The sequence below is a fragment of the Brevibacillus sp. 7WMA2 genome (assembly GCF_010748895.1).
GTDB classification, from domain to species: domain Bacteria; phylum Bacillota; class Bacilli; order Brevibacillales; family Brevibacillaceae; genus Brevibacillus_B; species Brevibacillus_B halotolerans.
The window spans coordinates 3,300,686-3,358,356 of sequence record NZ_CP048799.1; the positions used below are offsets into that span (position 1 = coordinate 3,300,686).

The 57,671-nt window shown below is 41.6% G+C and carries 52 protein-coding genes and 1 riboswitch (2 of these 53 running past the window's edge); of the genes, 7 read left to right on the plus strand and 45 right to left on the minus strand.

Features of this window, described 5'->3' with window-relative positions; translation table 11 throughout:
- Positions 1-22 carry the start of an ABC transporter substrate-binding protein gene (locus GOP56_RS13765; protein WP_121472995.1) on the minus strand. 992 nt of this gene lie to the left of the window's left edge, so 22 of the gene's 1,014 nt are visible here — the first part of the coding sequence; it begins with the start codon at positions 20-22; its stop codon lies beyond the left edge, outside the window.
- Positions 23-409: 387 nt separating this feature from the next.
- Complete coding sequence (adhE, locus tag GOP56_RS13770) at positions 410-3,019, minus strand: bifunctional acetaldehyde-CoA/alcohol dehydrogenase (RefSeq protein WP_163245861.1); 2,610 nt, start codon at positions 3,017-3,019, stop codon at positions 410-412.
- Positions 3,020-3,418: 399 nt separating this feature from the next.
- Between adhE and GOP56_RS13775 the strand changes: the two genes are divergently transcribed.
- Positions 3,419-3,706, plus strand: a complete 288-nt coding sequence (locus tag GOP56_RS13775; RefSeq protein WP_003334454.1) for a HesB/YadR/YfhF family protein — start codon at positions 3,419-3,421, stop codon at positions 3,704-3,706.
- Between the two features lie 95 nt (positions 3,707-3,801).
- On the opposite strand, the gene GOP56_RS13780 is transcribed toward GOP56_RS13775, so the two are convergent.
- From GOP56_RS13780 to GOP56_RS13790, 3 genes are all read right to left on the minus strand, one after another.
- The gene (locus tag GOP56_RS13780; RefSeq protein ID WP_174250725.1) at positions 3,802-4,578 is read right to left on the minus strand and encodes a 3-hydroxybutyrate dehydrogenase; all 777 of its coding nucleotides are present in this window, start codon (positions 4,576-4,578) and stop codon (positions 3,802-3,804) included.
- Between the two features lie 76 nt (positions 4,579-4,654).
- Entirely contained in the window at positions 4,655-6,037 is a 1,383-nt protein-coding gene (locus tag GOP56_RS13785; protein ID WP_163245862.1) for a GntP family permease, read from the minus strand.
- A 325-nt stretch (positions 6,038-6,362) separates the two neighbouring features.
- The gene (locus tag GOP56_RS13790) at positions 6,363-7,682 is read right to left on the minus strand and encodes a sigma-54 interaction domain-containing protein (RefSeq protein WP_163245863.1); all 1,320 of its coding nucleotides are present in this window, start codon (positions 7,680-7,682) and stop codon (positions 6,363-6,365) included.
- A 447-nt stretch (positions 7,683-8,129) separates the two neighbouring features.
- A riboswitch (cyclic di-AMP (ydaO/yuaA leader) is annotated at positions 8,130-8,295 on the plus strand.
- 6 nt (positions 8,296-8,301) lie between these two features.
- Here GOP56_RS13790 and GOP56_RS13795 point away from each other — a divergent pair.
- From GOP56_RS13795 to GOP56_RS13805, 3 genes are all read left to right on the plus strand, one after another.
- Positions 8,302-9,084, plus strand: a complete 783-nt coding sequence (locus GOP56_RS13795; protein ID WP_163245864.1) for a CAP domain-containing protein — start codon at positions 8,302-8,304, stop codon at positions 9,082-9,084.
- A gap of 188 nt (positions 9,085-9,272) precedes the next feature.
- Positions 9,273-10,106 carry a MerR family transcriptional regulator gene (locus GOP56_RS13800; protein WP_003341081.1) on the plus strand — a complete coding sequence of 278 codons (834 nt, stop codon included), beginning with the start codon at positions 9,273-9,275 and terminating at the stop codon, positions 10,104-10,106.
- Between the two features lie 113 nt (positions 10,107-10,219).
- Positions 10,220-11,581 carry an MATE family efflux transporter gene (locus GOP56_RS13805; RefSeq protein ID WP_101669208.1) on the plus strand — a complete coding sequence of 454 codons (1,362 nt, stop codon included), beginning with the start codon at positions 10,220-10,222 and terminating at the stop codon, positions 11,579-11,581.
- 92 nt (positions 11,582-11,673) lie between these two features.
- Here GOP56_RS13805 and GOP56_RS13810 read toward each other — a convergent pair whose 3' ends face one another.
- The 6 genes from GOP56_RS13810 to GOP56_RS13830 all read right to left on the minus strand — a co-directional run bounded on the left by GOP56_RS13810 (position 11,674) and on the right by GOP56_RS13830 (position 15,136).
- A complete protein-coding gene (locus GOP56_RS13810; RefSeq protein WP_163245865.1) occupies positions 11,674-12,555 on the minus strand; it encodes an ROK family protein in 882 nt (293 codons plus the stop codon).
- A 49-nt stretch (positions 12,556-12,604) separates the two neighbouring features.
- Positions 12,605-13,003, minus strand: coding sequence for a DMT family transporter (locus GOP56_RS13815; protein ID WP_022585512.1), 399 nt, complete (start codon positions 13,001-13,003; stop codon positions 12,605-12,607).
- Positions 13,000-13,590: a TetR/AcrR family transcriptional regulator gene (locus GOP56_RS13820; RefSeq protein WP_003334444.1), complete on the minus strand. Its 591-nt coding sequence runs from the start codon at positions 13,588-13,590 to the stop codon at positions 13,000-13,002. The genes GOP56_RS13815 and GOP56_RS13820 overlap by 4 nt, the downstream gene beginning before the upstream one ends.
- Before the next feature lie 147 nt (positions 13,591-13,737).
- Positions 13,738-13,908 (minus strand): hypothetical protein, encoded by a 171-nt coding sequence (locus tag GOP56_RS23435; RefSeq protein WP_174250675.1) that lies wholly within the window; start codon positions 13,906-13,908, stop codon positions 13,738-13,740.
- 79 nt (positions 13,909-13,987) lie between these two features.
- Complete coding sequence (locus GOP56_RS13825) at positions 13,988-14,398, minus strand: disulfide oxidoreductase (RefSeq protein WP_022585509.1); 411 nt, start codon at positions 14,396-14,398, stop codon at positions 13,988-13,990.
- A 3-nt stretch (positions 14,399-14,401) separates the two neighbouring features.
- Complete coding sequence (locus tag GOP56_RS13830; RefSeq protein ID WP_174250676.1) at positions 14,402-15,136, minus strand: DsbA family protein; 735 nt, start codon at positions 15,134-15,136, stop codon at positions 14,402-14,404.
- Positions 15,137-15,773: 637 nt separating this feature from the next.
- Between GOP56_RS13830 and GOP56_RS13835 the strand changes: the two genes are divergently transcribed.
- Positions 15,774-16,502 carry a stalk domain-containing protein gene (locus tag GOP56_RS13835; RefSeq protein WP_022585507.1) on the plus strand — a complete coding sequence of 243 codons (729 nt, stop codon included), beginning with the start codon at positions 15,774-15,776 and terminating at the stop codon, positions 16,500-16,502.
- 209 nt (positions 16,503-16,711) lie between these two features.
- Here the strand turns inward: GOP56_RS13835 and GOP56_RS13840 are convergent, their stop codons facing one another.
- The 24 genes from GOP56_RS13840 to GOP56_RS13955 form a co-directional block, all read right to left on the minus strand.
- On the minus strand, positions 16,712-17,155 hold the full coding sequence (locus GOP56_RS13840; protein WP_163245867.1) for a flavodoxin: 444 nt from the start codon (positions 17,153-17,155) through the stop codon (positions 16,712-16,714).
- Positions 17,156-17,322: 167 nt separating this feature from the next.
- A complete protein-coding gene (locus tag GOP56_RS13845) occupies positions 17,323-17,814 on the minus strand; it encodes a DUF4188 domain-containing protein (RefSeq protein WP_096887096.1) in 492 nt (163 codons plus the stop codon).
- A 156-nt stretch (positions 17,815-17,970) separates the two neighbouring features.
- Positions 17,971-19,524 (minus strand): MDR family MFS transporter, encoded by a 1,554-nt coding sequence (locus tag GOP56_RS13850; protein WP_163245868.1) that lies wholly within the window; start codon positions 19,522-19,524, stop codon positions 17,971-17,973.
- A gap of 10 nt (positions 19,525-19,534) precedes the next feature.
- Positions 19,535-20,200: an HlyD family secretion protein gene (locus GOP56_RS13855; RefSeq protein WP_163245869.1), complete on the minus strand. Its 666-nt coding sequence runs from the start codon at positions 20,198-20,200 to the stop codon at positions 19,535-19,537.
- A gap of 247 nt (positions 20,201-20,447) precedes the next feature.
- On the minus strand, positions 20,448-21,041 hold the full coding sequence (locus tag GOP56_RS13860; RefSeq protein WP_163245870.1) for a TetR/AcrR family transcriptional regulator: 594 nt from the start codon (positions 21,039-21,041) through the stop codon (positions 20,448-20,450).
- Positions 21,042-21,205: 164 nt separating this feature from the next.
- Positions 21,206-21,688, minus strand: coding sequence for a DinB family protein (locus GOP56_RS13865; RefSeq protein WP_163245871.1), 483 nt, complete (start codon positions 21,686-21,688; stop codon positions 21,206-21,208).
- A 130-nt stretch (positions 21,689-21,818) separates the two neighbouring features.
- Positions 21,819-22,922 carry a hypothetical protein gene (locus GOP56_RS13870; protein WP_163245872.1) on the minus strand — a complete coding sequence of 368 codons (1,104 nt, stop codon included), beginning with the start codon at positions 22,920-22,922 and terminating at the stop codon, positions 21,819-21,821.
- Positions 22,923-23,200: 278 nt separating this feature from the next.
- Positions 23,201-25,303, minus strand: coding sequence for a WG repeat-containing protein (locus GOP56_RS13875; protein ID WP_163245873.1), 2,103 nt, complete (start codon positions 25,301-25,303; stop codon positions 23,201-23,203).
- A 159-nt stretch (positions 25,304-25,462) separates the two neighbouring features.
- Positions 25,463-26,416 (minus strand): alpha/beta hydrolase, encoded by a 954-nt coding sequence (locus tag GOP56_RS13880; protein WP_163245874.1) that lies wholly within the window; start codon positions 26,414-26,416, stop codon positions 25,463-25,465.
- A 346-nt stretch (positions 26,417-26,762) separates the two neighbouring features.
- Positions 26,763-27,689, minus strand: coding sequence for an iron-hydroxamate ABC transporter substrate-binding protein (locus GOP56_RS13885; RefSeq protein WP_101669219.1), 927 nt, complete (start codon positions 27,687-27,689; stop codon positions 26,763-26,765).
- Positions 27,690-27,711: 22 nt separating this feature from the next.
- A complete protein-coding gene (locus GOP56_RS13890; protein ID WP_096887104.1) occupies positions 27,712-28,728 on the minus strand; it encodes a FecCD family ABC transporter permease in 1,017 nt (338 codons plus the stop codon).
- Positions 28,729-29,703, minus strand: coding sequence for a FecCD family ABC transporter permease (locus GOP56_RS13895; protein WP_163246857.1), 975 nt, complete (start codon positions 29,701-29,703; stop codon positions 28,729-28,731).
- Between the two features lie 379 nt (positions 29,704-30,082).
- Positions 30,083-31,480 (minus strand): sensor histidine kinase, encoded by a 1,398-nt coding sequence (locus GOP56_RS13900; RefSeq protein ID WP_163245875.1) that lies wholly within the window; start codon positions 31,478-31,480, stop codon positions 30,083-30,085.
- Positions 31,473-32,120 carry a response regulator transcription factor gene (locus GOP56_RS13905; protein ID WP_163245876.1) on the minus strand — a complete coding sequence of 216 codons (648 nt, stop codon included), beginning with the start codon at positions 32,118-32,120 and terminating at the stop codon, positions 31,473-31,475. Before GOP56_RS13905 ends, GOP56_RS13900 begins: the two co-directional genes overlap by 8 nt.
- Positions 32,121-32,160: 40 nt before the next feature.
- Positions 32,161-33,252: an undecaprenyldiphospho-muramoylpentapeptide beta-N-acetylglucosaminyltransferase gene (locus GOP56_RS13910; RefSeq protein WP_163245877.1), complete on the minus strand. Its 1,092-nt coding sequence runs from the start codon at positions 33,250-33,252 to the stop codon at positions 32,161-32,163.
- Positions 33,249-34,232, minus strand: coding sequence for a polysaccharide biosynthesis protein (locus tag GOP56_RS13915; RefSeq protein WP_163245878.1), 984 nt, complete (start codon positions 34,230-34,232; stop codon positions 33,249-33,251). The genes GOP56_RS13910 and GOP56_RS13915 overlap by 4 nt, the downstream gene beginning before the upstream one ends.
- A gap of 170 nt (positions 34,233-34,402) precedes the next feature.
- A complete protein-coding gene (locus GOP56_RS13920) occupies positions 34,403-34,846 on the minus strand; it encodes a hypothetical protein (RefSeq protein ID WP_163245879.1) in 444 nt (147 codons plus the stop codon).
- A gap of 26 nt (positions 34,847-34,872) precedes the next feature.
- Positions 34,873-35,853 carry an ABC transporter ATP-binding protein gene (locus tag GOP56_RS13925; RefSeq protein ID WP_163245880.1) on the minus strand — a complete coding sequence of 327 codons (981 nt, stop codon included), beginning with the start codon at positions 35,851-35,853 and terminating at the stop codon, positions 34,873-34,875.
- Positions 35,828-36,838 carry an ABC transporter ATP-binding protein gene (locus tag GOP56_RS13930; protein ID WP_163245881.1) on the minus strand — a complete coding sequence of 337 codons (1,011 nt, stop codon included), beginning with the start codon at positions 36,836-36,838 and terminating at the stop codon, positions 35,828-35,830. Before GOP56_RS13930 ends, GOP56_RS13925 begins: the two co-directional genes overlap by 26 nt.
- 43 nt (positions 36,839-36,881) lie before the next feature.
- Positions 36,882-37,727: an ABC transporter permease gene (locus tag GOP56_RS13935; protein WP_163245882.1), complete on the minus strand. Its 846-nt coding sequence runs from the start codon at positions 37,725-37,727 to the stop codon at positions 36,882-36,884.
- A gap of 4 nt (positions 37,728-37,731) precedes the next feature.
- Entirely contained in the window at positions 37,732-38,682 is a 951-nt protein-coding gene (locus tag GOP56_RS13940; protein WP_163245883.1) for an ABC transporter permease, read from the minus strand.
- A gap of 96 nt (positions 38,683-38,778) precedes the next feature.
- Positions 38,779-40,377, minus strand: a complete 1,599-nt coding sequence (locus GOP56_RS13945) for an ABC transporter substrate-binding protein (RefSeq protein ID WP_022585491.1) — start codon at positions 40,375-40,377, stop codon at positions 38,779-38,781.
- A gap of 213 nt (positions 40,378-40,590) precedes the next feature.
- Positions 40,591-42,333 carry a sensor histidine kinase gene (locus tag GOP56_RS13950; RefSeq protein WP_163245884.1) on the minus strand — a complete coding sequence of 581 codons (1,743 nt, stop codon included), beginning with the start codon at positions 42,331-42,333 and terminating at the stop codon, positions 40,591-40,593.
- The gene (locus GOP56_RS13955; protein WP_003334412.1) at positions 42,326-43,045 is read right to left on the minus strand and encodes a response regulator transcription factor; all 720 of its coding nucleotides are present in this window, start codon (positions 43,043-43,045) and stop codon (positions 42,326-42,328) included. The genes GOP56_RS13950 and GOP56_RS13955 overlap by 8 nt, the downstream gene beginning before the upstream one ends.
- A 553-nt stretch (positions 43,046-43,598) precedes the next feature.
- On the opposite strand from GOP56_RS13955, the gene GOP56_RS13960 reads away from it, so the two are divergent.
- Positions 43,599-44,597 (plus strand): PLL family lectin, encoded by a 999-nt coding sequence (locus GOP56_RS13960; RefSeq protein WP_163245885.1) that lies wholly within the window; start codon positions 43,599-43,601, stop codon positions 44,595-44,597.
- A gap of 178 nt (positions 44,598-44,775) precedes the next feature.
- On the opposite strand, the gene GOP56_RS13965 is transcribed toward GOP56_RS13960, so the two are convergent.
- From GOP56_RS13965 to GOP56_RS13980, 4 genes are all read right to left on the minus strand, one after another.
- Entirely contained in the window at positions 44,776-44,976 is a 201-nt protein-coding gene (locus GOP56_RS13965) for a YwbE family protein (protein ID WP_003334410.1), read from the minus strand.
- 44 nt (positions 44,977-45,020) lie between these two features.
- Positions 45,021-46,334 (minus strand): WD40 repeat domain-containing protein, encoded by a 1,314-nt coding sequence (locus tag GOP56_RS13970; protein WP_163245886.1) that lies wholly within the window; start codon positions 46,332-46,334, stop codon positions 45,021-45,023.
- Positions 46,335-46,493: 159 nt separating this feature from the next.
- Complete coding sequence (locus GOP56_RS13975; protein WP_163245887.1) at positions 46,494-47,000, minus strand: hypothetical protein; 507 nt, start codon at positions 46,998-47,000, stop codon at positions 46,494-46,496.
- A 60-nt stretch (positions 47,001-47,060) separates the two neighbouring features.
- Positions 47,061-47,672 carry a hypothetical protein gene (locus GOP56_RS13980; protein WP_163245888.1) on the minus strand — a complete coding sequence of 204 codons (612 nt, stop codon included), beginning with the start codon at positions 47,670-47,672 and terminating at the stop codon, positions 47,061-47,063.
- Positions 47,673-48,051: 379 nt separating this feature from the next.
- Between GOP56_RS13980 and GOP56_RS13985 the strand changes: the two genes are divergently transcribed.
- Positions 48,052-48,915, plus strand: a complete 864-nt coding sequence (locus GOP56_RS13985) for a PhzF family phenazine biosynthesis protein (protein ID WP_367802387.1) — start codon at positions 48,052-48,054, stop codon at positions 48,913-48,915.
- A 204-nt stretch (positions 48,916-49,119) separates the two neighbouring features.
- Here the strand turns inward: GOP56_RS13985 and GOP56_RS13990 are convergent, their stop codons facing one another.
- The 6 genes from GOP56_RS13990 to GOP56_RS14015 all read right to left on the minus strand — a co-directional run.
- Positions 49,120-49,770 carry a FusB/FusC family EF-G-binding protein gene (locus GOP56_RS13990; protein WP_163245889.1) on the minus strand — a complete coding sequence of 217 codons (651 nt, stop codon included), beginning with the start codon at positions 49,768-49,770 and terminating at the stop codon, positions 49,120-49,122.
- A 179-nt stretch (positions 49,771-49,949) separates the two neighbouring features.
- Positions 49,950-50,222, minus strand: a complete 273-nt coding sequence (locus GOP56_RS13995; protein WP_022585481.1) for a CD3324 family protein — start codon at positions 50,220-50,222, stop codon at positions 49,950-49,952.
- A gap of 305 nt (positions 50,223-50,527) precedes the next feature.
- Positions 50,528-51,568, minus strand: a complete 1,041-nt coding sequence (locus GOP56_RS14000) for a hypothetical protein (protein ID WP_163245890.1) — start codon at positions 51,566-51,568, stop codon at positions 50,528-50,530.
- Positions 51,569-51,971: 403 nt separating this feature from the next.
- Positions 51,972-53,375: a TIGR02679 domain-containing protein gene (locus GOP56_RS14005; protein WP_163245891.1), complete on the minus strand. Its 1,404-nt coding sequence runs from the start codon at positions 53,373-53,375 to the stop codon at positions 51,972-51,974.
- On the minus strand, positions 53,365-57,468 hold the full coding sequence (locus GOP56_RS14010; RefSeq protein WP_163245892.1) for a TIGR02680 family protein: 4,104 nt from the start codon (positions 57,466-57,468) through the stop codon (positions 53,365-53,367). Before GOP56_RS14010 ends, GOP56_RS14005 begins: the two co-directional genes overlap by 11 nt.
- Before the next feature lie 16 nt (positions 57,469-57,484).
- A protein-coding gene (locus GOP56_RS14015) for a TIGR02678 family protein (protein WP_163245893.1) crosses the window boundary here: on the minus strand, positions 57,485-57,671 show its end. It continues 965 nt past the right edge of the window; only the last 187 of its 1,152 coding nucleotides appear in the window; its start codon lies off the right edge, out of view; the stop codon is at positions 57,485-57,487.

Consider the following 57,671-nt stretch of genomic DNA (forward strand, 5'->3'; position numbering starts at 1 on the left):
TAAAACCTGTTACTTTTCTCATCTAAACTCTCCTCCTCAGCTCTAAAACCCTGTACTATACTGGTCTAACCTGCACTGTTTACTAAAAACCTATCTACTCTTCTCTATCTACTCTTCTCTATCTGCTCTCTCAACTGTACTGCTATGTTCTTTTGTAATACATTATCTGATTTTTTGAAGACTGTAAATATAATTTCTGAAATATGCTGAAATTAACAAACGCTTCAGTAAAATTTTTTACATAGTAAGAAGATAGCAATTAAAGTAATAAGATTGCTGTCGCGCAGGAAAAAGAAAAAAACGGCGAGCCTGATTCGGCTCGCCCAATTTAGTAGTGTGAAGGGAAGGTTATCATATGAAATCGGAAAGGAGAAACTATATGGTATAGCTAACACAAATTTGTGTAGCTCTACACGCCTTTGAATGCGTTTCGGTAAATCTCTGCAAGCTCAGTAACTAATGGCATTTTAGGGTTAGCCGTAGTGCATTGGTCTTCGAATGCGAGAACTGCTAAGCGATCCACTTCTTTTTCGAAGTCTTCTTTCGTTACTCCATTCGCTTCAATGCTCATTGGGATATCTAAAGATTTTCCTAATGTAATGACGGCTTGAATTAGACTTTCTACACCCTCTTCTGTTGTTTTAGCAGGCAGTCCTAACAAACGAGCGATTTCTGCGTAGCGCTCATGTGCTATGAACTTTTCATATCGAGGGAAAGATGCGAATTTATTAGGAACAGTCGCATTAAAGCGAATAACATGTGGCATTAAAATCGCATTGGAACGACCGTGTGCAATATGGAATTCAGCCCCCAATTTGTGTGCTAAGCTGTGGTTGATACCAAGGAATGCGTTCGCAAAAGCCATACCTGCTATGCAAGATGCATTGTGGACCTTTTGACGGGCGACCTCGTCTCCACCGTCTTTATAGGCACGTGGCAAGTATTCAAAGATAAGTTGAATGGCTTTTAATGCCAGACCATCTGTGAAATCATTTGCCATTACAGATACATACGCTTCCATCGCGTGAGTAAGGACGTCCATACCAGTATCAGCAGTGATTACCTTTGGTACAGTCATTACAAATTGCGGATCAAGGATCGCCACGTCAGGAGTCAATTCATAATCAGCAATTGGATATTTCATGTTTTTCTCACGGTCAGTAATTACCGCAAATGGTGTTACCTCAGAACCAGTACCAGAGGTGGTAGGAACCGCGACGAATTTAGCTAAGCGGCCCAGTTTAGGGAATTTATAAACGCGTTTACGAATATCCAAGAATTTTTGGTATAGGTTTTGGAATTCTTCATTTGGATATTCATAGAACAACCACATCGCTTTCGCTGCGTCCATCGCAGAACCGCCACCTAATGCAATGATCACATCAGGTCGGAAATCCACCATGAGTTCGGTTCCTTTCCGTACAGTTGTTACAGATGGATCTGGCTCTACGTCGCTAAACACTTTGCAATGGACATATTGAGAACGACTGCGCAGATTTCTCAATACCTTATCTACATAGCCTAGTTTTACCATAGCTGGGTCTGTCACAATTACAGCACGAGAGATATCAGGCATATCATGCAGATATTGAATAGAATTTTTCTCAAAGTAAATTTTCTCTGGAATCTTAAACCATTGCATGTTCACTCGTCGTTTCGCCACCTTTTTGACGTTGATCATATGCACAGCACTAACGTTGGTAGATACAGAGTTTCGACCATAAGAACCACAACCAAGCGTTAGGGATGGGATGAATTCATTGTAAATATCCCCGATTGCACCTTGAGAAGATGGAGCATTCACTACGATACGGCAAGCTTTCATTCTCATTCCAAATGCTTCCATAAGATCATCGTCTTCTGTATGGATAACCGCTGTATGTCCCAAGCCGCCGAATTCAAGCATTTCTTCGGCACGGCGGAAGCCTTCATCCGCGTTTTTCACTTTATAGCATGCAAGAACAGGACTTAATTTTTCACGAGATAATGGATGATCAGGGCCTACACCTGTCAATTCTGCTACTAAAATTTTCGTTTCCGGATCTACATGTATACCAGCCAATTCTGCAATAACCGCCGCTGGTTTTCCTACGATATCCGCATTAACGGCGCATGTATTTTCATTTATGACCAATTTCTCCACTTTTGCCTTTTCATCAGCTGTCAAAAAGTGACAATTATTGGAGATCATCAGTTGTTTAACTCGTTCATAGACTGGTGCATCAACAATCACGGCTTGCTCAGAAGCACAAATCATACCATTGTCAAATGTTTTGGATAAAATCAAATCATTTACCGCACGCTCGATTACCGCAGTCCGCTCAATATAGCAAGGTACGTTACCAGGACCTACACCAAGTGCCGGCTTCCCTGTACTATAAGCTGATTTCACCATACCGGCTCCACCTGTTGCTAATACAAGAGCTGTGCCTGAATGATTCATCAGTTGTTTGGTTGCTTCTAGGGAAGGCTGATCGATCCACTGAATGCAATTCTTTGGAGCACCAGCTTTAATGGCTGCTTCATATAATGTACGCGCCGCTTCTGCACTAGACTTCTGTGCAGATGGATGGAAAGCGAAGATAATTGGGTTTCGTGTTTTAATAGAAATGATTGCTTTGAACATGGTGGTAGAGGTCGGGTTTGTTACTGGTGTAACCCCTGCTACTACCCCAATCGGTTCAGCTATTTCGATGATGCCATTCTGCTCATCTTCACGGATAAGACCAACTGTTTTATCCTTTTTAATACTGTTATAAATATATTCTGTAGAGAAAATGTTTTTGATCATCTTATCTTCAAAAACACCACGTCCTGTTTCCTCATGAGCCAATTTTGCTAAATATACGTGTTTATCTAACCCGGCTAATGCCATTGCTTTTACAATGCTGTCTATTTGCTCCTGATCGTAATTAGCAAAGTCCTTTAACGCTTGGTTACCATTCTCGACCAAGGTATCAATCATTGTTTTTACTGCCTCTTCTTTTGCTTGCTCCTGCACTTTTACTTCATTGCTCATGGTTTCTTCCTCCTTATTAAATAAGAAAGCATTGTATCCACAGATTTAGTGAATTTTTTCACGTACGCGTTAAAAAAATAAAGCGAAAGTGAAATTTTTCACATTCTAGTTTACAAGGAACTTTTGTTATTGATGTTAAGTAGTGCATAAAAGCAATTCCTTATAAACCACCTTGGGGCTATCTTTTTCTATTCAGCTCCTTGGTACACTCTAATCTTACTCGATAACTACGTATATGTATGTGATGTTTCTCACACGTTTGCTTGGATTTTTTTAACTAACTTTTTTAGACTTTACACTTATCTCCTATCATGTTTCAATAAAAATCTGGTATGCTACATAAAAGGATACTTCTGTATCGACCAATCTCCAGATGACATGATGAAGGAGTGGCTCTTAATGTCCATTACCATTACACCACAGGCACTTGCTTGGTTCAAAAAAGACTGGGGCTTTAAATCAGGCGATTTCATTCGCTTTTTCGTCCGATACGGCGGAGGCACTAGCCTACATAAAAGCTATTCCATGGGGATTTCTAAAACCGAACCGAATGAGATTGCACTCTCCAGTACGGTTGAAGGCATGACCTTCTTTTTTGAACAAGATGATATGTGGTTTATTGAAGATAAAAGCATGACAGTTGATTTTAATGAAGCTTTAGAAGAAATTACGTTTTCTTTCCAATAAGAAAATAGATAGAAAGGCAGGTAATAGCCAAAGGACTTCTCTACTCCTTTTCTGTTACCTGCTTTTTCTCATTACAGTTGCTCATAATGGTTCTTTTATTGAGCGGTATATCCGCCATCAATAGCGGCGGCAATGCCTGTCACTCCCTTTAATCTATCGCTTACCAGCATAGAGGCATAGTCTGCAATCTCCTCTACGGACAATAATCTCTTCTGAGGAACTAAAGGGTAAATGACTTCCTCCAATACTTTTTCTAAAGGTACGTTACGAGTAATAGCCAAATCCTTCAGTTGATTTTGTACTAAAGGAGTGTCAACATAGCCGGGACACAAGGCATTTACTGTAATCCCATGTACTGCTCCCTCTAATGCGGCTACTTTCGTCAATCCAATTACTCCATGCTTGGCACTGTTGTAGGCCGCTTTTCCAGCAAATCCGATAAGCCCATTTATGGATGACATATTTAAAATCCGACCGTATCCCTGCTGTTTCATAATAGGGAAAGCATGCTTAATGCCTAGAAAAGGCCCCACTAGCATGACCTTTAGCAGTAGCTCAAAACGCTCTGTCGGAAATTCCTCAATTGAAGACACATGCTGTAGACCAGCATTATTGATTAAAATCTCCAATCTGCCATACTCTTCGACAACTCGTTGGACGCTGGCTGCAACCTGCTCCTCATTTGAAACATCACAGGGTAAGCCGATCACCTTATACCCCTGCTGACGTAGTCTCTCTGCCGACTCAGCAACAGCTCCTGCATTCAGATCAGCGATGGCAATAATCGCTCCTTCCTTAGCAAAATGCCTAGCCATCTCATAACCAATACCGCTCGCAGCCCCAGTGATGAATGCTACTCTTTGATCTAGCAACCCCATACGACATTTCTCCTCTTCCTTATCATCATGGCAACAGCCTTTATTTCTTCCCTTTTCCGCCCTCATCTCATTAGAAAATGGAAACCACGAAAGCCAATAGGAAAACCGTTACTGTCTTCAATACAGTAATAACAAAAATATCCTTGTAGGACTGACGATGCGTAAGCCCCGTGATAGCCAATAATGTAATGACAGCACCATTATGAGGCAGCGTATCCATCCCCCCTGAGGCCATGGAAGCAATCCGATGTAGGAGTTCTGGGGAAATATTAGCGGCATTTGCTAGCTCTACATACTGTTTGCCCATTACCTCCAAGGCAATCGACAAACCACCAGAGGCGGAACCAGTCATTCCAGACAGTACATTTACCGCTAAGGCCTCAGAGACCAATGGATGATCACTTGCACCCAAAATCCAACCCTGAATGCTTTTAAAGCCGGGCAATGTCTTTACCACGTTCCCAAAGCCCACCTCAGAAGCCGTATTAAAGATGGCAAGCAAAGCCCCCATGGCTGCTGTTGTAAGACCTGCCGCTAGCTTGCTGTGCACCGTTTTTACATTGATAGCTAAAGCTGAAATAACTCCTACTAACAACGCAATGATCAAAGCCCATGAAGAAGCTACCGTCTTCACATTTTCAATCTTAAATTTTTCGTTAAGCATAGCCGGATCATACCAGCTATCGACCGCAATGAATCCTCTGCTTAACAGAAAATTAGTGAGAAGCACCAGCAACAAAGGCAAGATAGCCAAGGCAATAGGAGGATATTTTTCAGTTTCTTTTGCTTCTGGCTCATTCTTATGATTGTCACCATATCCCTCTCCCGCTATAGCCGCCTGTTTGCGACGTTTTTCCAACCACAGCATCCCGCCCAGAAAAATCAGGAAGGCTCCCACAATTCCTACTAGCGGGGCCGCATAGGCATCTGTCCCAAAGTAATTGCTTGGGATAATGTTTTGAATCTGTGGTGTACCGGGTAACGCGTCCATGGTAAATGTAAACGCTCCTAAAGCAATCGTCCCCGGAATCAAGCGCTTCGGGATATTCGCTTCCCGGAAAAGAGCTGCTGCAAAGGGATAGACCGCAAAAGCTACAACGAACAAGGAAACGCCACCATAGGTAAGGATTGCACAGGCTAATACAATGGATAACACTGCACGCTTTGCTCCTAATCCTTTGACAATTGTCTGTGCGATAGAACCAGCCGCTCCGTTCAATTCCATCACCTTACCGAAAATCGCTCCCAATAAAAAGACGGGGAAAAATGCCTTAATATAATTAGCTGCATTGCTCATGAATGTCTCTGTATAGCTTGGCAATAGCGCTAAGCCAGATAAAGCGACAGCCAACAGAGTAAAAATGGGGGCAAATACGATAACGGGATAGCCTCGATATGCAAAAAACATTAGTAGACTCAAAGATGCAAGGATCGCTACGATCTCTAACAGCATAAATACTTCCCCTCTCTCATGTGACAAAATGGTGTCTGTCGTTTACAAGAGAAGCATAATTCATGCCATTCATTCAGTAATACGTGTTCTTTACTATCATTCCAGCAACTCTCACAGATACGAACAGCCTTTTTCGCGTCCCATGCTTTTACTAACTGAACGCTTTCACATACCGCTCTCGAATTAAAGTCCAAATTTTCGGAAATAAATTCGCACGCTCTTTGCTTCCTACAAATATATAAGCTCGTCTCTATAAGAATCATAAGCCTTATCTTTGTACATGTAAAAAAGTCCAAGATTCTGGACACCTTCCAAAATATTGGACTTACTGCTTCACTTGTTGCATTTGCCTGTCAATTAGCCTCTCCCACTTATGATAAAAGCTGGATTTACTAATTCCGAGCAGTTTTGCTGCCTCCCGTTTATTTCCCCCAGTTAGTTGAACGGCCCGTAGCAACGCCTCTCGTTCAGCTTTTGCTAACCAATCTTTAAGAATAGGAAGGCTACTCTGTACCATTGGGTTTCCTGATGTGGATGTTGGCAGCAGAATATGCTCGGCCCGAATCCAACTCCCCTCCATCATATGCATGGCACGCTCCAATACATTGCGCAGCTCTCTTACGTTGCCAGGCCAGCGGTGATAACGCAACAGCTCCCATACCTCTTCATCCATCCCTTTCAGAACAATCCCCGTTGACTCCATCAGTTGCTCTTGTATACTCTCTACCAAATGCGGCAAGTCTTCTAGCCTATCACGAAGCGGCGGTATGGTAAGGGTAACAACGTGCAAGCGGTAAAATAAATCCTCGCGAAACTTTCCCGCTTTCATTAAAGCAAACATATCTTTATTCGTAGAAGCAATCACTCGTACATCTAACGAGATTGGTCGACTTGCTCCGACTCGCTCTACTTCTTTTTCTTGCAAAACGCGTAAGAGCTTGGCTTGTAGAGCGAGTGGCATATCCCCAACCTCGTCTAGCAGGATTGTACCTCGATCAGCTAGCTCAAATTTTCCTTTTTTCCCTTTGCGCAAAGCTCCTGTAAATGGTCCCATCGCTCGCTGACTTGCCGCATGAATAGCATGCGCAAATAGTTCTTTGCCCGTCCCGCTCTCTCCCGTAATAAGTACAGTTGTATTGCTTTTAGCAACCTTCATCGCCAATTCCTTACATTTATTCATTAAGTCGCTGGTGCTAACAATCTGTTCAAAACGATAAACTGCTCCCAGCTTTCTTTGCAATTCGCCTTTATAGTAATCTAATTCTTGTTTTAATTGATCGACAGTAGCAGACAAAGCGTGAAGCTGCCGCACATCCTGAAACATAACAGTTCCTAGCACAGCAATCATGTTCCCATCCCGATAAATAGGGACACGGTTCGCTATCATATCACGGCCGTTAATCCGTTGAACCTCAGCCAATTCAGCTAATCCGGTCTTAGCTACTATATGCATGCGCGTATTCTCAATGACTGAAGTAACATGTCTGCCGATTGGATTAGCTATCCCGATGAAATTCCGATATGTATGATTCATCATTAGAATGATGCCTTCTGGATTAGTGACCACTATACATTCATATGCTTGTTCAAATACAGCCTCTACTAGTTTTAGGTATTCCGCCGATGCTGCGGTCTGAAAAACCATTAGTCAACCCTCCTTCTAGATCGTAACAAATGATATTCTTCCTTTTATCTACCATTAGTTATAGGTTTGTTTCCTCCTAGTACCCCTCTTCACTCTTCTTACATACTTTCAATTTTCAGATTTTTACTCTAAAATGAACCTCCTATTTGACTTTTCCATCATCCAGCTTGTCTTATAGTAGGCTTTGATAGGAGGATGTTTTTTACAATTAATCCTAATTTATTCCTGCTTCATCTGCTTCGCTCTCCTCCTCCACATAACAAATGTGCTGTTTTTTTTCCAAACTACCTATTCCCATGGTCTTCATTTTCTATCATTTTGATCCAGCTTCATCCCTTTAGCCGCTTGATCTCTTCCTTATTCCTCCTTTTCTCATCAAATTCTAATAGGAATTTTTATCTACTTTTACCAGTTATCTACCGCTTTTTCCGTGCTTGCAACTTTGTTATTCTGAGTTTGCCGAAACTTCCCAAATCATGAGAAGTGCGGGGGATGACCGATGGTGTAAGGCTTATGCTAGCCACCTGGGGTGAATCACACATAAATGCTGCGTAGGGTTGTATCCTCAATCCGAACCCGACAACTAACCTCGTAGGTAAAAAAAAAGGAGCGATGAAAAATGAAGAAAAATTGGATGTCTAAAACGGTATTTGCATTGGCAGTAGGAATGGCAGTGAGCGGTGTCGCTACGTCTGCATTTGCTGCTTCCCCAGTATGCGCGGTAAAAAATCTACCTGCCAAACAAGATATTACTTCATTGACTGAATTACTTAATCAAAAGCAAGGAAAATCCAAGGATTGTCTTCCTACAGATCTATTAAATAGCCTATTGAATCAAACGAAAGATAAGGACAACTCCATTTTTCAAAAGTTCAAAAACATCGAAGATTCGGATACTAAATCACCTTCTGCACCAAAGATTGAAAACAGATTTGCTGACGATTCCGATGAAGCTTCTGTAGACAAACAGAAAAAACCTTCTATGAAACAAGAGGGAAAAGATAAAGCTTCAAAAGAAAACGTATCTGCTGACGCAAGTGCAATGGTGAACGAAGTAGTAGATATCGTAAACAAAGAACGTGCTAAAGCTGGTCTGAAACCACTTAGCATGGATACAGAGCTAGCTAAAATGGCAACAGACAAAGCAAAAGACATGGCAGACAACAATTATTTCGACCATGATAGCCCAACCTTCGGATCTCCATTTAACATGATGGATCAGTATAAGATTTCCTACCAAACAGCGGGCGAAAACATCGCTGAAGGCCAACGTTCTGCTGAAGAAGTAATGAAAGACTGGATGGGCAGCGACGGACACCGTGAAAACATCATGAATTCTTCCTTCACAAAAATCGGAGTAGGATACTACAACGGTTACTGGGTACAAGAATTCATCGGATAAGCAATGCTCTCAAAATAGAGGAGCAACAAAGCCTCTATCCATGTTATCTCATAAAGACAGGCGAAATTCATCATTTCGTCTGTCTTTTTTATATGCTTCTTTGACTTAATTGATTTTGCATAACAGGACAAGATAATGTATTACTAGAACACAAGAGGAAACGTGTACCCGAACCGGAGGAATCTGTTATGAAAAATCGCTTTACAATTGGCAAAATGGCTCGTATGCATCGTATCGCGGAATCAACGCTTCGCTATTATGATGAAAAGGGCATTTTTCAGCCCAAAACTATTGACCAGAAAACCCAGTACCGTTACTACACCATTGACCAATTTTCTACTTTGACTTCTATTAAGTTTTTTCGCCATTTAGGGATTCCCCTACAAGAGATTAAAAGATTTATGGATGAACGTACACCCGATTTGGCTTTGGACATCCTAGAAAAGCAAAGAACATCTCTTCAACAAAAACAACAGGAAATTGTCTACATGTTAAATCGCTTGGAAAGTAAGATCACAACCATTAAACAAGGCGTAGATAAACCGGATGATTCCGTGGTATTTAAAGAGTTACCAAAGCGATATATTCACTCCATAGTCGTGGAAGCAGAACTCTCTGATGAAGAATTTGAATATCACCTTAATACCTTGCAAAGCGATCTTCAGCTTTTAGAGGTATCCTTATTTGCTGGTGATATCGGTACCTCTGTGTCCAAATCCGCCATCCTCAAAGGAGACTATCAAGATTACAACAGTTTATTTATTATGATTGATGATCTCCCCGTCGATAAAGAGCGCTATGCCAGTATTCCTGCCGGTCTGTATGCATGTACAATGCATTATGGGCCTTACGAACAGCTTGATCAGTCATATGAACGCCTCCTTTCAGCGATCAAACAGTGTCATTATGAGATTACAGACAAATCCTATGAGCTAGGCATTGTAGATTTGTCTATCACCAGCGAATCGGATGAATTTATTACTGAAATTCAAATCCCAATTCAGCCTCTATCCTCCTTATAAATCACTGATTTCAACAAAATTTATTGACTCGCAAACAAAAAAATTTCTACGCCCCCTTGAGTTTCAAGTAGCTTGAAGGTTTACAATAAGAGCTATCACAAGGAGGTCGTATTATGACAGACGCAGCAATTAAACTAAGGGAGACCCCCGTACCAAAGCTATTCATCTCTTATCTCATCCCTTCTGTACTCGGCATGTTACTGATGTCGATTAATATTTTTGTGGATGGAGTATTTGTTAGCCGCGGGGTGGGACCAGAAGGATTAGCCGGGGTAAACATCTCCGTACCCGCCTTTTCTATCTTCCTTTCTATCTCTCTTTGGATTGGAATGGGTGGAGCTACTCTCTACTCGGCTGCCTTGGGAAGAAATGAAGTAACACACGCTCGCCAGATTTTTACCCAATCTTTTGCACTGGCACTTCTATTGGTTAGCCTCATCATGGCTGTTTGCTTAACACATATCGAACAAATAGCCTATATTTTTGGAGCTGACAAGACAATCCTGCCTTATGCACTTGATTATTTACATGTGCTGTTAACCTTCGGGATCGTTTATGTATTAGAAAACATCCTGAGCATTTTTATCCGTAATGATGGAAACCCCAAGCTAGCGATGATGGGCCTAATCGTCACATCGGTTCTGAACATACTATTTAACTATATCTTTATTTTCATGATGGGAATGGGTGTAAAGGGAGCGGCCTACGCTACGATCTTATCGGCTGCTATCGGATTTTTAGTGCTACTTACCCACTTTTGGAAGAAAGGTAGCACATTGCGTTTTGTGGCATTCCGGTTTCAGTTAAAGGAAATCAGGCAAATCGTAAATATCGGCTTTCCTAGCTTTATTGCGGAGAGTACGATCGCGATCACTACTTTAGCGTACAATCTGGCTTTCATGAAATATCTAGGGGCACAGGGGGTTGCAGCCTATGCCATCGTTAACTATATTCATGCGATGCTATTGTTATTGTTCATGGGGGTAGGAGCGGCACTGCAACCGATTGCCAGCTTCCATTATGGGGCTCAATTAAGTGAACGATTGCGAGCTAGCTTACGTTTAACAGTAAAAACTGGCTGGGGCTTCGGAATCGCCGCCTTACTTTTTGGCGTTTTGTTTTCGAATGTATTTATCATGTTATTTGATATCCAATCAGAAGAATTGATTCAAATCACCGTGAACGGAATGAATCTATTTTTTATCAACTATCTTTTCTTAGGATATAATCTTGTATATGGGGAGTATTTCCAAGCCATACAGAAGATACGCAAATCACTGTGGATTATTTTAACCCGTGGTGTCTTGCTGGTTATTCCTTTGGTGTTTATCCTGCCAAAATGGTTCGGGGTAAATGGCATTTGGCTAGCAATCCCTATTGCCGAAGCATTGACCGCATTAGGCATTCGTATGTTAAATCGCAAAACACCACCTGTTCCACAATTTACAAAGCGCGAAACAGAAGTTACTGTCTAACAAGCACGAAAAAAGGTAGCCCGAAATGAGCTACCTTTTTTTATATACATGCAAAATCAATTGATCTTCAATCAAAACCTTGTTGGTTGCTGTTATCCTTGTACCAAGCTTCTTTTCGCTAAGGCTAGAGCACCGCACACTCCTGCATTATCCCCTAGTGCCGGTGGAACAAGATAGGTTGACAAGTCGTCACAGAAATACTGATTTTCACTCACATAGCCTTGTAATAGCTCGCTCAGTTGCTGCCTTACTAGGGGATATAGCTGCTCCTGCTTCATAACCCCGCCGCCTATGATGAGCCTTTTAGGTGCTAAGATAAGGACATAATTCATCAACGCTTGAGCTAAATAATAAGCCTCCAGCTCCCAGACCTCTGTGCTTGCTTGCAATTTTGCTCCCTTTTGATTCCACCGTTTTTCAATAGCTGGTCCAGATGCCATGCCCTCTAAACAGTTGCCATGATACGGACACACACCTGTAAACGAATCGAGATGGTGTGGTTTTACCAAGATATGTCCCATCTCTGGGTGAGACATACCGTGTAATAGCTTTCCTTCAACAATAGCCCCAACACCAATTCCCGTACCTACTGTCATATAGATGCAACTATCCAAGCCTTTTGCGGCACCCCAAGTAGCCTCACCCAATGCAGCAGCATTTACATCTGTATCAAACGCAATCGGAACTGAAAAATGCTCTTTCATATGACCAAGCACGTGATAATTTCTCCAAGCAAGCTTTGGCGTATTCCTTACATATCCATAGGTAGCACTAGCTGTGTTTAGATCAATCGGTCCAAACGAGCCTATTCCAATCGCATCTAGGTTCTTTTGGTGTAAAAAAGTTATTACCTGCTCCAAGGTTTCTTGCGGAGTCCTGGTTGGAAAGCTGCTTCTCTCCAAAATCTCTCCAAATTCATTTCCGATTGCACAGACAAACTTTGTTCCCCCTGCTTCCACTGCCCCTAGTCTCATTTCTTGGTGCACTCCTTTGTAGCCTGAATGGTTTTACGTCATTTTTTGCTTACTGGTATAAGCCACTCTTACTATCAGATGCTACCACTTCGGTTTCTTCGCTGTGCTTTCCTTCCGCTGGTGAGCCATGGGAATCTCCTTGCAAATTTAAAAGAACACATCCTGCAATGATCAATAGGATGGCAATCACCTTCTGTAAGGATAGACTATCCTTAAACCAAATGATCCCAATGGTCGCGATTAATGCGGTACCGATTCCTGACCAAATTGCATACACAACGCCAACCTCTAATTTTTTTAAAGCTAAACTTAACGAGGAAAAGCAAATCAGATAAAACACAAACATAAGAATGGTTGGCCATATCTTCGTTAATCCATTCGACAGCTTCATCATAGTCGTGCCTGCAACCTCTAATAAAATAGCTACTCCCAAAAAGACCCAACTCATTTCGCTCTCTCCTCTCTATTTGCTGACTCACTCTCTCTATCTCTTACACCCTCCACCATGATATCCATGATGGCTTCCAGCGCCTCGTGCACTGTCATTTGCTGCTGTGTGAGCGGAGATTGATAGGTCATCTGCTGTAAGGAACCTATAAACATCTGGATAAAAACCTTCACATTCACAGGCCGAAAGACACCTTCTGCAATGCCTTCTTCCATAAATCTGCTTATATTGTCCCATCCCTCATGCATAAGCGTATTAAAAATCTGCCACTGCTCAGGATAAAACCTCTTTAATTCTTCTAAGAATCGTAAATCAAACGTGATAAGCTCACTAGGAATCACGAAGAACAACTGTTTTAATTTTTCAATTGGCCCCAGCTGCTCATGTTGTAAGATTTCTGTTTCTTTATTGAAATAATGCTGCATATCCTGCTGAATAATGTAGGCTAGCAGCTCCTCTTTGGATGTAAAAATACCATATAAGGTTTTCGTGCTAACGCCTGCAAGCTGAGCAACGTTTGCCATTGTGAATTTGACACCATATCGCTTCACCTCTTCAATCGCACACACTGCAATGCGATTTTGCATTGAGATCACCCCCTCTGGAACCAAGGAAAATATTTTATTTTTTATATTTTCCACTGTTACTATTTTAAAATAAAAAACATTTGTTAGCAATCCTCTACCACTCATTCCCTTTGACGAAGCTATGTCACTATTCCCCTATTATTCAATTTACTTAGCCCCATAGGTAAAAAATAAAGCTTTAACCAGATAGACAGCTTCTGCCTCTACACTGCCTTGCTGATGAATCGGTACACGTTGCCCTATAAAAAAAACAGAGTGCTGGGAGTTCTCTCTTCCAACACTCTGCTTGTCTGTTGCTATCTGCAATAGCTTATGCACTTCATTTGGCCACTATGCCGCTCTTGTTAGTAAATTACCAATAAATTTTTGCCCAGCTCTATACTCACTTCTTTTGTCCTTACTCGGTATCTGCCCCTCTTTTCACTACAAACAGACAAATCGTAATCATCACAAAGGCAACTAATGCTAAGAAAGGTATTGTGATGAAGCCGAGCCAATTAATGTACTCACCTGTACATGGCACACCTTGCGTACAGAAGGACATTCCTTTCATAAAAGGAACCTTCTGTACGCTATAGTGGTAAGCCGAAGTGATCATGCCAATAATCGAAAGCGGCAAAATGTATCTATAGATACTGGTATCATTGCGATACACAGCCATCCCCAACAGGATTGTCAAAGGATACATCAAGATTCGCTGATACCAGCAAAGCGTGCAAGGGACAAAATGCATTACTTCACTAAAATAAAGGCTGCCAACTGTGGCAATAATTGCAGTAATCCAGGAAAACACTAACGGCTTGTTCATACGCTATTTCCCCTCTGTAACAGGGTTAGCGGCTTCTTCTACAGCCTTTTTGAAGTCATCCATGGTAGTTCCCTCAAATCGCTTACCATTAATGTATAAGGTTGGGGTTCCTCTTACATCCAGCCTTTTTACAATAGCCAAATCCTTGTCAACAGCCGCTTGGTATTTCTTAGCCGTAAAAGCCTGCATAACCTTTTCCGTTTGCTTTTGATCAGCGATTTGACCGATAAGACCTTTTAGCTTATCCTCTGTAAAATAATCTTGTTTTTCCAGACTAAGGTCCTCTGGCTGGTTTTTATATAATAAATCATGGAATTTCCAGAAAAAGTCATTCCCTAATTCTCCATAAACCGTTTCAGCAAATAAAGCTGTTCGGTGAGAATCTACAGCAAGAAATGGATCCTGGAAGAAATAAAACTGAGCTATTCCAGTCTCCACAAAATCTTTATCAATTTGTTTTACAAGCTCTTCATTAAATGTTTTGCAGGCTGGGCATTTATAATCACCAAACTCTACAATTTTAACTTTGGCAGTCTCTTTACCAAAGTAAGGCTGCCCTTCATAATCTGTAGCTTCCATCAATGCCAGTTGCGTTGATTTTGGCATAAAAAAGAGATACGCTACTACTAAAACAGCTATGATTCCGATACTCCAAAAAATCCATTTTGAAGATTGATCAGAGGATTGTCCTTTTTTACCTGATCCAGCTTTTGTCTTTTTGTTGTGTTGCTTTTTCAACTTGACACCACCCATACTATTATTTATTTACTTACAAAAGTACAGTTATTTTCCATAGTAGTTGATCTTGGACTTTATCGCAATGCTGTGATCTTCTCTAAAGTGGATATTTTTTGAACGAATTGCAACATTACTTCTAGTTTTCATTTTTTTCTAATCAGCAGTCCTTGTCGAGTATCTTCAGTATATTTTTTATTTGTTTGCAATTGCAAGTCTATTCTTCGCTATTCAACAAGGATATTCTGCTTTATTAGACATTTATGATATATGGATTACATCACTGTTTAGATAATTTCCTCTGGTTTACATTAACTGAAAGATTAGTAATTATTACCGTTATTTACTTTGGATACTTTTATCTTAACTAAAAAACTTTCCCAGTATAAAAGCTTTTAACTAAAATAATGGAAAAAAACGACACGAACCTAGCAGGAAAAAAGATGAAAAATGGGACGACAGTATGACTTTTTTCTCTTGTAAAAAAGCGTGATAAGCACTATTCTGATACTTAGCCGTATATTTTTAGGAGTTCTATATTTAGAGAGAATTCCATGCTAACTTGCCGTTTCATTATCGGATAAAAGGTTTACAAATGAGTATCAAAAGAAGATTGATCCACTATCTGGAGGGGAAAGACATGTTTAAAAAGAAAACGCTACTTTTGCTGTCCTCAGCTTTGTTAATCGGGGCTTTGCCTGCTACAACTGATGCAGCTGTCGTGAAAAAAAATATTCAAGCTACTTACAACAATGTGAAAGTAAAGTATAACGGCTATGTAGTTCCAACTGATACCGAGCCATTCATCGTAAACGGTACTACATACATCCCGCTTCGCATGATGGCAGGGGTATTTAACAAGGATGTTTCTTGGGATCAAGCTTCCTTTACAGTATCTGTAGGAGATCGTGTAGATCCTAAGATTGCACAGCTACAAGCAGAGCTTGCTGCCAAAGATTCTAAAATCTCTACGTTAGAAAAAGACGTTACCTACTATAGAGATCAATTAGATAAGAAGGATAAAGATAAAAAGAAAAAGAGCAAAAAAGATGATGTAGATGAGCTAGAGGACACTCTAAACGATGATTATGGTAAATGGAAAAAAATCGAATGGGATATCACTCTAAAAGGTGACGAGGATGATATCGACGTAACCATTAAGGTTGACCTTGATGATTATAAGAGTAAATATGAAGACCTAAGTGATTCAGAAATCAAAAAATTCATCAAAGATATCTGCGATGACATCTGGGATGAGTTTAAAGATGCTGACATTGATGGAACAATCTATGACACTGATGGTAAAGATGACTTGTGGGAATTCAAAGGTAAAGGTAAAACGAATAAAGTTACCTACGACAAGCAATAAGCTAAATAACCAAGAATTCTTATTCAATCGGTCCCGGAGGCTTTCTCCGGGGCTTTTTGCATGATGGTCGGCCTATAAATAAAAGGAAACAGAAAACTGAACAGAACAAGAAACCAGATATGAACAGAAATTACCTGTTTCATCTTCTGGCTTCTTTATCATTTATCCCTATCTTTATTCGTAAAAGGTACTCGTATCCGAGCTATTCATTATCCTAGCTTCTGGGCAAAGGTAGCGCCAAACTCCTTGCATTCCTCAATTTCCTTATCTCCAGGTGAAAGCTCGATCTTCAAGCCCTCTACTACGATTTCTGCTCCTAAGGATTGCAGCTTCTTAATCAGTGTCTCTACAGCCTCTCCAAACATTGGATAGCTCGTATCGCCAGAGCCAAATACAGCCGCTTTCTTGCCGCTAAGATCAAGTCCGTCCATTTCATCGTAAAAGTCGAGGAATTCATCCGGCAGATCTCCGTCGCCCCAAGTGTATGCCCCTAACAGGATTGCATCATATTCAACCAAGTCAGCAGCTTTCGCATTCCATACCTCTTTTACTTCAATTTCTAGCCCTTGTTCGCGAATGCTTTCCGCAATCAGTTCTGCCATTTCCTCGGTGTTTCCTGTCATGCTCGCATATATCATTCCAATTTTGCTCACGGAGATCTCTCCCTTATATCTATATTTCTAATCCTTAAATGAAAATTTTTATCACTTACATAATATTGATACTGATTCTCATTGTCAATATTTTTTTAAAAAATAACAAGCTGATTTTACACCAGCTTGTTGCCCACATATCCTAGAAGAAGCCTTGCCCCCCTTCTTCATTCTGCTTTCTCTTCTGAAGGGTTTGCTGTTAATCTTTTTCGAGAGCTTTGATATTTACCAGTGGCAGGGACCTGACCAATCGCTTTGGCCAGTCCGAACAACGGCATATTCGCATAAATTGCCTCATACTTGGAGGGTTCCATGCTATATGTTTCGTGAAAAATACCTACACTTCCATCTGAACCTATTTTGCGCTGAAAATCCTTCCAAGCCTTTAGATGATAGCCACCATGGGCATAGCTTTCTAGCTGATCATAGGAATTCCAGTACTGTATGAGACCGATTGTTCTACCATTCCAACAATTTTCTGCTCCCATAAACCCTAATTCTGGGTGCTGGTATAGCTCTTTAAGCATCTTCACCATTGCGAGAAAGACAGGAATCCATTTATGAACGGCCCACCATTTATTGATGCGCATTCCAATGTAAAACACCACGAAGGATTTGCCCCCTGATGCTGCGAATCGACCATTTTGTACTTTATTCATCGTCTTCTCTCCCCTTCTTTGTGCATTCTTATTTCGTATCTTCCGTGATTGTTACGAACCCTGTCATTCCAGGCCGCAAACGTAATTCAGCATGATCCAGTAGCACCTTGACCATAAATGTATGGGAACCGCTATCTGTGATGGGTGAAATCTGCTCTAAGGCATTTTCTTTTCCCGTACCAAAAAAATCAATACAAGAGCTACCGCGAATGCGAGCACTGCCATCGCCAAGCTATCCTGCAAAGCCTGAATAGTAGCATATTTTTGAACCAATTGCCCCATCAATCCCAAAGACATACTCTGTGCCTCCATGCCCGAAAATCCTTTATGGCTAAACATTTGTATAAATTGCTGTAGTGTCTCGCTGGTTGACACGCTTTTATATGTAACCGTTTCTGATAAATGAGCCGTATATGTAGCACCACGCTGATAAAAATAGCTAATTAAGCCCGCGATGCCAATTGAGATAGCCATTTGTCGAGAAACGTTAGTAATGACAGAGCCTGCCGATATCCTGCTTTGATCCGTAATAGCTAACAGAGGAATCTGCATAGAGGTCATTAAGCATAAACCCATTCCTACACCCCTAAGTACCAGTAACCATGTCATATAGCTCATATCCGTATGTAGATCGATCTGAGCAATGCCGATCCCAGATAGGATACATAGTGCAATGCCACTAATAATAAAAGGCTTTACTCCCCATTTAGGCGCCAGCATTCCACTTAATGGCGTCACAATACCAGATGCAATCGCTTGAGGCAGTAGGAGAAGGCCAGTTTCCATTGCTGTTTTTCCTAGCATGTTTTCCGAATAAATAGGCAAGAGATAAATGACACTAAAATTGGCTGCCATGATCAAGCTGTTAACCAAAACACCTAATGTAAAATCTCGATTACCAAACAAACGGATATCCACTAAAGGCTCCGATGTCGATAGCTCTCTCTGAATAAAGAGAACACCACTAACTAATGCTGACAAAAATAAGGAAACGATATAAAAGGAACTCCACCCCTCCTGCTCTCCCTTAGTAAAGGCTAACAAGGTCGCAACAAGAAATACACTCGCGTACACAAACCCCAGTAAATCAAAGCGGTGCCCTCCTTCTGCACTTGTCTCTGGTAAAAAGCGCCAGACTAAATAAAGAGCCAGTAATCCAAATGGAATATTCACAGTAAAAATCAATCGCCAATCCAAATATTCTACAAAATAGCCACTCAAGCTAGGTCCGATTGCTGGCGCGACAAATACCGAGATGCCAAATACCCCCATTGCCGGACCCATTTTTTCCACAGGTACAACATATTGAATCATCGACTGTCCAATTGTCATCATCAAGCCACCGCCCATGGCTTGAACAATTCTTGCTGCGATCATGCTTTCATTGCTCCATGCCAATCCACAAAATAACGAACCTAACGTAAACAGGAGCAGGCTAACAAGATAGCTCACCTTCATGCCATAACGAGCGCCTACATATCCTGAAAGGGGAATGATAGCTGCCATCGTAAGTGTATAAATCGTAACTACCCATTGAATCTCGTCCGTAGAGACTCCAAAAACATTCATCATTTCTGGGATCGCCACATTAACAATACTGGTATCCAATACCGCCATAAATGTGCCTAGCACAATAGCAAATACAGCGGGCCAAAAGCTCTGGGAAGAAGAATGCGCTTGGTCTAGATAACGTTGTTTCGTTCTACTCATGATTTCTCTCCTATCTCACAAGAATCGTGACCGTAGCATTACTTCCAGGCGTAAAATGAAAAGCTTGTTCAACAAAGCTGATTTTAACCGGAATACGTTGTGTGACCTTGGTAAAACTACCCCCTGCATTCGTTCGAGGAAGCAAAGAAAATGTGGACTGCGTCGCCTCTCCGACATATTCAACCTTGCCTTGATACACATGACCGGGAAACATATCTAAGCGAATCTCCACCGGCTGCCCAGCTTTAACATAGCCTGCTTTGGTTTCTTCTATATTGGCCTGAATATATAAGGTGGCTTTGTTCATTACAAGAGCTAACGGATTACCAGCGCCTACAATCTCCCCCTGATTAGCAAGCTTTTGAATAATGACACCATCGATTGGAGATCGTACAATCATGTTTTCTAAAGAAGAAATATGATTGGCATTTACTTGTTCGAGCCTGGAAACTACCTGATTCATGCGAACCTGCGTACCCTCTTCCAAACTGAATTGTTCTATCTTTCCTGGTACCTTAGCCGCTATTTTATAGATTTCCCCTGTAACCTGAGCATCTTCAGTTGTGACGTAATAGTAATTTTTGTAGCTGTAGTACAAAATAATTGAGATCGCCACCACTAGAATAATAGTAAGGATGATTTTAAAATTGCGCGTCTTTGTTGATCTTGCTTTCATATAAGCTAAACACTCCTATTAACATACCGACTGGCGGTTTGTATTCGATAAAAAATAAAGAGCTCCTATGCTCGTTCTCATGATTGTTTCTTTGGATTGGACTACAATACTTTCTCTTTATTGGCTCAAGGCAGAAGGATCGTGTTCCATACTTGGATCATTTGCAAAAGCTCCTTTCCCAGTAGGACAAGCAGACGGAGATCAGTAGTTGACCTCCTGCTATTCCTAGTATTTTTCACTTGCTTCTTTATTTGTTTTGCAATAAATCATTCATAATAAGGTATAAATCATCAGCCGAAAATAGATTAACGCCCATTTCTTTTGCAATTATGCTCCCATACATATTTGTCATAAAAAAATGAGCCATTTTCCGTGGATCGATATTTGGGGAAATAGCATCTGCTTCCTGCCCGCATTGAAGCCACTTCATTTGCATATCAACAGAAAATTGATGAAATCGGTTCAATAAAGTAGCAATTCCTTTATTTTCTTTTTGACTAAGGAGATATATAAAAATTTGACTGGAGACTTCTTTTTCTCCCTGTAGCAACTCAGTAAAACCATCAATGATGGCTTTTAGTGGATCATGCAATTCTCCACGTTTGGCAATTTCCACTTGGTGCTGAAATTGCTCGTTTACCTTTTCCATTTTCGTTTGCAAAATATAAGCAAATAGCCCATCCTTACTTTGCACATAATGATAAATGGCTCCTTTTGACAATTTGGTTCTGTTCATAATCTCTTGTAGGGTAGTTTGCCGGCATCCCCGTTCACGAATGAGATCCTCCGTAGTTGCTACTAGTAGCTGAAAAGTGGACACGGCGTGATTCTGTTGTGTCATGAGCACGTTCTCCTTTACCATTATTTCCTTATTATCATTTTACAAACCGCTGGTCGGTTTGTAAAGAGGAATATAAAAAAAACAGACAACGGATTGGCAGTCTGTTTTTCCTTTTTACGGGTTTTCATTAGACAAGCGCCAGCAGAAACACCAAATCTAGCTAGCTACACCGATAAGTGATCCTTGATTTCTTTGATTTGCTCTAGGTGTCTTTGCTCATGAAGTCCAACAAATTCAATCCATTGATTTATGTCTAGAAGCCCAAATGCTGGATGAGTAAATCCTTTTTTGGCAAGCTGAGAACTCTCTGTATCTTCGCAAGCGCCCAACAAAGAGGTACGAGTAGATTCCAACTTCAGGAGTAAGTCCTGTAGATGTTTAGGTTCATCTGTTGGTTCATAAGGAGTAGGAGCTTGCACTTTGTTGTTACGATCCAGTATTAAGGAAATGGGCTTTCGATCTATTTGTACATCCTCATTACGTAGCGCCTTTCCCACATGGTAAGCTACCGCTTTTTCGGTCAGATACAAATGCTCCAGTACCTGTCCTATCGTCCAGACACCCTCCATTGCTCTTTGATTGAGTTCTGTATCTGACAAACCATCTACCGTCTCAATTAATTCTGTCCTGACTGCATGTATATTCATAGGTGTACCTCCTTTTTCTAGAATTTTCCCAATATCTATCTGTTCTTCACATTGATTAGAATTTCCTGTATCACTTTCCCTTATAGAATTTACACTCAAAGAAAATAAACTTTGAATGCAGAATGTTCCTTTAGTTTCCTGAAATATATTGTCCCATTGGTAAATACTCTCCCATCTGCATAGAAACCTGTTGACCAAAGGGGATATTTACTGCTGTGCAAGGAAAACATGCAGATACCACCATATTGCGATAAATGACACCTTTTACTGGCTGATTGCCTAAATCAATCCAAGTGTACCCATGCTCAGGAATGGCAAAAGCGGGACGCGGAGCTCCGAATCCTACTACCAATGTAGCATATCCTTGTTCGTCCAATACGGTTTGATAATCAGCCACCGTACAGATGGTAGCAGTCCCAACCTTGGAGACAAAGGACATGCTCCAATATCGCATATTTTCTAGTCCTGTAATGGGCTGATTATGGTACGTATCAGGGAATGTGGGGGCCTTCCATCTCAAACACAAATACTGAGTAGGCGAGGAATAAAGCGGGGCATACATATAACCTCCCTGCGGGTTACCTAGTAAAACGAGATTTTGCTTGTAAGATGGACGAGTCCAGGTGAGCCCATTAGTATTTGGCGGCAAAGCTCCTGTTCGATTTGCTATTGGATTAGACGGCATGCAGCATGCTTGATTGCTTTGTTGTAAAATAGCTTTCATATCAAATGGCTTCGAATTTTTTATTCTGAGACGTTTGCCATCTCGTATGCGCCGATAGGTGATTTTCGGTAGAGCTCCCCCTGCCTCGTCTGCTCCTTCACTTGCTACATATATACGATAGACTAGAATCCCCCACGAATTAAGCTGGCCATTTGGCAGTGCGCCAACAAAAAATATATTATTGCCTACCCCAGGAACAAAAGGGCATACATATTGAGGTGGTGGTGTGAACTGAAGCTTGAGTGTATAGCTGCGATTTGTAGCTTGCCAATTCGCATATGGCTCAAACGTATTTACACATCCATCATTGGGGATTAGCATTTGATCAAACGCGGTTGCAATCACTTGCAGATTGCAGCCGTAAACTGTATAAGACATATAACGTGAACAAGGATATTCTCCCTCGATAATGATCTCTACGTCAGGATCAACTACAAACGGATAGAAATAGTACCTCGCATGACAATCAGGGTACAATGCATTTTCTTCAAAAGCCCTCCACTCTGTCATGAATATTTCCCTCCTCTAATAAAAATGATCTACCCTAATTCCTTACGCCTCTCCTGTTATGTAACTTCGTGTAAATGATCTGATACATGCATCCGTCCCTTTTGATGTATTCATATACCTGACATCCTATTCCTGAAAAATAAACACTTATCTAAAACATATGTATAAAAGTACGAGCCTTAGTAGTCAAGAATCAGAAGATCATACAAATATTTTTCGCACATACAAAAAGGCCACAACTCAAAAAACATGAATTGCGGCTTTTCGTATCTAGCTTGTTAATGGAATGCCTTCCAAAACGCTCCCTGTGTATTAATAATAGGCATAATCTCTTTAAATGGAATCCGAAAAGTAGGAAAGCCTGCAGCATAAGGTGCGATTTCATAGGGAGGAAAATAAATATACAAAGCGTCCTCATGCACATAAAAGGGCTGGTCCGGCGCGATTCCTTTGAAGGCATTAGGAAAAACATAGGAGTATTGTGGGTCTGTCTTGATCATTTGGCCGATAATGTAACTTAAAATCTTTACATAGTCACTACTAGGTTTGAATAAATCCTGTAGCTTATAGAATTGCCCCGTCACCAAATCAATTGGAGTATAGATCTGTGTAGGCATTCCATGTGCAGCTCCAAACGGATAGTTATAACCCTGTAGCTTTAATTGCACAAGCTGATTATTGAAGAAATCAACAGAGAAGTCACCGAAATAATTATAATCTAACTGGACATTCGGATCGATCGGCTTGACTTGAGATAAATCTTTTAAACGCTTGTTTACTTGTTCCTGAATCGTGCTGGTAGTCATTCCTTCTATTTGTGGATAGTAGACGAGATAATCCTTGTTAGGATGGTACATCTCCTCTTTGACCCGGTATTGCTTGGTAAGTGGAATAACCGTATTTTGTGCGTAAATCAATGTGCCATTTGGTTGATAATAGCTTACTCGCTGGTTCACATCAGCCCTAATTACGTTTCCTATCTTACTAAGCGTTCCGTTCCCTTTAAGAATGGGGAGATTCTTCATGATCTTTCCAAAACGATCGATAAAGAAGGTAGACTGTTCATTAGTCGCTGAGGCTATCCCATCCTGATATTTCTCTACTTTATTAAACACGAATTCTGTAAAAAAACGCCCATCCTTATCAGCAATTGCATATGTAGAACCCATGTATGGTGCTTTGCTGTCCTTTAGAATGCCTGCTGCTACCCGGTCTTCCCCTAACATCTCAATATCACTGTACCCCGGCTTAATTTTGAATGCTCCTGTTTTATCAATCAGCCCCAATGTAAGCACGAAATCATCCACCGATGTATTAACTACAGCACGACCTCCTTTGAATGCCTGTGCTGAAGTAAATTGCGGCTTGATGATTATTTTTCCTTGTTCATCCATATAGCCAAACGGCTCTTTTTCTTTATGCTGAACAGCCATTAATCCATCGCTCAACGGACCTACAGAATGGTAAGGATACGTATGTAATACCTCCCCATTACGGCCTAAAAGCGCATATTGATTCTCTTTGATTTTGACAACTGCCTTCCCGTCAATGAAATCATTGGCTTCTTCATATTTGTTAGGTATCACAACCTTCCCTTCCAAATTAAGATAGCCGTATCGATACCCCTGTTCATTTGTATCAGCAAATACTGCCCTTCCATCTTGGTACGTTCCAATAAAGGAGTGGGGTTTATCGCTCAACACTGTTCCCTTGTCATCTATCACCCAAAAGCCCTTGTCATCGATTACAGTTGCCCGACCTTCCGTAAACGAGCTAATTGAATTGTAAACAGGCTTTACAACGTACTGAGCTTGTTCATTGATTAATCCGGTACCATTTGCGACCGTTACAACAGCAAGCCCGTTCTTTTCAAAGGGAAGAGCGTATACAAATTGGGGGATGATTAAAAACTGTCCGCGCTCATTAATATAGCCCCATTTCACTCCTTCCCTCGTACTCATGGATGCCGGATAAAGAGCAACTAACTTTTGTGTTATTTGTATACGAATCGTTTTAATTAACTCATTCCATTTTGGTGCATAGATAGCTGATGATTTGACTCGGATACCTGCTCCTATAGATTCAATAGCCTTAGCGGGTAAATTTTCCTGCAATTGAGCTTCAGCCAGATAGTACCAATAGAGCGGATGAGCCGTATCTTCAAAAACTGCCTGCCAACCAGCACAGTCTCGCTTGAGCATCACCAGTGAAATTCCCCCAGACCATCTATACGCAACAGCAACGCTTGGATTGCCTTTTTTGCCCGTGTCAATTGTACGAACATAAGATGAATGTTGAGGCTTTATCATTGGCAAAACCTCCGCATCATCCGGCAAATATTGCCGTGCCGCCTCTAAAACATCCGATTCCTCCCACATCATGAGGCACCCTCCTCTAGTTGTGTTTTTCATATTCTATGTAATAGAAAAGGCAATGTACCAAACAAAAAAGCATCTGTCACAGCAATAACGCTATAAACAGATGCTCTACATTTATTTTTATTTTTTGCCAACGGAATGTCACGTCACATAAACATTTGCCTAAAGTGCCTGCTCAATAAAATTCTTTATACGCTTTTGATACTCTTCTTTTGCTACGGTAAATGATTTCGTGTGTCCTGCTCCAGGCACTATCCAGATCTGTTTTTCTCCTTGTGCTGCGCCAAAGATTCGATAAGCCATCTCTGTTGGCACCAGCTTATCCTGATCGCCGTGGATGATAAATAACGGTCGAGTATTCTTCTTCACTTGTTCAATAGGAGAAACTTCTGCAAACGAATAACCTGCCCGTAGCTTAGTCGTCCAACTCGTTGTTTGCATAAGCGGGAAAGTCGGCAACTGATATAAATGCTTCAACTGATAAGCCAATTCCTCGGTCATGGATGTGAATCCACTATCCTCAATAATTCCTTTTACCTCAGGTGGCAGCTCCTCGCCGCTAGTCATTAAGACTGTGGCTCCACCCATTGAGACTCCATGTAAGAAGATATGCTCTACTTTTGCCTGTTTCGTTAGCATTTTAATCCACCCTAGATAGTCCTTACGATCATGCCAGCCGTATCCGACATAGTCGCCTTCACTATTCCCATGGCCACGCGCATCCGGCATTAGCACTTGAAAGCCTAAGTCATGATAGAATTTTGCGTAGCTTTTCATGTCTTCCCCTTTACGGCGATAGCCATGAGCTAAAATAACTGCCTTGTCGCTAGGTTGATCACTTGGTATGTAAGTGGCTTTTAGCTTTAATCCGTCAAAGGACGTTTGCTCTAAACTTCCCTTTTCCTGATTTTTGTACCATTCCTCTACACTGATTTTATCCCGTTCCACTTCTGCATCTACAGGGGTAGCAGCAGCCTCCTGCTCACCAGAATACAGCGTGACCTGACCATCACGACTGATGCTGATCTGATAAAAATAGCTACTGGCGGCAATGATCGCAATAAAAAAGAAAGCTACGATTGAGCCACAAGTTATAATGAGTCGTCGTTTGTTCATGCGTGTTTCTCCTCTTAAAGTATGCTTATTCTGTTCTCACAAGTTGTTCGGTGTTACATTTCCTTGAAATAGAAATCAATACCAACTAATTCTATAAAAAATAACAAATCCCTCTGAATGTTATTGCGGACTGTCCGATTTTTGTCAAAGGTATTACCTGTGACCAACCCTTCTTATAGAAAAATGAGGCACATTTCATTTTATTTTTTGATTCCCCTATTAATGCCATCCATCATTCGCTGTATAGATACCTCGTTACCATTTACTTCCACAAAAATTTTTCCATTCCTCTTTTTCAATAAGCAAAAAGCCATGCGCAAGAATCGCATGACTTTTTGGTTGTTGTCTATTTACTAAAGATTTTTTCAGCATGATCCAATGCCATTTTTGCCCCAAGTGCTGAGTAATCTAGCCACGGTTGTTCTGGAATCATGTAGACGTGATTTGCTTTCACGGCCTTTAAATCTTTCCAGATCGGATTGCTCTGTAATTGCTCAAACATCTTGTCGGCCCCACCTCTATTGTTCACAATAACAAAGATGGCATCTGCATCAAAATCAGGAAGGACCTCTTGTGAAATCACTTCAAAAGCTTTCTTTTTATTTAGCTTCTCTACACCCTTCGCAGGTTTCAAGCCTAAGTCCTCGTATAAAATCGGTCCCATTGGTCTTCTTGTGCTAAATACGCGTAGCTCTTTCCCCGTGACACGTATTCCCATCACGGTTCCATCACCGATTTTGCTCTGTACAAGCTTTTTCACACGCTCTGCCTGTGCTTCGTAATCCTTAATAAAGGCTTCCGCCTGCTGCTCTTTGTTTACAAGCTTTCCTACTTTTTTCAACGTATCTCGCCATGTACCATCATCTAGGTTAAATGAATGTGTTTTTGCAATTTTTTCATACTTAGATAAATCTTTTCCGGCATATTGTTGATCTACATAAATTACATCTGGTTTTAATGCTAATAGAGCTTCCATATCAGGGTCTGCTACTACCCCTAATGGTTTCGTATCCTTCAGACGATCAGCTACGTGAGGCAGGAAGGATTTTAAATCGCCACCAATTACAGAACCAACTGGCGTAATGCCTAATGCAAGCAGGTTATTTGTCAAATGGATGGACATGGAGGCAATACGGGGCTCTTTCTTATCTGCCGATTGCTCGACTGTTTGCCCTTTTGTCGACTCTGTATTTGACTGTGGCGTGCTTTGTCCACAAGCAGACAATACAAAAATAGTGAGGATGCACATTAGAATCAGTAGTTTCTCTTTCATTTTTTCTCCTTTTGAAAATGATTTATTTTGTTTTACCTAATACATATAAAAAATAGGGGGCACCTACAGCAGCCACTACTACTCCAGCTGGAATCGCATTTGGTTGAAAAATAGCACGACCAACCGTATCTGCAATCACTAGAATGACCAAGCCAATAAGACCCGCTATTGGTAGCAAATGCTGATACAACGGTCCAACCAGTCGACGCGCTAAATGAGGAGCAACTAACCCAATAAAACCGATTCCTCCCACCATCGAAACACTGGCGCATGATAAGGCTACCGCGGTTATCAGTAATAAGAAGCGTTTACGGTTCACGGCAGTTCCAATCCCCATAGCCACTTCATCCCCAAGTGAGAAAGCATTCAGTGCTTTTGATTGGGTGAATGCATATGGTGTAAAGATCAGAATCCATGGCAGAAGAGCCACTACATTGATCCAATCTCGTCCCCATACGTTACCAACCAGCCATCTAGAAGTGAAAGCATATATTGTTTCATCTAAGGCAAGTGACAGAAACAGCGTAATTGCACTGAAGCCTGCTGTAATGGCAATGCCAACCAGTATGAGGCGAATCGGCAGCAACCCTTTATGTCGATCATAAGCTAGGAGCATGATCAGTACCGCAGTCACTACACCACCTAAAAAGGTAAACAGCGGGATCAATAAAGCTTGAGACCCTTTTAGGGATTCAAAAAAACTAACAAAGATCATCAAGCCAAAAGCAGCACCTGCATGCAGACCTAAAATCCCCGGATCTGCCAATGAATTACGGGATACCCCTTGCAGTATAGCTCCCGAAACTCCTAAGCCCACTCCAGCAAGCATGGTGACAACAATACGCGGCAGGCGGTATTCAAATAAAACCATCATATCCTCTTGACTGCCATTGCCTATAAAGGCTTGTAAAACAGTTAACGGAGCAAGTCGGATAGAGCCTGTATTAAGACTGATAAGAATGGTAACCAAGCTAATAAGCACTAGAATGATTCCGACCAATCCGGCTCGCCTGTCTCTTTTGAAAATGCGCTGTTCCATTTATAAGCTCCTCCCTTCTTTGCGGGCAAGGTAAAGAAAGAAAGGAACACCGACAAGTGCCACCATTACGCCTATCGCTAACTCTCTAGGCGGATTTATTGTCCTTGCTCCCAAGTCAGCTAACACCAGCAGAATTGCCCCTAATAAAGCTGACATTGGAATAATAAGTCGATAAGTAACTCCTACTAGCTTTCGGGAAATATGCGGAATGACTAATCCGACAAATCCAATGGAACCAACAGCAGACACAGACACACCAGCAAGCAATACAGCAAGCGCCATTCCAAATAACCGAATCCGCTTTGTATGAGCGCCTAAATTATCTGCCACCTCGTCGCCCAATGAAAGTAACGAAACAGAACGCCCCAATAAAAAAGCAAACAAAATGGCAATCAGGATAACCGGCACCAGTATCTTAAGATGAGACCATCTCACTCCAGAGACACCACCGGCATACCAAAAGGCTAAATCTTGACTCAAATCATAATAAATAGCGATTCCTGAACTGAGTGAATGTAGAAAAGCTGCAACAACCGCTCCGGCGATCGTTAGACGCAATGGTGTTAATCCTCCAGTTGCCCTCGATCCCAATAAAAAGATGAGTAAGGTACTAAGCACGGCTCCTAGAAATGACAGAACCATCAAGCTTGAGTAGGTCAAATTTGGAAAGAATGCAAAGCTGAGCGCTACAACAAACGTAGCACCTGCATTAATCCCCAAAATCCCTGCATCAGCTAGCGGGTTACGTGTAACTCCCTGCATCAACGCCCCAGCAACTGCGAACGCTGCTCCGACAACAGCAGCCCCAATCACACGCGGTAACCGCATTTCGTGAATAATTTGATGTGTTGTCAGCTCTGCATTATAGGAAGTAACAGCCGTCCATACCGTTTCTAGTGTCAAATCCTTTGCTCCAAATGAGATGGCTATGAACATAGAAACAAGTAAACCGACAAGCACCAAGAGAAAAAGCATCGAGATGAGTGATAGACCCCATCTTGCTGTAGTTATTTTTATCACAAGCTTATTCAACAGCATTCCTTCTCCTCAAACCAATTCTTGTTTGAATTTTATGTATAACAAGCTTAACTTTGAAAATGATAATTATTTTCAGTTGTGATTATAGCTTGGTTACTTATAAAAAATCAAGAAAAATTATACCCACAATTGTTTTTATATTTTTGTGAAAGTTGTTCCTTCATTACATGATCTATCAGATCGAAATCAATCTCTAACGTCAATAAAAAAACAGCACCTGTTGGCGCTGAGTTTATAAAAAGAGCCATACTGCTTATGCAAAATGTAGTAGGAGGAACCTCCACATTCCTCCGCGCTGTTACTTTTACAACCTTCTCTAGCATTTAGGTATTGTATTTGCTACGGGTAGCGTAAAGGAAAACGCGATGATCCCCTGTTCTTCGCGTACCCCAAATGATGCATGATGTTTCTGCAAAATCGCTTGAACAATAGATAATCCCAATCCTGTACCGCTCAAGCTCTTATTTCGGGAGCTTTCGATTACATAGAAGGGTTGCCAGATTTTTTCTGAATACATGCTATCCCAGTGCTCAATGCCATTTTTTATGCAGAACACCAAATGCGCTTCTTCTCTTTGAATCGAGATTTCTATCTGTTGATTTTTTGTGTACTTCACCGCATTACTAATAAAGTTATCAAGTACAATCTCAATTTTCATTCGGTCCCCTAGGACAAAGCAATTACGCAATCCCCAATCTTCTACTGTCAGAATGAGCTGTTTCTGTGCAATGGCAATCTGATATTTATCTATGGTTTGCTTACATAAAAGACAAAAGTCAAATGACTCCATCGTGATTGGATCATTTTGTAGTCTGGATAGATTCAGGAGCTTGTCTACAATTCCAGACATCTCATCGGCTTGCTTTTTAATAACATCAACGAACGTGCCATCATCTAGCCCATCCTTTATCCCTGTAGAATATGCTTTGATAAGCGCAATCGGCGTTTTTAGCTCGTGGGAAATGTCCGAAATAAAGATACGCAGATTTTGATTTTTTTCTTCCAATGCTTCTAGGGCTTCCTTCAACTTATCACTCATCATATTAATGCTTTCCGCTAAGCTCTCTATTTCATCACCAGTCTGAATCTCGGATTTTTGAAAGGACAAATGGGAGATATCCTCTGCTGTTTGGCGTAACTGGCTCAGAGGACGTACAATTTGCCTAGCAATAAGCCATGACAATCCGATTGTCAGTAACAGTGTTCCTATCGCTAAATATAAGTTAAATTCGTTAACCATTTGAATAAATGCACTTGAATGTGCAATCGAATCTCCAATAACAAACAATGTCCCCTTCTTGTTTAAAAAGGTTACCAAAAAACTAGTTTCCAGCTTCTCTTGGCTATAAATTTTGCGGACTGTCTCATGCCTTTCTAATTTTTCAAAGCTCTCCTCTGTAATCCAGAATTTAGATAGCGTAATCCCTTTTTTATGTAATTCATCTCGTACCAATCCATTCATTTCATTCCTATCTGTACGAAAAGGGACTTGTACAATTGTTACATTGTAGTCATACTCCAGCTTCTCAACCTCGCGGAGCAATTGTGCGATATCCATTGGCTCCAGCTTAGCAGTAAGCTCTGCTAGATGGATCTTTTTTTGATACAAAATATAGCTCGGTAAAAAAAACGTAGTAAGAAGATAGGACAGCATAAACACAAAGCAGATTATCCCTGATGTGCGCAAAAATAACTTTCGACTTAGCTTATTCATGCCCTACTTCTAAGCTATATCCGACACCTCGATGTGTCTTGATGAGCTTCTCTCCAACTTTTTCACGGAGCCTACGGATATGTGTATCTACGGTTCTTTCCTCCCCATAATAATCGAATCCCCAAACCTGATCTAATAGCGTTTTCCGCGATAAAATTCTTCCGCGATTTGCTAGAAAGCATTTCATTAGTTGGAACTCCTTTTTTGTAGCCTCTAGATCGATTCCATCCTTATAAATTTTGCCTCCCTGCATATCCACCCGCAATGGACCAATCCGAATGCTATCTTCTATTTGCAGCAGTTTTTTTGCTCGCAATAATAAAATTCGCGGCTCAAAGGGCTTCCTGACATATTCATCGGCCCCCATTTCTAATGCCGTCAGCTCGTCCTCATGCTCTCCTTTAGCTGTAAGCAGTAAAACTTTAGCAGTATGATGTCCTTTCATCTCCCTGCACACCTCAAGTCCGCTAACCTTTGGCATCATCCAATCAATCACAGCAAGATCGATCCTGTGATTATAAAAGATTGCTAAGGCTTCCTCACCATCCCGTGCGGTAAACGTCTGAAATCCCTCTTTTTCAAAATAGAGGCGTATAATTCTCAGCATGTCCAAATCATCGTCTGCAAGTAATATATTCATAGATACTCCTTGTTTCTATCATGTAACGTAAGTAATCAATTTAATCTACCGTGTAATGATTACGATTCTGCTTAGCAAGACTCTTGATTACATCCATAACCTTTTTTACAGCTTTTCCAGAATCATTGGTTTTCATCTGTTGGATATAGGTTTCACGATTTTGATAAAGATGATAAACACTGTCCAAAAATGATTGATTGGTCATAGTCTCTTGCATAAGAATTGCTGCATATCCTGCCTGTTGAAAATTTTGTGCATTCTTTATTTGCCCATTTCTCGTGCCACCACTGGTATGTGGAATGAGTAGCATCGGCTTTTGCAGGGCTAACAATTCGTGTATGGAGTTAGAGCCAGCACGCGACACTACTATATCAGCCGCTGCCAATAAATCAGGCAATACATGTGTCACATATTCGAATTGTTGATACCCCTCCTGCTGGATGGATGCCTCTATTTTTCCCGGCCCACATAAATGGATCACCTGGAAGTTTTGTAATAGATCAGGTAAAACAGCCCGAACAACCTGATTGATCCTCTCTGCCCCTTGGCTCCCTCCCATCACAAGAAGGACGGGCTTTTGATAGGTAAAGTTACAGAAAGAAATTCCGCGCTCCCGATCCCCCGCTTTTAGCGTATCTTTTACAAGAGCTCCGATATGGATCGTCTTTTTTGATGAATTATTTTTTTTCGTTTCTAAAAAGGTTGTACACACCTTCGTCGCAAAAGGATAAGATATCCGATTAGCGAGTCCCATATGCACATCAGGTTCATAAATGATAGTAGCAATTCCATTTAGCTTTGCCCCGAGAACGACTGGGACAGAAACAAATCCTCCAAGAGAAAATACCACATCGGGTTTCAGCCTTCTTATTAGGAGATACGCTTGAAGGATGCCTTTCATCACTTTGTAAACATCAGTAAAGTTCTTCCAATCAAAATAGCGCCGTAGCTTACCAGTCGACACGCTATGGTAGTGAACCTGGTCAAATTCCGCTACAAGTCTTTGCTCAATACCATTCTTTGATCCGATATAATGGATTTCATAGTTTTCCTTTGTACATTCGAAAATCAGCACTAGGTTAGCCGTCACATGGCCCGCTGATCCGCCTCCTGTAAAAATGATTTTTTTCATCCTAGGAATCCTCCCATCTCTAGCATTTGTTTAACCTCTTGCTTTGTCATAAGGGAGCTTTCCGAATGATAGCTATGAAAACCAACTGGTTCACAATGAGCGTAATGCTCCTGTAGCTCTGGAGATTGATAAGTAGGGAGAATCACAAAGTATTCCTGATTTAAATGGATCGCTCTATGACTTTCACACTCGGAGATGAGTGTTTCATTACGTTTTTCTCCAGGTCGCAAACCCAAGTGTTTTATTCTTACATCAGATCTTCCTGATTCCTCGATGAATACCTCAGCCATGTCACTGATCTTACAAGATGGCATGTGTAAGACAAACGTCTCTCCGCCAACACTCTGCTCTGTAGCGATAAATAGCATCCGAATCGCTTCTTCTAGTCGTAAAAAAAATCTTGTCATTCGCATATCCGTCACACCCAAATCCAGTCCCTGCTGAATGTGATGTTGAAATATTGGAATGACGCTGCCTGTTGATCCTAAAACATTTCCACTTCTCACACAAACAAATTTAGTAGAAGTATCTCGCAGATTGGCTTGAATAATGAGGCGTTCCCCGATCGCCTTTGTCATCCCGTATGTACTTGAGGGATTTGAGGCTTTATCTGTTGATACATAAATCACTTTTTTTACCTTATTGAAAATAGCAGCTTCAATCACATTCTGTGTGCCGATTATATTCGTTTTAATAGCGATATCCGGCTGATTTTCACATATAGGTACATGCTTTAAAGCCGCTACATGATAGATATGGTCGACACCTTGGCAAGCCTGTATCATTTCCTGCTTATCGCGAATATCACCAATAATGAACTGTACGCGTTGATCATTAAAATGCTGACTCATCTCTACTTGAAGAGCTTCATTACGAGAATAGATACGTATCTCCTTAGGATGCTTCGTTAATAACTGGGTCACTAGCTCCCAGCCCCAGGAACCGGTACCTCCTGTTATTAAAAATGTCTCGTTTTTCATTCGAATCCCTCCAGCGCGTTGTTGAAAAATGACTAGATATATCGTAGTGCTGAAGTGTTACGCCAGTATGACAAAAAAAGAAAATGATACGATCGTGATGCTTAAACGACAAAAAAGTCACCCTGACAGGTGACTTTCCATTAATAAATGACGGTATGATACTCCTATGCTTACGAATGAACCAATTCGATTTGGACGACCTTTAGCTCTGAGTGTTGATCTTGCTTTTGCTCTACGACTGTCCAATTCTTAGAGAGCACAGACTGTAGCCAGATGACTTCCGCTTCTTTCAGCTTGATTTCCGATAGATATTCTCCCTTGTTTTCATAATCACGGTCAGCTACTTGGTTTAGTCTTACAGAGATCAGATATTTAATCCCATTGATTGTATTAAATTTAATCTGATATCCTTCTCTGACTGCTTGTTCAAGCTCATTCCAGTTTTGTCTGGAAAAATCGAGCAGATGAGAAAAGTCGAAGTCATCGCTACATTGCTGAAAATCGTTGATATCTTCCTTTTTTAAAGCGTCCAATAATGCTTCATCTGTCACACCCTCTGCTCGAAGGACTTCAATCATCAGTGCTTCATTTTGCGAAAGCTTTACTAAAGACATTGTGGAATCCCCTCTCGATCTTTGACTTATTCACTGAATAAATGACAGGCAACCTGGTGACCCGCACTAATCGATACTAGCTTTGGCTGCTCTTCTGCACAGCGTGACGATGCATAAGGACATCTCGATTGGAACTTACAGCCGCGAATGGTTGACAACGGGCTTGGAATGTCCCCTTTCATCATGATACGATTTTGATCGCGCAGCTTCGGATCAGCTACCGGTATAGAGGAAAGCAGTGCTTGTGTATAAGGATGTGCCGGATGCTCATATAGCTCGCCACTCTCAGCTACTTCTACCAATTGGCCTAAGTACATCACTCCAATACGGTCTGAAATATGACGGACCATCGATAGATCATGGGCGATGAACAGATAGGTCAACCCTAGTTCATTTTGCAAATCCTCTAGCATATTGACCACTTGGGCTTGAACAGATACATCCAGTGCTGAGATTGGTTCATCGCACATAATAAACTCCGGCTTCACAGCAAGAGATCGAGCAATGCTGACCCTTTGTCTTTGCCCACCGCTAAATTCATGCGGGTAACGCTCCAGATGTTCTTTCTTTAAACCTACACGCTCCAAGAGAGCCGAAATGATTTCCTTACGCTCATTTGCCCCGAGTGATTCATGGATATTCATAGGTTCACTGATCAGCTCAAAGACAGTCATACCCGGATTTAAAGAAGAATACGGGTCCTGAAAAATCGTTTGCATTCGTTTGCGGAATGGCTTAAGCTGTTGTTCGTTCATTTTTGCTACATCATGTCCATCAAACAGTATTTTCCCTTCAGTCACATCGAACAGTCGAACGATACTGCGTCCTGTTGTAGATTTACCACAGCCAGACTCACCAACCAGTCCAAACGTTTCTCCCTTATAAATCTGAAAACTGACATCGTCCACAGCCTTCACATATGTCTTTACCCCTCCAAAAAAGCCTTTATGGATTGGATAATATTTTTTGAGATGCTCTACATCAACTAAAATGTCTTTGGTTTTCATACCGATTCCCCCCGATCTCTTCTCCCAGCCAGCATTTCATCCGTTGATCGGAGCCCAATTCATAAGAAGGCGGAATCTGATTCAGACATTTATCCATCATATGCGGGCAACGCTCGGCAAATGGACAGCCATTCGTAGGGTTTAATAAACTAGGCGGAGTTCCCTCGATGGGAATTAGTCTTTCTTTATTTCCCTTATGATGTTTCGGCAGGGAACGCAAAAGCCCCTGTGTATAAGGATGCTGCGGGCGATAAAAGATATCCTCAACCTTCCCCTCCTCCATCACCATACCGCTGTACATGACAATTACTCTTGTACATACTTGGGCAACTACACCCAAATCATGCGTGATCAGCATAACTGCTGTATCTGATTGGTTAGCGAGCTCTTTTATTAAATCAAGAATCTGCGCCTGAATCGTTACATCTAATGCGGTAGTAGGCTCATCGGCGATCAATAGCTCCGGTTCACATGAAAGCGCCATTGCAATCATCACTCTCTGCCTCATTCCGCCGCTGAATTCATGGGGATATTGGTTGAAGCGTTCCTCAGCAGAGGAAATGCCTACCTGTTTTAATAATTCGATTGCCTTTTGTTTCGCTACAGACTTACTCACCTTTTGATGTCTGATGATTACTTCCGTTAGCTGTCGCCCGATTTTATATACCGGATTCAGCGAAGTCATGGGGTCTTGAAAGATCATAGCGATCTGATTCCCACGAATTGCTTTATGCTCCTTTTCTGTCGCTAAAAGCAGATCCTTTTCACCGAAATTGATCTGTCCACCAACAATTTTTCCCGGGTGTGCAATCAAAGAGAGAATGGATTTGGCGGTTACGCTTTTTCCACTTCCCGACTCGCCTACAATCCCAATTATCTCACCTTTGTGTACGGAAAAACTGACTCCTCTAACAGCCTGCACCTCTCCAGCGCGTGTGAAGAAGGACGTTCTTAAATTCTTCACATCCAATAAAACTTCCGTCATATGACTCACTCCAAGCTGATCATCTTCATTCGTTATTCTATGTCTATTCGTCATTGGCTTTTGTTTCAAAGGCTACTCGCAAAACATCCCCTAAGACATTAAAGCTCATTACCGTAAGCAGAATAAACAAGCCGGGAAATAGAGCTAGATGGGGTGCTTCCCCTATAAATCCTTGTGCGTTGTTTAGCATGCTCCCCCAGGATGAATTAGGCTGTTGAATACCTAATCCCAGAAAGCTCAGCGCCGACTCCATCAAGATCGCAGAAGCAATATTGATGGTCGCCGTCACAATGATAGTAGAAGAGATACTTGGAATGATGTGATAGCAGATCATTTTAAATGAGCTTTGTCCCGACACCTTGGCGTACAATACATATTCTCGTTCCTTGACAGATAGTGTCTCTGCTCGGACAAGTCTAGCTACATTCATCCAGGTCAAAAGTCCAATAATAATAATCACGGTTTGAATACTAGGCTTTAAATACACACTTAGAATCAGCATTAATAAAAAGGATGGAATTGACATTAAAATCTCTACGGTGCGCATGATGATGCTATCGACCATGCCTCCAAAATAGCCGCTAATCGCTCCAATTGTTGTACCAAGTCCGGTAGCGATAATCATAGCAGCAAATCCCACCAGTAAAGAGACTCGCCCACCATATAGAGCCCGAGAAAAATAATCTCTACCGTAATCATCAGTTCCAAAAAAGTGCGTTTGGCTCATCGCCTGAAGCCTATCCTGAATAACGATCTGATTAGGATCATACGGAGCTAAAAAAGCAAATAGGGAGCCAAGGGCAAAAACAAGCAGAATCATAATCGAGATCAAGCCCAGCTTATTAGAGAACAATTCCATTTTTACGTTATTCCATCTTCTTCTATTCATCTTGCTACCTCCATGCCCTGATTCGAGGATCAACTACGCTGTATAGGATATCTGCCAGTAAATTGCCGATGATAAGCAAGACGGACGTAAACATGGTAATCGCCATAATGATTGGGTAATCAAATCCAAAGGCAGCCTTAATACTAAGTGAGCCAATTCCCGGCCAAGAAAATACCGTTTCAGTAATAATCGCTCCAGCAATCAAATCAGGTAATGACATCCCCAGAAGGGTAATAATCGGTAAAAGTACATTTTTTAGCACATGGCGAAAAAGAATCTGCCATCGGGTAGAGCCGTACGCGTATTGGATTTGAACATAATCCTCTTTTAGTTGTCCAATCGTATTGGAACGAATATATCTCATATAAACAGACAATTGCCCAAAACTAAGAACCAAACAGGGAAGAATCCCGTGCTTGATAACATCCCAGGCGGAGGTCACTCCGATTGTTCTTATTCCCATGCTAGGAAGAAGATGCAGTTTAATCGCAAAAAAGTAAATCAGAAGCATAGCAAACCAAAAGGCTGGAATGGAAATGCCTACATATGAAAACATATTTAAAATACTGTCAATCCATTTATTTCGATTTGCCCCTGCCAGCAATCCTAATGGAATAGCCAACAGAACAGAGAGAAGGATAGAAGCTCCCATTAACCCTGCTGTTGCCGGCAACCGTTCGATTACCTGTGTCAGCACAGGCCGATGATTGATAAGTGAATAGCCAAAATCACCCATAAACACATTTTTCAGCCACATCAAATACTGAACATATCCAGGTCGATCTAATCCCATGTTATGCCGAATCCGTTCGATATCCTCAAGACTCATTTTGGGAGTAATGAAGGCTTGCAGGGGATCACCGGGAGCCAGCTTTATCAAAGCAAAGCAAACAATAGAAATAAAAAATAACATTGGAATGGATTGAAGAATCCGTTTTGCTATAAATGAAAACACATGAATGTCCTCCTACAACAGCTTCTGGGAATGAAAATAAGCTGATTCGAATCAGCTTATTTTCTCCCTTGTTCCCTATAAATGATTGAACTATTATTATTGCTCGTAAATTTTCGACAAATCCTCAAACATGGTAACCGGCTTCGTAACCGCCTCTTGCAACCCACCAAATTTTTTGTCCACCGCTATAATGGATTTAGGGTATGCAATGGGATAGATTGGTACATCATCTGCTACTGTTTGCTGGATTTTTTTATACAGCTCAGCACGTTTTGCCGTATCAACCTCTACAGCAGCCTTGGACCATAGCTGATCAAACTCTTTGTTATTGTAGTGCGAATAGTTAAAAGGCTCTGTACTAACAAATAGAGATTTATAAGCATCCGGTTCATAGCCCATAATATAGCCGCCAAAGGACAAGTCATAATCTTTGTTTTTCATATCCTGAGATTTGTTTGAGAACGCTGCTGGATCTAATGGCTGTAGTTCGATTTCAATTCCGATATCTTTCAATTTCTGCTGAAGATAGAGTGCTTGGCTGGTTTGCGGTTTATTGTTATTCACATAGGCCAATCTAAGCTTCAAATGATTGACTCCTGCTTTTTTAAGCAATTCCTTAGCTTTCTCCACGTTATAATCATACGTAGGCAACTCCTTTGTATAGTAAAGCGCATCAGGAGTAAGCAAGGAATAAGCAGGCTCAGCATAATCAAGAGACGAGTACGCTGCATGAACTAATTCATTTTTATCAATCGCATAGGCAATCGCTTGGCGAACCTCTTTTTTCTGTAAAACATCAATATTGAGGTTAAAAGCCATGTACACCAATCGACCTTCATTATATTTAATTAAGGTAAACATCTGCATGTCATTCATCTTGTTATAATCCTGTGGGTCGATGAACTTCATTTGAATTTCGCCATTTTGCATTGCTAAATTCGCAGCGTTACTATCCTTGGTAATTCGATACGTGATCGTGTCTAAGTAGGATTTTCCTGCAAAGTAGTTATCAAAGCGTTCTAAGGTTACATACTCTCCAGGTTTATATTCCTTGAATTTGAACGGACCAGAACCGACTGGACTGAAGTTTTTTTCACTCTTTTCAATATCCTCTATATTTTCAAAAATATGTTTAGGAATAGGGGAAACCTGAACCAAAGCTCCCTCAAAAGCTGCACTGACCTGAGGAAGTACAAAGTCTACTGTTGTATCGTCAACTTTTTTCACCTGAATCGGCTTTCCATCTAAGACAAACAAGCTTCGTTGTGGGCTGTGTTGCTTTTCATCCAAAATACTAGCAAGCGTAAAAACTACATCATCAGCAGTCAGCTTTTTTCCATCATGCCAAGTCAGGTTATCTCGCAGTTTTAGCGTATAGGTTAAAAAATCCTTGGATTGCGTCAGGCTCTCAGCCAATACAAATGTTTTCTTCCCCTCATTGATCGTAAATAAGGGTGCAAACAAGGATTGATTAATCGTTAAGGTCACGCGATCCCCAGCATAGTTCGGGTTAAGTGCGCTAGGATCATCGCCAACTGCGATTACCAAGCTTCCCCCATTTTTGGGTGTGCCGCTCCCGGCTACAGGTTGACTTTGGTCTCCTCCCTGCTGAGGTGCTGTACCTTCACTAGCACAGCCGCTAAGAAATAAAAGGATACTCATCATAATAGAAATAATTCCAAAGCGCTTCGTCATGTCGACTCCTCCGATTTTGATCTTCATTTCGGGAATAACGTTAAGTTGTTTTCTAGTATAGCACCTTAACGAAAAAAGGCAAGTAAACCGATCGGAATTAATCCATAAAATAAAATAAAGCAGCCATTACAGGATGACTGCCTGTTAATGCCTGCTTTACATCTGGATAATTCGGCTTTGCACAAGATTCGCTCCTCAAGCATGAGAAGCTCCCTACTGATGTTTTTCACAAGGAAACGATAAGGTGATCGCAGTACCCCTGCCTACTCCTGTTTCTACCTCGACTGTACCGTGATGCCCCTCTGCAATGGCCTTTGCGATACTCATTCCCAGACCGGAGCCTTCTGTCTTCTCCTCCGTATGAGTGCCACGATAATAACGTTCAAATAGCTTTTCTTTCGTTTCCTCATCCATTCCTAATCCTTCATCTTTTACAATTAATATTGCTCTGTTCTCCTGGCGCTTCGTCATAACTGTAACCATCGTCCCCGGAGGAGTATGCTTGACTGCATTGATAATCAGGTTATCCAGCATGCGCGTGAACCACTTCGGATTAGCCATCATGTACAGTGGCTCAGGATTACTTTCGTAGGTAAATGAGGTTTCCTCTATGGTTACGTCATTGATATGCTGCAAGATAATCCTTCTTACAAATTCATTTAGCTCCACCCGTTCTACAAAAAAGGATACCGCATTGTTCTTTAATTGAAAGGAAAGGGAAAAATCCTCTACTAAGATCCGCATATAATCCGCCTTTTCTCGAATCATATGCCCCACTTTCTGTAATTCCGTTTCTGTCCAATCAAGCTGTTTGCTTTCAAGCATATGTCCATAGCCCTGAATGGTTGTCAGAGGCGTTCGCAGGTCGTGAGTAATTCCAGTCATCCACTCTTCTCTGGTTTTTTCTAACCGTTTTTTCTCCCGCTCCGACTCTGTTAGCTTTTCAGCCATTTGATAAAAAGCCTCAATAACCTCCTGATAAAGTCGATATCGCATGCGTAGCTTTCCGCTTTTACGATACGCATTTTTCCTGTCCTTCTTGGTCAATACCTCATCGTAGCGTCCCTGTCCCATTCGCTCCAGCCAGCCAATAAATAACAGCAACGGCTGACCATAACGATAGCCATGCCAGATGGAAAAAAGAATGGCCAGAGCAAAAAGTCCCCCGCATAATTTTACAAGAGTATAAATGATTTCATGTAAAAGCGGTTGCTTCTGATACTCTCCGTCTTTTTTCGTAATATGTAGAACCCACGTATTAAAAGATGTAGGGTCATAATATACATCAATTTTCGTCGGATAAGAACCTGGCTCCATCTGCATCTTCACTAAATCAATAGGAAGATACTGCTGTTTCTCTGTTTTTTTGCCAATTGTTTGAATAACATTTCCTTGTGGATCGACAACATGTAGGTAACCTAGATCATTCACTTCTTTTTCTATCTGTGCCAGAGAAGAAGTGGCCACTATTCCTTGATGAGCATAGCGGGCAAACCATTTAGCCGCCAATTCTTTGTTTGGTTCACTATTACCTAGTAAAAATAAATACGGTGAATCAAATGTGTTATAAATCTTTGTGTATATCGTATATGAATTCCAATGACCTGTTTGATGAATCCCCCACAGCTCATCGATTCGATAGCTGTTTGGCAAGCCTTCGGGAACATTGACTGAATGAATAACGCGCCCATCTTCCCTAACGATTTGTAGCCACATGTCCTTTTCACGTATCTGCTTTAGTAACAAGTCATTTAATTGGACTTTGTCTTTTTCAATTATGGTATCAGACACCATTATGTCCAGTGCACCTGTGGGAAAGTTCCGTTTAATCTCGTTCTGACTGATTTCTTGTACAAGTACAATTAATCCCACAGTGATGAGCAGAAGTGTTCCGATTGCAAGTAAAAAAAACTGATACATAAAGTGTACAGCTAGCCTTCGTTTTAACCTACTCACGTCTGTTCTCCTTGACAAGTTTGTACCCCAGCCCTCGAACGGTTACCAGATATTTTGGATCGCTGGGATTAACCTCAATTTTTTCACGAATTCTACGAATATGAACCATGACAGTGTTATCATCTGCTAGACCATCTAATCCCCATACCGCTTCATACAATTGACCTTTCGAAAATATCCGATTGGGATGTTTACACAAATAGAGCAGCAACAGAAAAACCTGTGCCGGACACGAGACCCGCTGTCCTTCCACGATAAGCTCCCCTGCCGTTTCGTTTACGATAAACCTGCCAAAATTGTAGCTATATGTTGTAATCTCTGGCTCTGAGATTGGAATAGATAAATTATCTCGTCTCAGGCGAGCCTTAATTCTCGCAGCGATTTCCAATGGATTAAATGGTTTTGTTACATAATCATCTCCGCCTGTAGCAAATCCCGTCAAAATGTCCAAATCGGAGGCTCTTGCCGTAACGAACAAGATATGGGCATGGGACATCTGCCTGATTTTTGGACAAATATCAAACCCACTTTGGTCCGGCAGCATGACATCAAGCACAATGAAATCTGGTTTCTGCTCCTGAACCATTTGCAAGGCTTCCTTTGCTGTTGAAGCGTGAAATATTTGATGAAAGCCTTCATTTCTCAATACTTTCTCCAGCATTATAACAATTGATCTTTCATCATCAACAAGTAAGATCTTGGCGTTCTCCACAATTCTCCACCTCGTTGTTATCCTATCACAGTAACCTTAACAACACCTTAACGTTAAGGCGGAGATTTTATCCCTGCATAAGGCTGTGTTTACTTTTCCATAAAGGAGCTGTTTTATCGTAGTGGCCGAGATGAATACGAAATGGAGCTAAACAGACAAAAAATAACAGTCGTAGACGGAATCTGCGGAGTAAGACTTTTAGGTGTCCTGATGGCTAACGTGTTGATTTTTCAATATGGACTGTCAATGAAAAAAACAAGTTAGTCTGTTACACATAACTACTATTTTGTTCAAACAAAGAGCGATCGTTTTCATAGTGAGCTGTCTAGGAAAACAATCGCTCTTACTTTTATTTTACAAAGTAGCTTAGGAGTACGTTCTATTGGAGTCAGTCAAAGCAGAGGAACATCGGCTTCGTATTCATGGCTTTCTCATTCTATTATTTTTGATGCACAAAAACCTATTTTTTAATCCTTTGTAACAAGAATCTTATTTGCTAAATAACATACTTTTGGAAATATTTCCAATCTATTACTGAAAGATGGTGTTCATAATGTCAGCAACAGAAAAAGGCTTAGCCAGTCGAATAGATTTCTTTGCTCGCGGCAATGATCAAGCTCTTTGGCATAACTGGCAAGTTGCTTCAAGTAAAAGTGGTTGGAGTGGCTGGACCTCCCTAGGTGGTGCCATTCATTCACCTGTAGTAGCTCGTAATGCTGATGGACGCTTAGAGGTTTTTGCTATTGGTACAGATAATGCCCTCTGGCATATTTGGGAATTGACCCCGAATGGTCGTTGGAGTGATTGGGCTTCTCTTGGCGGTTGGATCGATAGGTTAGCTGTAGGTAAAAATGCTGATGGGCGCTTAGAGGTCTTTGCTCGGGGGAGCGATCAGGCTCTTTGGCATATTTGGCAAAGTGCTCCTAATAATGGCTGGAGTAAGTGGGACTCCCTCGGTGGCTGGATTGATCTGCTAACCGTAGGAAAAAATGCGGATGGGCGCTTAGAAATTTTTGCTCGGGGCAGCGATCAGGCTCTTTGGCATATTTGGCAGAGTGCTCCTAATAATGGCTGGAGTAAGTGGGCTTCCCTTGGTGGCTGGATTGATCTGCTTGCTGTAGGACGCAATGCCGATGGGCGCTTAGAGATCTTTGCTCGGGGGAGTGACAAGGCTCTTTGGCATATTTGGCAAAGTGCCCCTGATAATGGCTGGAGTAAGTGGGACTCTCTCGGCGGTTGGATTGATCTGCTTGCTGTAGGACACAATGCTGATGGACGCTTAGAGGTTTTTGCTCGGGGGAGTGATCAGGCTCTTTGGCATATTTGGCAAAGTGCTCCTAGTAATGGCTGGAATAATTGGGCTTCCCTTGGTGGGTGGATTGATCTGCTAGAAGTGGGACAGAATGCGGACGGGCGTCTAGAGGTCTTCGCTCGGGGTAATGACAAGGCTCTTTGGCATATTTGGCAGAGCGCTCCTAGTAATGGTTGGGGGGATTGGGACTCCTTAGGTGGGGGGATTGACCAGATAACGGTAGAGTCCAAATTCCGTTAATGAAATACCCAGTAATGCATTTATCAGTTTCATACACGAAAAGATAAAAGAGAAAATGGAGATTAACATCGACTGATTGTTACATCTCCATTTTCCTTTATGTTAGCAAAAAAGATTTGCAGCCTACTTACAGACTTCTTTCTAAAGCTCCACCATAGGGATTAATCTCAAACGTAAGCTACTCCCCTTTGATAATCTCTTGTACTCTACCTACCATTCCGTTCGTCAATCTTACTTTTATGCCATGTGGATGCGTGCTGGAATTCGTCAGAATGTCTTTCACAATTCCTCTTGTACGCTTTCCTGTTCGCTGATCTTGTTTTAAAACAATCTCCACTTCTAGACCAGCTATGATCTCACTTCGCTTTTTCCCATTCATGTCCGCACCGCCTGTACCATGCTATATCATTCCTATCTATTTGATTACCAACGTAAGACTTCATCTAGTCCCTTCCAAGTGATAAAACGTTCACATTCACGCAGCGTCCCCGTTCCAATCCCGTATTCGTCCATCTTCTCCGCCTGCAAATCTAGAAGATGAAGCATGCCTCCATAGGTACCGACTGCCAATAGCGTTTCGTCCTTGGAGACCGCCATGTCAGAAATCGTACTGCCCACAAAATGACGCCATAGCTCCTGACCTTCCGGATTGATATAACACACGTAGCCGTATGCATTGCCAAGCACAGTGCCCCCTGATAGTGCCACAGCAGTATAGACCCTGGATTCTTCATCCATGATTGGCCACTCTTCTACTGATTTCGCCTGACCATTATCCACCTCTTTCAATGGAACGCGAAACATTATTCCATTATAAAAGTGACATGAGTTAAACCAAACGCTCTGATTGTCTTTAGAAAATAAGCAGTAATGCGGGTAGCTAGACTCCGGGTAGAACGAATGGCTCTCCCCTGTTTTTCGATCTATAAGCAAATGGTCACTGCATTGACTGCCAAAGGCAATCCAACGTTCATCATGGGAAACAGAAGCGTGAGGCATATCAATGTTAGTATCCTCCAGCTCATCTTCTAAGCACTCTGACACACTAGGATGCAGGAGAGTTACTTGATCTTTTTCTATGAAGTAAATCCCGTACCCACTAGCCAGTAGCAAACTTTTCCCGTCTGAAAATGGTATTACTTCCTCTAGTATTTCCTCAGGATGCTCACAATCTGCAAGTGTATTCAAATCAGGAATTGTTGATTTAATCTGTGACAATATATCCTCCCAACGAAACACTGCTACTTCTTCTCCCTGTAAATGTCGATCCGGATGACGAATCAGACGGATATCCCGCTGACTAACCAAAGCATATACAGAACCATCCATCGAGCAGCCAATATAGCTTAGCTCTTTACATTGCTCTACGCCCTCTTCACTCGCTATGAAAACACTACTTTTCTCCCATGTTGCTCCTGAGGTGAAGACGATTGTTTTGCCATCCAGAAATGAAATAGACCTTACAGCCTGCATCTCCTTTTCAAACCTCGTAGCCAATGGCCATGTCGCAGGAGGAAGCTCTTGACGAAGCTGTTGCCATTTACCCTTCTTGTTAGCGTCCTTTATCATTTCGAAAACTTCTTCCGCCAATTGAGACCTTTGATCATCTGAAGGATATGCAGGCTCCTGTTTTCCTTCCATCTCTCTTATTTCGCGGATAAAACGGTTTACATCTGAAGCATAACGTTTTCCTTCCTCACGCCATGCCCCTGCCACTTCTTTGTTTAACCAGTCCATGTCTTCCCCTCCTAGATGCTTTCGTTAAAAGAAACTGAATTCACTTGTAAGCCGATATGATTAACTCCTGATTCTCAAGAAGGAGGTGGGCGGCATCAATCTATCCTCTAGAAACTCCTGCCGTCTTCTCTCGTGAGTTAATCCATCCTTGTTTTTCTCTTACGGGATAGATGATGAAATTTGCTCTCCCGTCATGGAGCACGCTGCAAGAACAAGCCAAAAATTCTTGTCATCATAACCATTGATGACTCCACTGATCCTATATCCAGGATATAAATACTCTGGTTTTACCTGACTCTTAACAGCCTCGTACTCTGTGACTGCATAGACGCTATCGTTTACCCTAATGATAATTCCCTGAGGATAAAACATTTCGATGACTCCCATGATTTCCTGGCCTATGCTATACTCACTCTTGATCTGATCCCATTCTGCCTTATATGGTTCCAGCACGAAGTCCCATAGCCTTTCAAATTCAGCTTTATCTATCACTTCATTGTCTGCATACTCTATTTCAATCTCACTTAATTTAAAATTAGGTCTAGTCGATACCGTATAATGATCGTTATCGGTTACCACAATTTGTCGATATGCGACTCTGCGATCATCAATCTCAAAATAATAGAGTTCATTCTCCTCCATTACTGGCACTCTTACATATTGCATGAAATGTCGCTCCTCCTCATACATTTATTCGTATAAATCCACTCATTTCTTTCGACTTTGCTAATCTTCAAATTTTTTCTGTAGCTTATGGAGTATTTTTACGATAGCGTCCCGATTCTTCGCCTCTTTCATATACGCAGGAAGGGAATGAGAAGCAGTTCGCATAGGACCATTTGCTGGTTTTTCACGCAAGGTGGCTGACGTATAGGATATCAGATAGCTCAAATGCTCTCGATTTACAGCCCACACCGGTTTCCCGCGAAAATAATCCAAATAGTATAGCTCCATATGAAAAATGGGATCCCTCCCACCTCGAATATCCTGATATCGCCAACGATAATCTGTCACTCTATGCATTGGCACTTGATTGATTGTCTGGCAATGAGGGCAAGCTATATTTAGTTGTTTTTGGGTTAGTTGCTTTTCATCCTTTACTTCCAGATTGAAGTATCTTTCACAATGCTGGCATACCCCTCTAGCCGAGTATTTATAGGCTTCCATTTGCGTTTCGGCATGATAACACGCTCCGCATCTTAGAACATATTCATTAGATTCTATTGAAATATATGCGTTTTTCGAACATTTCGGGCAATGCACGACTACCTTGCCCCCATAATGAGTTACCATATTAAAGCAATATTTATGACCATACTCATCTGTAAATCGTTCCAATATAGACCCTCCTACTTGTTTATCTCTAAAATAATTGATCCTTCTCTTCTATACTTACAGCGTTATTGACCTATCATATGTATCGTCAAAATGGTAGACATCTCTTGAATGGACCAAATAAACTAGTCCAGCACTTTTCTGAATCAGATGATCTACTATTTTTTCTATGGGATAAAATCGTTGACAAGGATGGGATAATATTGTGTCTAACTGCACGATAATGTTGTCTTTCAGAGTATGGCTTTACTTGGATAATCTATAAAATAACATAATATTTTTAAAAAATGTATAATAGATAAAATGACAGATACATGTAAAACCTTATCAATCCTGATCGTTAAATAACGACACCATAAGAAAGGTGATTATCTTGGAAGTAATGGTTTATACGCTACATGCTTTTTCAACGGACTCAAATGGGGGGAATCCAGCCGGCGTGGTGTTAGAGGCCGATCTATTAAAACAGCAGGACATGCAAACTATTGCTCATATGATAGGGTTCTCCGAGACAGCGTTTATTCAGACATCCTCCATTGCGGATTTTAAGATTCAATATTTTACCCCTAATGCTGAGGTTGATTTATGCGGTCATGCCACAATCGCAGCTTTTTATGTAATGGCCTATCAGCAAAAAATTAGTCAGGGAACATATACATTAGAGTGTAAAGCAGGCTTGCTACAAGTAACTGTTGAGGGGAATCATCATATTTTTCTTTCGCAAGCACTTCCAACCTTTTATGATCAACCAAATAGAGAGGATATTATCCAATCTCTACATATCTCAGTAGAAGAGTTAGACCAGCGACTCCCGATCGAGATTGCCTCAACGGGATTAAAAGATATCCTTGTTCCCATAAAAAACCTAGAGATTCTCCATAACATTACACCTGATTTTGATCTGATCTCACAACTAAGCAAAAAATATCAGGTTATTGGCTTTCATTTATTCACATTGGATACAAAAAACGAAATGATTGCTGCTTGCCGGAACTTTGCCCCTTTGTATGATATACCGGAGGAAAGTGCGACAGGGACATCCTGTGGGGCACTAGCATGCTATTTGTACAAGCATAAATTCATTTCTGATCAGGCGGCCATTCACCCCTTAGCTTTCTCTCAGGGTCACAGCATGAATCAGCCTTCCACCATTATTTCAAGACTTTCTATTAAACAGGGGAAAATCGAACAAATTGAGGTTGGCGGGACTGCATCAAATATTCAACAAAGGTTCGTCATCATATAAATGTTATTCTGGAAGCCCCGTGTAATATACAAAAAAAGACACCTGAATCATAAGGTGTCTTTTGATTTGCGATATGATAGTGCATCGATAGTTATTCTCTTAGAAATGTCTATTGTTCAGCCATTGATTAAGCTGTGATTTAAGTTACGAAAGGTTCAATGAGGGGTGAGTATTTTATATGAGTTAATACCAACTAGAACTGATTTAGCCTATTACATCCTCAATAAACCTCTCTAAGGCAGTAACATCCGTAATCCTGCTGTTACACTCATGACTATTGATACATATATACTGACCAACCGCTTTGTAATAATCAGAGGATACATGAGCAGCTCTTGATTTCGAGATCGCTGAAAATAAAGCAACATCCGTATATCCATGGCATAATGCACATATGTTTTTCTTGTGTACAAGAGAATATCTCCCTTCGATCCCAACGGCTTTCCCCTTCAAATGATAAACAATGAATAGTTTATTACTAGAAATGTTAATCCAGCCAAGATAGGTTACCTTTAGGAAGTCAATCGTTACTAAATCAGGAACCTTAAGCTTTTTATTTTTGGGGAATAGCTTCCTGATCTGTTTTTCAGTCACCTGTGGAAATTCAAATAAGTAGGGTGTTAATGAACGGAGATAATCCTGAAACTCTTCGGCTTTTATGGAAGAGATTCTCCCCAACAATTGTTTTTGAATATCCGTAACGGTGGGAAACACGTCTATTACTTTTACTTCTGCTCCATACCTCACCGCTTCCATTACTTTAGGATCAGCAACAGTTAAGGTAGCGTTTCGCAGAATATCTATTTGCTTCTTAATAAAGTTATATTGATGATTTTGAATAAATGGCTCCACCATATCGTTCCCTCCAAATCCATAAACCTAGTCTTTTCAAAAGGCTCAAGTTTCTTCCCTTCTTCACTCTTTCACTATAAAAAATTGGCTTGTGCTTTGATATGCAGTCTTTGATTCAGAAATGAACTCGACATACAAAAAGCACTTATAATCTTGGGAATAGATTATAAGTGCAGCAATCTTCACGCCTGTTTACTGGAATATACAATTTTTTTAATCGTCTCTACCGAAAGAAAATGGTCATCAGCTAATTGATGAATCGTTTTTCCATTTTTGAATGCATGCCTAATGGCAGTATTTCTATCATCAATGAGCTTTCTTCCGCCAGAACGCGAGCCCCATTTTTGGTGTGTCGTTTTTGGTTTGGGAATATATATGGTTTCACCTTGAATATATTTTTGAATTTCAACAAGCAGCTTTTCGGGTAAAATAGCTGTTGCACTCACATATTTCATTTCTGACTGCCCCCTATTCATTAAATCAATGAAAATAAGGTGCAAAGCCAAAAATTAGAAATGATCTATGCTAACTTGGGCGATTTTCTATTGAATATCCACCCCATGCAAAGTATCGCCTCCAATACTTGGCTTTGCATGAGATGCTGCGGTTTCTGACAAACTACGCTTTATTGCCATTGCTTATCACCTCCTGGGATTTTCATTAGTCATCTTTCATTTGTTGTATAATTTCAATCATATATGATGTGATTTGTCAGGGGAAGTGAGTTATGGTTGATTGGTACTGATTTCGGATACCCAGTCTAACCAAAATCTTCGCTTAGGAATACATTATAATGATTATATCGAGTTTCTAACGTATACCTATCATTCATGTTGTTCTGTAATTTGGCAATATGCTCATACAGCCAATCTTCATGTACATCCCTATTTTTGTATTCCTTTATACTTGTCTCATTAAAAATTTTATCTTTTTCATTGTTGCTCGCCTTGTATTTTATCAAGCATTGTACATCATTTGGAATGTCGCCCCATAAATAGCTTATACCTTCTGCTGTTATATCCATTTCACTCAAAGTCTGATTGTAATTAACCTGCTCAATTAATTTTCCATTTAGCGTTTTCTGATTGGCTTTTACTTGTTCAATAAAATCCCTCGTGTTAAAAATCATGATGGTTTCCAAATGGTCATAGTAAGGATCACTTGCTTTTGTCTCTCTCCACATGCTTTGTTTTTCATACGCATAAATTCTACCTGTCTTCATATAGAAGTAGTAATGCTGATCGGCATAGAAAGCTTGTAGGCTATCAAGTCGAAGCAAACTATCATTATGACCTATATCTGAGGTTATTTTATAAACAGATAATTCAATCGAATCAATTAAGAAAATATCACTATAATAAGGTTTCCCATACTCTACCCCTGAATTTGAGATGAAAAAAAGGGCGTACTGATCATCTAGGGCATATATTTCAGATAAATGAGCCTCAACGTCATTCAGGCTATTGGTTTCCATCCATTTATTGCGATATTCGTCAGCTGGTATCACTGCAATTTTATTTGTACGTTTTTCATTGGTCTCTATCCTATAAAATGCGATTACATTTATGTTATCTTGCTGATAAAGCTCAGCTCCGTATATTACATTGCCTGTAGGTGAGATTGAGATTTTCGCTATTTGTTGAGGGATGGGATATAGGGTTTCCTTTTTTCCTTTTTCGAGATTAATGTTACAGATTGCTAGTTTTCCTTTTTCACAGGAATGACTGCAAGCTATGAATGAAGGACTTACGATAGGATTAAGTGGGATTAGTAGAGGTATTTCAGCTCGTTCTTTTTGCATTATAAGTTCGCCCCCGATATATAAAATACGAGTGTGATTATATTAATAATATTACCACACTCGCGATTATCTTAATTATTCAATTAATTCCCAAATAAAATGAATGACCACGACTCTCTCTATACTTACCAGGTCGGTTGTCATCTGGTACTTTTCCGTGAAAATGGTACAAATAATCTGGATAACTCCCATGAATCTCCGGACCCCTAGTTACCTTGTAAAAGATTTTCTTAGCTAGACTTCTTGTCCTAGCAAAAGTATCTGAATCCTCCATTAATTCGTTCCCATTGATCGTCGCGTAGTTCGTATCGTCTTCTCATATGAAAGGTTTACCAAATTCTTATGCCTGTTCATAGTTTGAAACACACTCTATCATAAGAAGAATTATAATCCCTGCCTTGATTCATTTATCTACTTGATTTTTAGAAATCACAGAAGATACTTCTTTAATCCAATTACTTCTCAGTTCTTTCCCAAATGATTCCTGGTAAACTTTTGCTTTAATCTGTATCATCTCTTTTGCTAAACCGCCTTCTAATCCTTGAAGGATTTTTAAGTCTGCATCAGATAAAGGTTTGCTTTTGGGTGCAACATAATTACGATATATAGAAGTTTCCATACGCCAAGCGTAAAATTCTGCTGAGAACTGCTCCTTCATATTGTTTAACATCTGAATGCCTGGAACATCAAGGTCCCCAGAATAGTAAATAACGCAACTTGGGTTTGCTTCAAGACATTTTTCTATAAATACTTTAGAAGCAGTTCTTGCCTGTCCGATAGTACAAAGTAGAACTGGAAAATCTGATGGAAGTTGCCCTAATGAAAATTTGTTTAAATTAAGAAAATGAATGGTTTCATCAACTAGATAAGAAATGACAGACGGATTTTCGATAATATACAATGACGAATATTTTGGATATTGCTTCATCTCTTCGATTTCCCGTAAATTTAACGTACGAGGAGATGTGCCTTTAATTAGATGGGGTACAAAAACATGTGAAATCGAACTAAGATCATCGTCCAGAACGTCGAAATTCCTATAAATTTGACGTTCAAACAAATACTCTGGCATGACTGTCGTATCGTTATCAACATTTCCGCTTAGTTTTAGGCTTTGGCTATTTATATCATTAAGGGCACTCCATAATAATCTTCCTAATGCATTTGTTTTATCGAAGGCATGTGAGTCCTCAGTAACATAAGCAGCGAACATAGGTAATCTAATTTTGCCAGTAGAGATTCCACGTTCTTTAAGCATCTCGTCTTTTCTCATGAGCAAATGCCATAAGGCACTCAAACATGTTAACAATTCTGAATAGGCATTCGTTTCTCTGTCAAAAACCGTTCTCAAAACCCTATAACCTTTGGCTTCTCCTTCCTTCAATCTTTGAAACCAGTTAAATGTTTTTTGAATAAAATTTTCAAGATCAGTATTTGAGATATTGAATTGGATAATAAAATCTCGTTCTACTCGAACAAAAAGATTCGTCCAAGCCGATAGTCTTAAGTCTTTTTGTTCGCGTTTGGTGGAAAGTTGACAGCCGTAGTATAACTCCAACAATTCAAGCAGTGAAGCCGAGTATCCTGCTTCTATGGCCGCTTTTTCAAAGGCGGCGGCTGGGAAACGAGGTCCCTTGTAGCGAACGCCAAGAAAACCGCGTAGAGCTTTTTCCTCTTCTCCGGTGGGCCGCATTTGCACCGTGCCGAATGCCCCATAACTTTCAAACTTCTTACGATACAAGTCGAAAAGGCGGCCAAATTCGCCGCTGCGTCGAAAAATCTCCACAAGCTGCCTGTTATCCTGCATTGCGGGAATGCTCCTCGATACTTTGCTCTAGCGATAGATGATGTTTTTCTTTGCCGTCCCAATAGTAACGTGCAACAGCGAGCACAGGGGAATCCACAGAGCGAAGAATTTGAGCAATGGAGAGTTCATCTACCGTTTCGTAACAGCCCCAGAGCACCTGGGAGTTCATAATATAATCGAACTCAAAATCGTGTACGAGCTGGAACATCTGCGCAATATTTTCGCTGTCGATGCCCGCAAACGCTTCATCCAATGAAATGATACGTGGCGCATCAGGCGCGGCGTACGAATATTTGGCCGCTATCGCCGCAAACAAAGGCGAGTAGATGCTCATGGCCTTTTCCCCGCCGCTGAGCTCCCCGAACACCTTGTTCGTAAAGCGCTCCTCTGGAATACCCTTGCGCGTGATGAACATGTCAAAACGGAACCATCTACGATAATCCAGCGCATTCTTCATTTCTTCAAACATGGAGAAACTCGTGTCGTCCTTGCACTTTTTGCGTGCTTCATTGATTTTGGACATGAAGTGCAGGCGTACTTTTTCCTTTTGCGACGGCGTCAAATAGATGGACTCTTTAGATAAGTACGACAGCAACTCCGTTGTCGAAATTTGGTCTTCTTCTTTGCTTGTGAGAGGAACCCATTCGAGCCGCATCTGGATGGTGCCCGTCACACGCTGCAGCATCACGTTCGCGTCTTGTTCCCAACGCTTCGCGGCCCGCACTTTCTCATGGATCGCAGTACCGACGACATCAATGAGCACCTTTTCAAACAACTTCTGCTCCTCTTCCTGAATATGTTGTGAGATGAGCTTTAATTGATCATCCACATCACGGTGTACTTCACGCGGCGTGCTCTCCACATGCTGGGGCAAAAAGACCAGGAATTGCCGCGAGCAGTGCTGTTCAAGGATCTGCCAGGACGGGTTTTCCTTGTCTTTTGCCTGAATCTCAAGCTGGATCGTGCGACGCGACTGCTTTAGATTGTAATCCGCAAGTTCGCGCTGCGCGTGGCCTTCTGCATCTTTTAGCGCCGAAAGCACCACATCCGACGAAAGTGCCTTGCACGTTTCCTCCAGCGCCTTCACGACCTGAGAAGCACTCTGCGGAGGACATACAAAACCGAGAGACAGCTCCTCTTGATACAATTTCGTCCACGCATTCAAAAGCCTCAGCCGCTCTTCCATTTGCGGCTGTTCTTTCTCATGATTCTTAGCAAGTGTACGGATGTCAATTTCTGCTTCAGTAATTTTATTTCTATAATTTTCCAATAGCTGATCTGCCGCCTGGGCCGCCTTTCTTGCTTCCTCGATCTCCTGTTTCACGTCTGTATCACCGAGATCCTCAATCCGTTCGAGATACATCGCCTCCAGCGATTTGTTCCTTGCAATACTCCGCTCAAGATCCGTTTTCTCATCGGTAAGGAATTCATAATAATCAACCAAACGTTCTTTCTCTGCTGTAAGGTCAGATAGCGATTTAATCTCAGCAAGCCACGCGGTGTGGGCCACGCGAAGCTCAGCGAGCATTTCTTTGTAGCGTGCAATATCGCCGAGCGCTTGTTGATAGCTGGCGTGCGTAAGCGGGAGCTCCAGTTCCTGCGCTACATAATGGAGCGCATTGCGCGCGACTTGGGTCTCGTTGCGATACACACGCAGATCGTTTTGGAGCCGTTCCAATAAGGAGAGCTGGGCGACACGCTCCAGAGTCTTGTTTTCATGGCAGGCAAGGGAATCCTTTAGCCCCTCGAGAGACGGGAACATATCCCGCTCCATATGAAGCAGGCTCTGCTGCTTTTCCAGGGAAAAGCGTTTAGATTCCAGATTGTCTTTTTTGTGAATGAGTTCTTCAAGTAACTTTTGCAGTTCTTTCAACCTGCGTGCCTGAATTTGTTCCCGCGCGGATTTTCCGATGTACGCATCCTCGTATCGAGGTGCCAGCCCCCCGACCATGCCGCTGCGGAATTCACCCGTTTCAAGCACATATCCTTCCTCATGGGGAACAATGGATATAGTTTGCAGCACGGCGCGGATGTCAGCCTCGGAGAGACCGTTTATCGGCGTCGAGCGCATGTAAGTCAGCAGATTTTCTTCTTTATAAGAGCCTGTTTGTACTACGGTCATGGAAGCGGCAACCATCGAACGATCGCTTTCATGCACCACAAGGGCCGTTAGAAGGCCCGCGCGTGTAATAGCGCCTTCGATGGCTTCTTTCACGGACGGTTCTATGTTTTCCATAAATTCAACTGTTTCATAAAAATAAGCGGCGCGGATGTTCTGTGCGCGCAAACGCTCCATTTCCACCACCTCAGAAGCGGTAAGATCGGGCTCTATCTCCGTTTGCGCAGACAGCTCTTCCACCTTTGTTTCCGTTTCCTCAATTTGCTCTTGTAGAAGACCAATGGAGGCTGTAAGGTTTGCTCGCTCTTCTTGAAGTGCGCCGAGGCGCTTGTTGTACAAAACGTTTAACCAATCCGTAACCGCCGCAGGGGAGGAGTCATCCAGAAGGTCGCCAATCCCTTGCAGTATTTCCTTTGCTTCGAGAAACTCGGTAGGCTGAACCTGAAATTGTTGTGCGCCTTCTGCCCATTCTATAACGGCGTGTTCGACCGAGGCGGCACATTCGGCAATTCCTTTCTCCAAGGCACGAATCTCTGCCTCGATTCCTTCTTCGCGTTCTTCTTCGACCGCCACATGTCGCTGCATCCGATCCTCGTGTTCGAGGCGAGATTGCAAGGAACGAAGTTGACTCGCAATGTCCTGCACCTTGCCGTGATGCCCCTGAAGGGTTTCTTGCCAATTTTTAAATCCCGCGTCTGAGAAACTTTCGAGACTGGATTCGAAGTGCTGACTCAAGGCGGTGTGGGGCAAGAAATAGGCGTCATCCGCTAGCGACTCCATCTCCGAAAGCGCATCCTCGCGGCTTTGAGCAGCTTTGTATTCCTCTTCTTCGCTTCGCTTGATTCGATCCTCCACATTGCGTTGTTGTCCTTTATTCTTCTCCATGGCTTCGGCCTTATCTCGCAGTTTGTTCTCTGATTCCTGCAGGGCATCCTTTACCTTACCTAACTCTTCCTCCAGTGTAAAGAGGGGGTGATCTTGCAGGGAGACGATTTTTCTCTGGAGGGTCTCTTTGATATTGGATTGTTCCGTCCATTGCCGCTCTAGATTTGTTTTGGTTACCAATGCCGCAGCTTCGTCGGTTTTATAATCCTTCATGCGCTTCATAGATTCATTAAACCGCTTCTCGCTGGATACGAGATATCTCGCCTTTTCATATAGAGAGAGCTGGTTGTATGTATCGTACGCATCCGCCAACATCGTAAGGAAACCGAGTTCCCTGCCAAAACGAGTCTTCTTTTCTTGCAGGCTATCCATGCTCTCCAACGCCGAGGAGAGCGGGGCCAATTCATATTGCGACAATTCTGGAAGAGCATCGGAGAGAACGTTGGACACCTCGCTCGCTTTCACAGCATTGGAGAGCTTCGGACTTCGGAGCTGGAGCAGCACGCCGATCAGTTCTTTGAATTCCTGCGTGGTTTTAAACCGATAGATTTCTTGATTCACGATCTCCACGTAATGCTGCTGGCTATCGGTAACCTCTCCGTCCCCGCCAATGCGGTCTGCCAAGTCCCCCCTGGTAAGAGGAAACTTTTTGGCTTCCCCGCTTACAATCTTTTCATCATACAACTGAATGTCATACCCAATGCGCTTGTTGCGGAGAATGAAATACCACGTGCGCATGGTGTTGTCGCTTTCCCGCCGTTTTCCATTCAAGCCGATGCCAACGGTTACAAAGGTGTTTCCTTTGCGGTACTCTATGTAGAGATATCCTGTGCCTTCCTCGCGCTTTGATACATGCTTATTGCCGAGCAAAAGATCGATCATCCGCCGATCTTGCGAGCCGAATGGGTCAAGGCGCGACGGTCGCTTATCGCCGTCGAGCAAAAATGGCACTGCCATGGTAGTGGATACCGATTTACCAGAGCCGTTGGCACCGCGGACAAAAAGGCGCCCATTGCTAAACTCAAAAACCGTGTCACCATGATACCAGAAATTTATGAGACCGAAGCGATTCAAATGAAACGTGCTCATCGCCTATCACCTCCGTTTATATAGATTGAGATACGTATTCCCCTGTAACGCGGCCCGCAGCGGAATAAAATACAACCTGCTTGTCCGTAAGCGTATCCGCCATATGAAAGTAAGACATATACTCCATAACTTCTCTCCAAATGACGGTGACAGGCCGTTCCGTAAACGATTTGGTCCACCCATGGCTATGCAGATCTTTGATC

Coding starts and splice junctions, on each gene's coding strand:
- GOP56_RS13895 (WP_163246857.1), bottom strand. CDS start 29,703: ATGCTTTTTCTCTTGGTGCTTGTCGGTTTACTTGTTTCTATGTTCATA.
- GOP56_RS13935 (WP_163245882.1), bottom strand. CDS start 37,727: ATGAATAGAAGAAGATGGAATAACGTAAAAATGGAATTGTTCTCTAAT.
- GOP56_RS13880 (WP_163245874.1), bottom strand. CDS start 26,416: ATGAACAAACGACGACTCATTATAACTTGTGGCTCAATCGTAGCTTTC.
- GOP56_RS13870 (WP_163245872.1), bottom strand. CDS start 22,922: ATGACAGAGTGGAGGGCTTTTGAAGAAAATGCATTGTACCCTGATTGT.
- GOP56_RS13915 (WP_163245878.1), bottom strand. CDS start 34,232: ATGAAAAACGAGACATTTTTAATAACAGGAGGTACCGGTTCCTGGGGC.
- GOP56_RS13945 (WP_022585491.1), bottom strand. CDS start 40,377: ATGACGAAGCGCTTTGGAATTATTTCTATTATGATGAGTATCCTTTTA.
- GOP56_RS13965 (WP_003334410.1), bottom strand. CDS start 44,976: ATGAATGGGAAAAAGCGAAGTGAGATCATAGCTGGTCTAGAAGTGGAG.
- GOP56_RS13960 (WP_163245885.1), top strand. CDS start 43,599: ATGTCAGCAACAGAAAAAGGCTTAGCCAGTCGAATAGATTTCTTTGCT.
- GOP56_RS13785 (WP_163245862.1), bottom strand. CDS start 6,037: ATGCTGTTAGAGATCGTAGCGATCCTTGCATCTTTGAGTCTACTAATG.
- GOP56_RS13990 (WP_163245889.1), bottom strand. CDS start 49,770: ATGGTGGAGCCATTTATTCAAAATCATCAATATAACTTTATTAAGAAG.
- GOP56_RS13775 (WP_003334454.1), top strand. CDS start 3,419: ATGTCCATTACCATTACACCACAGGCACTTGCTTGGTTCAAAAAAGAC.
- GOP56_RS14000 (WP_163245890.1), bottom strand. CDS start 51,568: ATGCAAAAAGAACGAGCTGAAATACCTCTACTAATCCCACTTAATCCT.
- GOP56_RS14005 (WP_163245891.1), bottom strand. CDS start 53,375: ATGCAGGATAACAGGCAGCTTGTGGAGATTTTTCGACGCAGCGGCGAA.
- GOP56_RS13890 (WP_096887104.1), bottom strand. CDS start 28,728: ATGGAACAGCGCATTTTCAAAAGAGACAGGCGAGCCGGATTGGTCGGA.
- GOP56_RS13820 (WP_003334444.1), bottom strand. CDS start 13,590: ATGCAAAATCGCATTGCAGTGTGTGCGATTGAAGAGGTGAAGCGATAT.
- GOP56_RS13815 (WP_022585512.1), bottom strand. CDS start 13,003: ATGAGTTGGGTCTTTTTGGGAGTAGCTATTTTATTAGAGGTTGCAGGC.
- GOP56_RS13910 (WP_163245877.1), bottom strand. CDS start 33,252: ATGAAAAAAATCATTTTTACAGGAGGCGGATCAGCGGGCCATGTGACG.
- GOP56_RS13850 (WP_163245868.1), bottom strand. CDS start 19,524: ATGAGTAGAACGAAACAACGTTATCTAGACCAAGCGCATTCTTCTTCC.
- GOP56_RS13825 (WP_022585509.1), bottom strand. CDS start 14,398: ATGAACAAGCCGTTAGTGTTTTCCTGGATTACTGCAATTATTGCCACA.
- GOP56_RS13860 (WP_163245870.1), bottom strand. CDS start 21,041: ATGACACAACAGAATCACGCCGTGTCCACTTTTCAGCTACTAGTAGCA.
- GOP56_RS13805 (WP_101669208.1), top strand. CDS start 10,220: ATGACAGACGCAGCAATTAAACTAAGGGAGACCCCCGTACCAAAGCTA.
- GOP56_RS13835 (WP_022585507.1), top strand. CDS start 15,774: ATGTTTAAAAAGAAAACGCTACTTTTGCTGTCCTCAGCTTTGTTAATC.
- GOP56_RS13925 (WP_163245880.1), bottom strand. CDS start 35,853: ATGAAAACCAAAGACATTTTAGTTGATGTAGAGCATCTCAAAAAATAT.
- GOP56_RS13970 (WP_163245886.1), bottom strand. CDS start 46,334: ATGGACTGGTTAAACAAAGAAGTGGCAGGGGCATGGCGTGAGGAAGGA.
- GOP56_RS13900 (WP_163245875.1), bottom strand. CDS start 31,480: ATGAATAAGCTAAGTCGAAAGTTATTTTTGCGCACATCAGGGATAATC.
- GOP56_RS13920 (WP_163245879.1), bottom strand. CDS start 34,846: ATGTCTTTAGTAAAGCTTTCGCAAAATGAAGCACTGATGATTGAAGTC.
- GOP56_RS13885 (WP_101669219.1), bottom strand. CDS start 27,689: ATGAAAGAGAAACTACTGATTCTAATGTGCATCCTCACTATTTTTGTA.
- GOP56_RS13975 (WP_163245887.1), bottom strand. CDS start 47,000: ATGCAATATGTAAGAGTGCCAGTAATGGAGGAGAATGAACTCTATTAT.
- GOP56_RS13845 (WP_096887096.1), bottom strand. CDS start 17,814: ATGAATAAAGTACAAAATGGTCGATTCGCAGCATCAGGGGGCAAATCC.
- GOP56_RS13930 (WP_163245881.1), bottom strand. CDS start 36,838: ATGACGGAAGTTTTATTGGATGTGAAGAATTTAAGAACGTCCTTCTTC.
- GOP56_RS13810 (WP_163245865.1), bottom strand. CDS start 12,555: ATGAGACTAGGGGCAGTGGAAGCAGGGGGAACAAAGTTTGTCTGTGCA.
- GOP56_RS13800 (WP_003341081.1), top strand. CDS start 9,273: ATGAAAAATCGCTTTACAATTGGCAAAATGGCTCGTATGCATCGTATC.
- GOP56_RS13985 (WP_367802387.1), top strand. CDS start 48,052: ATGGTTTATACGCTACATGCTTTTTCAACGGACTCAAATGGGGGGAAT.
- GOP56_RS13995 (WP_022585481.1), bottom strand. CDS start 50,222: ATGAAATATGTGAGTGCAACAGCTATTTTACCCGAAAAGCTGCTTGTT.
- GOP56_RS13865 (WP_163245871.1), bottom strand. CDS start 21,688: ATGAATATACATGCAGTCAGGACAGAATTAATTGAGACGGTAGATGGT.
- GOP56_RS14010 (WP_163245892.1), bottom strand. CDS start 57,468: ATGAGCACGTTTCATTTGAATCGCTTCGGTCTCATAAATTTCTGGTAT.
- GOP56_RS13905 (WP_163245876.1), bottom strand. CDS start 32,120: ATGAATATATTACTTGCAGACGATGATTTGGACATGCTGAGAATTATA.
- adhE (WP_163245861.1), bottom strand. CDS start 3,019: ATGAGCAATGAAGTAAAAGTGCAGGAGCAAGCAAAAGAAGAGGCAGTA.
- GOP56_RS13795 (WP_163245864.1), top strand. CDS start 8,302: ATGAAGAAAAATTGGATGTCTAAAACGGTATTTGCATTGGCAGTAGGA.
- GOP56_RS13855 (WP_163245869.1), bottom strand. CDS start 20,200: ATGAAAGCAAGATCAACAAAGACGCGCAATTTTAAAATCATCCTTACT.
- GOP56_RS13875 (WP_163245873.1), bottom strand. CDS start 25,303: ATGATGTGGGAGGAATCGGATGTTTTAGAGGCGGCACGGCAATATTTG.
- GOP56_RS13790 (WP_163245863.1), bottom strand. CDS start 7,682: ATGGTTTTTCAGACCGCAGCATCGGCGGAATACCTAAAACTAGTAGAG.